A 57,219-nucleotide genomic window follows, 5' to 3' on the forward strand; every position below is an offset into this window, starting at 1 on the left:
TGCGCGGTCACGTCCGCGCCCACGGGCCGATACCCACAAGCCCTACTGGTTGCGGGCGATCTCCCGCGAGACCACCGAGACATCACGACCGATCCGCTCAGCGATCCTGCGCAACGACCAGCCCTGCTCCAGCCCCCGTGCGATCGCAGCCCGATCCGACATCGTCAACATCCGACGCAACACAACCTCCCGCCTCTAACCAGCACTGTTGCTACGACCCTATGACACCACCCGGAAGCGTCATCCGCTTGCCCGTCCACCGGTTGTGGAGCCATCGGTCGTGCGAGGCGATGACGACGGTCCCGGGGTAGTGGGCGAGTGCCTCCTCCACGGCGGTGACGAGGCTGAGGGAGAAGTGGTTCGTCGGTTCGTCGAGCAGCAGGAGCTCGGGCGGGTCTGCCAGAATCACCGCCAGGGCGAGACGGCGCCGTTGGCCGACGCTCAGCTGGTTGACGGGACGGTGCCGGTCGCGGTCGCCGATGAGCCCGAAGGAGTCCAGCGGCACCCGCGATGCCCGATCGATACCGACAAGATCCGTATACGCCTCGATCGCCGTACGGCTGGCGCCCCGATGCTGTGGATCGGGCAGGGTGGTTTCCTGCGCGAACAGCCGAACGCGGTCGCTGGGGGAGCGGGTGACCCGCCCGGTGCTCGGGTCCAGTTCTCCGGCGAGAAGACCGAGCAAGGTCGATTTGCCCGACCCGTTCGGTCCCGTGACGAGCCATTTCTCGCCTCGACTGATGCTCACCGACGTCGCTCGGAGGCGTCCCTGCACGGTCGCGTTGACAGCGGTGAGGACGGGTTCGGGCGCGCCGACGACCTGCGAGTCGCCGGCGGTGGTGAGGCCCTGGAACTGGAGCTCTCGCGGTGGCTTGCGCACCTGCTGCTCTTCGAGGAGCGCCAGGCGTGCTCGGGCGTCGTTAACGCGGCGAGAGACCACCCGCGCGTTACGGTCGGCGTAGAACCTCTGTGCCATGCGAACTTCGGTGCGCGGCCGCCAATCGACGTGCCCGACCGTGTGCTGGGCCTTGACTGCCGCGCCGAGCCGGGAGAGCTCGGCCTGCTCGTCTCGATACTGCTGCTCCCACCTCATCCGTGCCTTGGCGCGTGCGGCGAGATAGTCGCTGTAGCTGCCGGTGAAGCGGGTGATCCCGATACCGGTGCCCGTGCCGTCATCGCCGTCATCAAGGAGTGGCGCCGCGACGGTGTGCGGGAGTGGGGACGGGTCAAGATCGACCAGCGACGTGGCTGTCTCATCGAGGAAGGCGCGGTCGTGGCTGGCCAAGAGCACCGGTCCCCGCCAGGCGGTGAGCACGCTGACAAGATAGGCGATCGCGGAATCGTCAAGGTGGTTCGTCGGCTCATCCATGAGCAGCACATCGGGTGCGCTCAGCAGCAACCAGGCGAGGGCGAGCCGAGCGCGCTGCCCGCCCGAGAGCGCGCCCGTCAACCTGTCGCGGTTGAGATCTCCGAGTCCGAGCCCGCTCAGCGTCGCAGATATCCGAATATCGACGTCCCACGCCCCGAGACGTTCAGCTCTCTCCAGGGCGCTCGCATAGGCGTCGGCGGCCGCCGGGGCGTCGGGGTTTTTCGCGAGGGCGGAACCGAGGGCGCTCACCGCCTTAGCAGCCCGACGCGCGGGCCGGAGGGCCGACTCCAAGGATTCGGTGATGGTCGCCGTCGGCGAGAACGGGGGCTCCTGGTGGAGTAGGCCGACAACGGGTGGATCCGTCTCCGGCGTGTTGATCGTGACCGTGCCCGCCGAGGGCTGCAGGACTCCGGCGATCGCTCTGAGCAGGGTCGACTTGCCCGACCCGTTCTCGCCGATCAGGCCCACGCGGTCGCCGGCGGAGACAACGAACGAGACGTCCGTGAGCACCCGCCGATCAGGGTAGGAGAACGACAGCCCGTCCACACGCAGATGCAAACCCGCAGCAGTGAACGCCGGTGAAGAAAGGATGTGAGGCATGAGCAGAATCCCAAAGACGTGACGGACACCTGCCGGGCACACGGCCTCGAACGCAGGTCAGGGGGAGCGCTCAAATAGTCACGAAAACAGTGTATCAGCAGTGTATCAACAGTGAGTCTTTCTCACTGGGAGTGGGGGTCGAGGGGCGAAGATGGTTGGAGTGGTGCGGGGAGGTGGGTGTGTCGTAGACGAAGGCACGCGGAGCCGTGCGTCAGAGTTGTTTTCGACCAAGAAAACCTGTTCGCAAGGAGGCTCCGCGTGCTGTCCTATCGTGCCACCCTCGACGTCCCCTCCGCTACCGCGCGCACCGTGGCACGGTGGTTGTCGGCTCACCGCCGCGCTCATGACGTGCGCCCCCACCAGCGGGCAGCGACCTGCTGGGTGCAGGCCGTGATGCTGCTGCGCTGGCTCATCGAGGCCACCGCCGTGGCGGAGCCTGTCAAGGATTTTGTGATAAGTGGTTTGGGTCACAGGTGGGGGTTGATTCGTTCTGGGTAGGCCAGTGCCAGTTGTTGGAGGGCCTGTTTCCAGTTGGTGGTTATCGCCCCTTCGACGAGCCGGCCCGCGGCTCGGCGTTTGCCGGCTGGTAGTCCCTTCTCTTTGGCGCGTTGGCGGGCGCGTTTGTCCTCGATGTTGCAGATCGCCAGCCACAACAGCTTCACAGCAGCGGCGTCAGAGGGGAACTGGCCCCGGTTCTTCGAGATCTTGCGCAGCTGGTAGTTCAGCGACTCGATCGAGTTCGTGGTGTAGATCACTCGGCGCAGCATCGGTGGGAACGCCAGGAACGGTGTAAACCGGTCCCAGGCATCGGTGAAGGTCTTGATCGCCGCCGGGTAGCGCCGGCCCAGCTCGCTGGCCTCGAAGGCCGCCAGGGCTTCAAGAGCGGCCTCCTCGTTAGCGGCCTGGTACACCGGTTTGAGCGCGGCGCACACGGCCTTGCGGTCCTTGTAGGCTCGCGTTGCGCGTAGCGGCCCTGATCAGGTGCACCACACAGGTCTGGACGGTGGCCTGGGGCCAGGTCGCTTGAATCGCCTCGGGGAACCCGGTCAGGCCGTCGCAACACACGACCAGCACGTCCTGGATACCGCGGTTGGCCAGCTCGGCGCACACCCCGGCCCAGAACTTGGCCCCCTCATGGGCCAGGTGCCCAGATCCCCAGGACGTGCTTGACGCCCTCCATGTCGACTCCCACGGCGATATGGGCGGCCCTGTTGGACACATGAGCCCCGCCACGAATCTTGACCATGATCGCGTCCAGGTAGATCACCGGGTAGAGGGCCTCCAGAGGCCGGGTCTGCCAGGCCAAGACCTCCTCGCTGATCTGATCGGTGATCTTGCTAATCGTCTCGTGGCACCGGCTCTGTGCCGATGGTGACAGCCAGATGGTGCTGGATGTCTCGCACCGTCATTCCGCCGGCGTACAAGCTGATGATCATCCCGTCCAGCCCGTCCAGACGGCGCTGCACCGTTGGGCACCAGCATCGCGGTACAACGTGCCGGCCCGGTCCCGAGGCACGTCCAGATCCACGTCCCCGACCTCGGTGCTGGTCGTCTTACGACTCGTGCCACCCACGTGAGTTCGGATACGCCGCCGCGTCCGGGTCGCCCTTCTCGTAGCCCAGATGCTCGCTCAGCTCGGCCTACCAAGCCCCGCTCCAGGGCCGCTTTGACCACCCCGGTCAACAAGCCGTCCTGCCCGGTCAACGGGGTACCAGCATCGATCTGAGCGAAGATCCCATCCAACGCTCCCGAAGCCTTCAACGCCTCAGCAACCTCACGGGGCCGCACGGCCCGTTCCTCACTCACAGTCATACTCACAGTCTCGTCTCCTTCAGACTCAGACCACACCCCTTAGTTGGGTCGGGCCGGGGCGCGGTGCCGGGATTGCTCCTGGCCCGTTTCCCCGGACCCGCCCGCCGAACCGGACGTGCGACTCTCACCGCATCCGGCTCTCCGTGTGCTGATGCCGATGTTCGGCTGTTATGCCGAGGGTTTCGGTGTCCACGGGGTGGGGATGCTCGCACCGCGGTAGCGGTACCGGGTCACCGGGACGCTGGAGGCGCCGGTGAACACCACCCCGTTGCTGGCAAATCTCCAGCCCCGGTCACAGAACCGGCGCAGTTGCCTGCGGCCGATGCTGTGCTTGCGTCGCAGCCATCCCGCGATACGTCTCCACGCATGGGAATCGATCGCGTTGAAAGTGCTCTTGGATGCGCCGTGCCGGAAATAGTTCGCCCACCCGGCCAGCATCCGGTTCAGCCGCGCCAGCAGCTGATCCAGGCCCTGGTTGAGGGTGTATCTGTACGTCGCGGCCGAGACACGATCGGTGATCGTTTGGATCGCCTTGCGTGAGGGCACGGTGTAAACGTAGGACTTCGAAGTCCCTCGTTTCCGTCGACGCTGGATCATGAACCCGAGGAACACGAACCCCTCGTCGATATCGACGATACGGGTCTTCTCTTCCGACAAGCGAAGCCCCAACGGGGCCAGCACGCCTGCCACCTCCGTCTTGAGCGCCTCGGCGTGATGGCGCTGGCCGTTAACGACGATGACAAAGTCATCGGCGTAGCGGACCAGCTTCCAGTTGCCCTTGCCTAGACGTCTCCGACGCTCCCGCGCATGCGAGGTCCGCATCTGATCGTGCCACTGGGCATCGAAATGCTCGTCCAGCGCCGACAGCGCGATATTCGCTAGCAGCGGCGAGAGAATCCCGCCCTGCGGAGTGCCTGTCAAGGTGTCTTCCAGCATGCCGTACTGGGTCATCACCCCGGCATGCAAGAACGCCTTCACCAATGCGAGCAGCCGCTTATCCGAGACCCGAAGCCGGAGCCGGTCCATCAACGCGACATGATCGATCTCATCGAAACACGCCACGATGTCCGCCTCCAAAACCACCCCGTAACCACGAGTGGTCATGTGTTGAATCTCAGCGATCGCGTCTTGCGCGCGCCGGTTAGGCCGGAACCCATACGAGCACGGTTTGAAATCCGCCTCGAAAATGGGTTCCAACACCGCTTTCAAAGCCGCCTGCACCACCCGGTCGGCCACGGTCGGGATGCCCAACTTGCGCATCTTCCCGTTGGCCTTGGGGATCTCCACCCGCCGCGTTGGCGACGGGCGGAACGTGCGGGCCCGGAGCTGCCCACCGATACCGGTCAGGAACTCCTCTTCCCCGAACAAGAGCCGGACCTGACCGACCGTCAGACCATCCACTCCTGCCGTCCTGGCCCCGCGATTCCCAGCCACCCGCGCGAACGCGTCAACCAGGAACGCCGGGTCATAGACCAGGTTACACAGATCACCGAAACAACGCGCAGGATCCTCCCGCGCCCATCGGTGCAACTTCAGCTGCATCCGCCGTACCCGCTGCGCCGCCACCTGCGGTGACGGCCACAGCGAAGCACCGGTATTCACCGATGCATCTTCGACCATAGCAGTCCTCTCCTTGCTCAACACACTGCCGCCCTTCCCCATGCGACCGGCTTTCCCGGTCTCGGAGTACTACGACGGCTCCGCCCCGTGCGCGCCCTTCAGCGGACCACGCGCCTATCCCGACGCCACGAGCCTGGCCGGCCCTCCGGCACCAGGACCGCGACACACACGGTTCCCACGTTCACTGTGTTTCGATCAACAGGCATGGCGCCCGGCTTTGCTCCTGCGGCCTCGTCACGGCTACGCCGTGGACATTCACCGTGACCTCCCAGGCCAGACACGCCAGACCCTCCCAGGAGTTCCCTCGCCCGCCGAAACCAACGAGGTACGCACCGCCCACCAGCCCATATCCACCGGATTCGAGCTGGCCAACTGTCAAGAAGCTTTACAACACCGGTTCCTTGCGTACACCCTCCCGTCTCGCTCACCGAGCCCGACCCATCCGGCAGTACTGGACCGACTCGACTTCGTCGCGGCTGCTCCCACCCTCCCCGGCGTCCCCCGGATCAGGCTGCCGCCAGCTTCACCAACCTGCCACGACAGGCCAGCAGCAGAGTCCTCTCACCCCCACTCGAAACAACACCACCTCGTGGCGCACCACAAACCAGCTGACACCTCCTACCAGTAAGGAACGCGACCAGGCCGTTCGGGACGAGCCGACCTGGGACCCCCGGGAGTACCCGGGGTCGTGGCGGGCCCTCTGGGCCTACAGCGCCAGGAGGTTCGCACGCGACAACAAGACCCTGACCGCTCAGGAGAACCGGGCGCGGGCGGTGGTCGCCGGCGATAAGCGCCCGAAGGCCACCAGGTTCGTCACCGTCCGTAAGGGCGACCAGGTCCTGGACGAGAAGGCTCTGGCCCGCGCTAAGCGGCTCGCAGGACTCAAGGGCTACGTGAGCAATATCCCCGCCAGCATCATGAAGGCCGGTGAGGTGATCGACTCCTACCACGAGCTGTGGCACGTCGAGCAGTCCTTCCGCATGTCCTTCCGCGACCTGCGGGCACGGCCTATCTTCCACCACACCCACGACGCGATCGAGGCCCACCTAACAGTGGTGATGGCCGCCCTGGCAGTAGCCCGCCACCTACAAAACGCCGCCGGGATGAGCATCAAACGACTCGTGCGCGAGCTGCGGCCACTCCAGAAAGTCACCATCAGCGTCAACGGACACCAAATCACCGCCCAACCCCAGATCACCCAGACCGCACAGCAAATCCTCAACAACCTGAACACCGCAGGGCACTAAACCGTCAGGACTCAGGCGGGGTCGAGGTGGCGACCTTGGACCCGTTCCACGGCTACAAGAACGCCACCGATGACCGCCTCGACGACGCCACCGTGGTCCTGAACGCCTTCCACGTAGTCGAGCTCGCCGCCCAAGCCGTTGATGAGGTCCGCCGCCTCCAGCTAGAGATCCACGGCCACCGCGGCCGGGAACATGATTCGCTCTACGGGATCTGCACGACTCAGGTCAAACAACGGCGGGATGCGTTCCCGGTCTACTTCGACACCCACCGCTCCACCAACGGCGGCGCCGAGGCAAACATAGGAGAATCAACGGACTCGTCGAGCTCCAGCGACGCATCGCCCAGGGCCTTGCGCAACCGCGACCACTACCGCCTCCGCATGCTCCTCACCGCCGGAGGACTCACCCACTCCGCCTCAGATAGGAAGAGCCGGTTATGGTTGGTTCTTCCCGGTGGTCGTTTGAGAACATCGTGGTTGGACCAGGCCGCCTTCGTAAGCGGCCACGATCAGTTGCGCCCTGTCGCGGGCGTCAAGGTTCTTCAGTAGTGCGGCGACATGAGATTTCAATGTGGAGTGCGTGATATGCAGGGCGGCCTCGATCTCCGCATTGGACATTCCAGTGGCGATGAGCGTGAGGACCTCGGCCTGGCGAGGGGTCAGTTTTTCTTTGATGCTTGTCGGGGTGTGAATGGGGGGAGACGGCACTAACGCCAGGGATAGTGCCCCTGAAGGGAGGACCGAGTGTCCCAGCTGCAAGGAGCGCACCGCATTGATGACCTCTTCCGGTGGCGCATCTTTAGTTATATACCCCACCGCACCGTTGCGTAGGGCTTGGATAACCTTTTGATCTTCGTTGAAAACCGTGAGCATGCACACCTTCGTCCCTGCGAGGGAGGGGTGCGAGTGGATTCTTCTGGTGGCCTCTACTCCGTCGATCTCGCCCGGCATTCGGATATCCATGAGTATGACATCGGGTTTGAATTGGAGGGCGTCCTTGATCGCATCCGCTCCGCAACCGGACTCGCCAACCACCTCGATGCCCCCGCTGCTTTCCAGTATGGTGGTGAGCGAGCGGCGCAGCAGTGTCTGGTCGTCAACGATGAGAACTCTGATTCTTTTTTCCATCAGTCGTCCCGAGGATCAGGGATGGCTGCATCGACAATATATCCGTTCGACGTTTCGCCTGAACTGATGCTCCCCCCGAGTAGGTTGCACTTCTTTTGCAGCAGGAGCAGTCCAATCCCGGCGCCGGGCGAGGCGGGCGGCGCGGGCTCGGGGGTCTCGTTATGTATGATGATGCGGACGTTCTCGCCTTCTCTGCTAATTCTCACCTCGGTGGGTGCGCCGCCGGCGTGCCGCAGGACGTTCATGAGGGACTCGTGTATCACCAACGATGCTGCTTCTTCCGCGTCCCTGCTGTGAAAGGTTGTTGTGTGTTCGACTGTCAGGCTGACACCGGAGGCGCTGGCCTGCGCATAGATTTGTTCCAATGGCGCGGTAAGTACCGGGACATGGGTGTTGGATTGTAGTAGGGCCAGGAGCCTACGCATTTCCCGGGCGGCGGCGCGGCTGTCCGACTCTATCGTTCTGAGCGCGACGCGCGGATCGGATTCGTCCGCGAGCAGGCATGCGCTCGCCTGAACGGCGATAGAGGCGATCCGATTCGAGATGATGTGATGCAGATGCTCAGTGAGATTGAGCCTGTCCTGATGGACGGCCTCCGCGATCGCCTGATCCCGACTGCGTCGTTCCATGGCCTTCCTGGTTCTGCTTCTGATCAGCAGTGCCAGTGAGGCGACGGCCAGCGATGCGATCAGTACGTACGGCGTTATGCCATAATGGGCGGATTCGGGTCCGCAGGCGACAACGACCATGGCGGCGGCGAATACAGCCGCTAACGTCGCCGCGCTGTTGATCCTGGCTCTCGTCCCGGTCATTGTGCGTGTGCACCTGCTCGATCGGGGCCGAGCGATCGCCCGTCAAACGTGCGGATCAGAATGGCGGTGGCTGTTCCCCCGGCGCGCTCATCGTTCACCATGTCGCCGTCCATGCCAGTCAGTGCAGTGAGTGTTTCAGGCCCGGCCGGTGCCGCTCAACTCCGCCCGCGTTCAAGCAAATTCAGCAGGTACTGGCCGTAGCCGGACTTCACCAACGGCTCGGCGCGGGAGCGCAGGCCCTCGTCGTCGATGAAGCCCATGCGCCAGGCCACCTCCTCGGGGCAACCGATGTTGAGGCCCTGGCGGTGCTGGACGGTGCGCACAAAACTGGTGGCATCAGCCAGGGAGTCGAAGGTGCCGGTGTCCAGCCAGGCGGTGCCGCGGGGCAGGACCTCCACGGTGAGGCGGCCGGCCTCCAGGTAGGTGCGGTTGATGTCGGTGATCTCGTACTCACCGCGGGCCGAGGGCTTGAGATTCTTAGCGATCTCCACGACATCGTTGTCGTAGAAGTACAGACCGGGAACGGCGTAGTCGCTCTTGGGGCGGGCGGGTTTCTCCTCAATGGAGACCGCCTTGAGGTCGGAGTCGAACTCCACCACGCCGTAGGAGCTGGGGTCGGCCACCTGATAGGCGTAGACCACCCCGCCCTCCGGGGTGGTGTGGCGGCGCAGCCGGGTTCCCATACCGGGGCCGTAGAAAATATTGTCGCCCAGGACCAGGGCGGCGCTCTGGTCGCCAATGAACTCGGCCCCCAAGACGAAGGCCTGGGCCAGGCCGTTGGGGACCTCCTGAACCGTGTAGGACAGGCTGACGCCCAGCTGGGAGCCGTCGCCGAGCAGCCGGTGAAAACTAGCGGCGTCGTGCGGCGTGGTAATGACCAGAACATCCTGGATGCCGGCGAGCATGAGCGTGCTCAACGGGTAATAAATCATCGGCTTGTCGTACACCGGCACGAGTTGCTTAGAAGTGCCTAAGGTGATCGGGTTCAGACGCGTGCCGGAGCCTCCGGCCAGGATGATTCCTCGCATGGGCACAGTCTGACGCATCTCGGGCCGTCATGCGGTATGAGTCGCCCCGCGGGGCGCCTGCGCATGCCGGCTGCCACCGGTATGCGTCCTGCTCCCCGGCACCTGTAGCGTGGCCGGCATGGAACGAATCGAGGGAGCTCGGCAGTGCTACGACTGGGGCTCGACCACTGCGATCCCGGACTTCCTGGGCCGGCAGGGCGACGGCGGGCCCTGGGCTGAGCTCTGGTTGGGGGCGCACCCCTGTGGAACGGCGCGGTTGGGGGACGGCACTACCCTGACCACCTTCATAGATTCGGCCCCCGACCTGGTCCTGGGCGAGGACGTGGTGCGGCGCTTCGGCCCGCAACTGCCCTTTCTGCTCAAGGTCATTGCACCGGCCCAGGCCCTGTCCCTGCAGGTCCACCCCTCCTTGTCGCAGGCCGCGGAAGGCTATGAGGCCGAGGAGGCGGCGGGCATTGCCCTGGAGGATCCCAGGCGCAACTTCCGGGACACCAACCACAAGCCTGAAATGGTGCTGGCCCTGGAGCCCTTCGAGGCCGTCGCCGGCTTCCGCGCCCCCAGGCGCGCCGCCGAAGTCCTCGCGGGACTGGAGTCCCCCCTGGCCCGGCGCATGCGCCGCACCCTGCGCCTGAACCCCACCCGCTTCGGCATCCGCCAGGCCTTCACCGACCTGGTCAGCGCCGAGACCCGCCCGGGACCCCACGAGGTGGCGGCGCTGGTTGAGGAGATCGCCGCGCGCCTGAAGGCGGGAGCCTCCCCCTCCCTGCGGGTGGACACCAACGCCGTGGAGATGGCCCGCACCTTCCCCGCCGACCCCGGAGTTGTCGCCGCCCTCCTGCTCAACCCGGTCACCCTGAACCCGGGCGAGGCGCTCTTCGTGCCCGCCGGCTGCGTCCACGCCTACATTTCGGGCTTGGGGGTGGAGATCATGGCCTCCTCCGACAATGTCCTGCGGGCCGGCCTGACCCGCAAGCACGTCGATATTCCCCGGATGCTGGCCTGCGTGGACTATGTGGCCGCCCCGCCCGTGCGACCTGCCCCGGAGTACCTTTCCCGGGCTACGCGCGCCTACTACGCGCCGGTGGACGACTTCGAGCTCATGGTCACCACGGTGGTGCCCGAGGACGGGCGCATCCAGGTTCCCGGCCGTGGCCCGCGCATTCTCCTGGGAGTCGAGGGGCGCACTCTGGTGACGACGCCGGCGGGCCAACTCTCCTTGGAACGTGGCCAGTCCGTCTTCGTCACCGCCCAGGAGCGCACCCTGGCCGTCGAAGGCGCCGGGAGCCTGGTCCAGGCCGACGTGCCCTGAGCCCCGCCGGGCAGGGGCCCGGCGCCTGGCGATCCGCCAAGGCGTCGCTGGCGCCCCCTGAGCCCCGCCGGGCAGGGGCACGGCGCCTCACCAGGGCGCCTCACAAGGGGATAGCGCCCTCTTGGCGGGCGGCGGCCCGGGCGAGGGCGTCGTCGGCCCGGGGGCAGACGATCACGGCCCCCCGCCCCGCCCGCCAGGCCGCGAGCACGGCGCGCACCATGGGCTCCGCGGTCGTCTCGCGCACAAGGACGGGCCGGGGGCCGCGGGCCACCGGGGGGAGGCCGGCGACCAGGTCCGCTCGCGTCAGGACGCGTCTGCGCCCCCGCTCGTCAACGGCGACCAGGGCGGGGGCGCCATCGTGGGTGCCGGCGGCGGGGACGTGGTCGGGGAGGGCCATGAGGTCGGCGACGCCGTCGATGGCGAGTGCCGGCAGTTCACCGGGCCAGTGCAGCGCCAGGGAGGCGCGCGGCACCAGCACCTGGGCCTCAGCGTCCTGGTCGAGGTCCGTCTGGTCGAAGGCAACCGAGACGCCCGGCGCCTCACCGGCGTCGTCGGATCCGCTGCGGGGGCCCAGAAGGACCGGGCGTCCGGCCAGCCAGGCGCCGGCGCACCACACCATGGTGCGCCAGTGGGGCAGGGTCGTCACCTGGACGGTGGAGCCGGGAGACGACTCAGCGGCAATGAGTCCGGCGGCCTTGGAGTGCCACATGGACAGGACTCGCCCGGTGAACTCGGTTCTTTCGCTGCGCGCGTACCACACCAGCCAGGGGCGATCGGCGTCGGCGGGCGTGGGGAGGATCGTGATCAAGGTGTCGGCCACCCTCCGAATTCAAGCAGCCGGTAGACTCCAAGCTCCTGTGATATCAACGTTATCTTCCTGTGATCTTAGTGTGTGTCCACAGACACAGGTGGGCCGCTCCAGACCCCCGGGGCGGGGCTGGCGAGGGTCCTGCGGGGCCCGCGAAACGCCCGACACGCCAAGGTCACGAGTCGGTGATGATTGGCTCTACGGCTTGACGCAGGCCGACCTACAGCCATGTAATTTTGCGTAGTCTTTATGTCGACCCGGAAGGGAGGCGGCCATGTGGAACATCCTCGGCCCAGGTCCGCTAGCGCGGATCGATGAGGCTGACAGTGCCGTGCAGCTCCTTATGGGCAGCGACGATGTCGACGAGGGCCCCCTTGCTTGGCAGGAGCGCGCTCTGTGCGCCCAGACCGACCCGGAGGCCTTCTTCCCTGAGAAGGGTGGCTCCACCCGTGAAGCCAAGCGCGTATGTGCCTCGTGCGAGGTCCGCGCCGAGTGCTTGGAGTACGCCCTGGCCAGTGATGAGCGTTTCGGCATCTGGGGCGGCCTGTCAGAGCGCGAGCGCCGCAAGCTCAAACGCCGTGCGGTATGACTGCTCCGGGCGCCCTGGACCTCGGTGGGCGCGCCCATGGGATTGAGACGCTAGCCGTTCTCGTCTCAGCCGGCGTAACCCCCTACCTGCCTAGCACCCTGCGCGCCCTGGCGCGTCAAACACACGCCCCCGAGGTCGTCCTCGTGGTTGATGTCGCTTCGCGCGACAACGGCTTGGGCGACGGCAGCCCCGTCGAGGAGGCGGTTGAGCTTTCCGGCCTGGACGCTGTCAGCGATGTGCGCATTGTGCGCGTCGCCAACGCCACGAGTTTCGGGGGCGCCGTCACCCAGGGCATGGAGCGTTACGCAGCGCTCATTACCGCAGGTAACCGTCGGCGCCTGCCCACCGACTCGGGCGCCACCTCAGTGGCCACCGGGGCCCTGGCCCGGCCCGGCTCGCTGACCGCCGCGCAGCTGACCGGCCCCACCGGCGCCCTGTCGCCGATCACCGCCTCTGAGAAAAGCACCTTGCAGGATGAGGACGCCACCAGGGAGCACTTCCTGTGGCTCCTCCACGACGACTCGGCCCCAGAACCGACCTGCCTGGAGGAGCTGGTCAGCGCCGCGGCCGAGGGCCGCTCGGTGGCCCTGGTCGGCCCCAAGCAGGTCGACTGGGACAACCCTGAAATCCTCTTGGAGGTGGGCCTGCGCACCACGGCCTCGGCCCGCCGCGCCAACGACATCGTCCCCGGGGAGATCGACCAGGGGCAGCATGACGACCGCAGTGACGTCCTGGCGGTGGGTACCGCGGGCGCCTTCGTCGATCGTGCCGTGTGGGAGCAGGTGGGGGGCACCTCGCCCTACTTCGCTCCTTTCGGGGACGGCCTGGAGCTGTCCCGGGCGGTGCGCCTGGCCGGGTATCGCGTTGTGGTGGCCCCGAAGGCCGTTGTGCGCCACCGGCGGGCCTCCTACCTGGGGGTGCGCGTGCGCGGAACGGGCGCGCGCCGGACGAAGGCGCCGCTTCTGCCCGACCCCGACCGCAGCTACCGGCCACGGCGCATCGCCCAGCTGACCGCTTGGGCGACCTTCTCCACCCGCCCCGTCGGCCTGCTATTGACCTGGTTCGTGCTGCTGGGCCTGGTCCGTACCGCCTGGAGGCTGTTGTCCAAAGACCCCGCCCTGGCGCGCGACGAGTTCATTGCGGCGCTGCGCGTGGCGAGCAGGCCCGCCCGGATCCGCCAGGGGCGCCGCCGCCTGGCCGCATTCACCGCCGTGCCCCGCACAGTGGTGGCCGAGCTCTACCTCGATCCCGCTCAGATCCGCGTCGTGCGCCGTGACCGGGCCCGCCAGGAGCGGGAACGGGTGGCCCGGGCCCAAGCCCCCAGCGAGCTGGAGCTTCGCGAACTACAGGCCCTGGCGCGCCGCCGCCGCTGGGTTCTCGCGGCCGTCCTCCTGGTGGCCCTGGCCCTGGGCCTGGTGGGCATGTCGTCAGTGATTGTGGCGCGCTCCCTGACCGGGGGGGCCCTGGTTTCGCTGGGGCAGGAGTGGCGCCAGAACTGGGACGCCGCTTGGGCGACCTGGGCGGCGTCCGGCGACGGCTACCCCGCAACACTGACCCCGTTCCTGGCCGTCTTGGCCCTACCCCAGGCCCTGGGAGGCCTTGTGGGCTTGACCGGCGACTCCCTGGTCCACCTGCTCCTCCTCCTGGCCCTGCCATTGGGGGCGGCCGGCGCCTGGGCGGCTGCGGGAACCATTACGAGACGCACCAGCCTGCGGGCCTGGGCCGCCCTGGTCTGGGCCCTGTCGCCCACGCTCCTGCTGGCTGTGGGCCAAGGGCGCTTGGCGGCCGTCCTCGTCCACCTCGTGCTTCCCTGGGCGCTGACCGCCCTGGCGCGGGCCGTGGGCGCCGACCGGCGGGACCTGGTCCTGTCCGGGCTGGTGGGGGCCCACCAGCTCACCGATGAGGAGCGCGCCGAACTGGAGCGCTTCGCCCACGAGCGCATTGAGGACCTGGGAGTACCTGAGGACGAGGAGGGCCTCCCGGACGAGGACAAGGTCCCCGAGGACCAGGAGGAGTCTGGGGATCAGGGCGGGGCCTCCGGGGATGAGCCCGAGGGCCAGAACGAGGGCCACAAGGAGCCCTCCCGGGACTCCGGCCAGGAGGCTCAGGACACCAGTGCTACCGGTACGCGGGCTCGCGCGTCAGCCCCCGGGCCGGGCGCGCACGCCGCTGACCCCGGCCCCGACACTGCGGAGAAGACCGGGGCCGGCGCCGCGGGCGACAGCCGACACGGTAGCGCCGAGCCGTCATCCCCCGCCCCCGCCGCGGAGGGGGCCGGCGACGCCGAGGGCTTCCCCAAGGAGGGCGTCGAGGCCGACGGGGCCGCTGACGAGGCCAAGGAGAGCGCATCTCCAGAAGAGGACGGCAACCCGGCTGAGGACGACGACGAAGACGATCAGGTCCCGGCCGACGACCCCCGGGTGGTCGCCATCCGAACAGGGACCGCCCAGCACTACGGGCCCGGGTCGCCCACCGCCGCGGCGGTGGCGGGCTTACTGCTGACCGCCATTGTGGCGGCAGCCCCGGCCACCGCGGCCGTCGTGATCCCAGCCCTGCTCGTGCTCATGGTCGCCTCCTGGCGGTCTGCTCCGCGCCTGCTGCTCACGCTCGCCCCCGTGGTCGCCACGGCCGCCCCCTCCTGGTGGCGCGCCTGGCACATCTGGGCCTCCACAGGTCGGCTGGCGGCGGCCCAGTACCTGCTCACCGACCCCGGCGCCCCCCTGAGTGCACCGGCCCCCAGCGCCATGGAGATGCTCCTGGGCCTGCCCCAGGACCTGGACTCCATTCTCACTGCGCCGCTCCTGGCGTTGGCGGCCAAGGCCGTGCTCGCCCTGGTACCCGTCCTGGCCGTCGCCGGCCTGCTCCTGAGCGGCCGCCACGGGGCGCGTGCGCGCATGGGCTTCCTCGGCGCGGCTGGTGCGCTGGCCCTGGCGCTGGCGGCCGCCCGCCTCCCCTCGGGCGTGGGCCCCGCCCCGGGGGCCGATAGCGCCGAATTGGCCACCGCCTGGCCCGGAACCGCTGTCTCACTGCTCCTGGTGGGACTTCTCACCTCCGCCCTGGCCGCCGCGGACGCCGCCCGCAGCGCCCTGGTGCGTCACCCCACCCGCGGGCTCCGCCTGACCCTGACTGTCATGAGCGTCCTGGCCCTGGCCGGGCCCCTGGCGGCCGGGGGAGCGTGGGCCCTGGCCGCCGCCGGCTCCGACGCCCAGGGGAGGGCCGCCTCCGTCATGGCCCTGCGGGCCGGGGGCCAACAGATCCCGATCATTGCCAGTGAGATCCAGCGTTCCGGGGCCGCCGGCAGGGTCCTGGTGCTCACCTCCACCGACTCCGGCCTGGAGGTCTCCCTGTGGCGCGGGGAAGGGACCCTGCTGGCGGACACCATCCCGGCGGTGACCGCCGCCCAACTCGCCGCGCGCACTGACACCGGTCCCCTGAGCCTGGGCGGACCGGCCTCCGACACCACCCAAAGCGTGCTGCTGGATCAGGCCGACGCCGAGCTGGCCACCATTGTCGCCAGTGGGGCCGCCGGCCAGGACGAGGCCGTTGCCGACCAGCTGGCCGCCCACGGCATCGCCGTAGTGCTGCTGGCCGACCGGCCCGGCGACGAGACCACCGCACTGGTCAAGGCGGGCCTGGACGCCACGCCCGGCCTGGAGCAACTGACCCAGACCGCCGCTGGCATTTCCTGGCGCGTGACCCCCAGCACCGGTGCTGAGCCGGCCCGGGCCGCCCTAGTCGACGACCAGGGGCGGAGCACTACTCTTCCGTGGAGAGGCACCCGCCTGACGGCCACGGTGCCCGCCGCTCAACCGGCCAGCACCCTGGTCCTGGCTGAGCGGGCCGACCCGGCCTGGCGGGCCACGCTCAACGGGCAGCCGCTTCAAGCCGCCACCGTGCCCGGTCCCGAGGGAACCTGGAGACAGGCCTTCACCGTCCCGGCCGGCGGAGGGGAGCTTGTGGTCACCCACGAAGGCACCACCGCGACCATGGCCCCGGCCATCTGGGTCACCTGGGGCCTGGTGGCCCTGGCCTCCCTGCCCCTGCGACGCCGGAGGATCTCAGCATGACCCCCTCCAAGCCGGTAAGACCCGCATCCGCCAAGGGCCGCAGCAGGCGTGCGCGCCGCCGTCGACGCCGGGCCGTGCGGCACGCCGCGAGCCTGCTCCTATCCGCCGTACTGCTCGCCGCCGTGGTGAGCCTGGCCTGGTGGGGCACGCTCACCCCTCCAGTGCCTCCAAGCCCAGTGAGCGCCGTCAACGTCCTGGCCACCACCACTGACACTCCTTTCGTCTGCCCGGCGGCCCCGAGGAACACGCTGGGCGCGGTCGCCCTGGGGCAGACCACGAGCACCACCACCATCACCCCCCTGCCCGGCGCCTCGGCACTGTCCTGGGGCCAGGAGGAGTTGGACACCTCGGCGCCCACGGTGCGCACTGATGGCGAGGGCGGCACCCTGCACCTGGTGGCCGGAGAAGTGGCCGGGCAAGACTCGCCCGCTGGGGGGGTCGTGGGCGTATCCACCACGCTGACCCCCGACGGGGACCTGCGCGGGCTGACCGCCGCACCCTGCTCCCCCGCCTCAGCGATCTCTTGGTTCGTCGGCGGGTCGACCGCGCTCGGCTCCTCCGCCGAACTGCGCATGACCAACCCCGGGACCACCACGGTCAAAGCGAGAGTGTCCCTCTACGGCTCCACCGGTCGCCTCGCCCTGCCCTCCAACGGTGAGTTGACCGTACCCGCCGGTCAGACTGTGGCGCTGCTCCTGGAGACGGCCGGGGCGGCCGACGACCGGGTGGCCCTCTCAGTGGAGGCCGATGGCGGCACCATTGTGCCCGTCCTGGTCACTGAATCCCTCGACGGCGAAACCCCCGCCGGAACCGAGGTCCTAACCCGTGGGGCCGCCCCCAGCACCAGCCTGAGTGTGCCCGGCGTAGTCCTGGTTGAACCTGAGAACCAGGGCGAGCGCTCCGATGCGCAGACCTCAGCAGTCAGCGCCCAATCACCCGCGGTGCGGGTGGTCAACCCCGGCACTGAGGCGGCCACGGTATCCGTTTCCCTCCTGGGGGCCGCCGGGCAGGAGGCTCTGCCGGGCGCCGAGCAGGTCGTCATCGACCCTGGTGCGGTGTTCGATATCTCCTTGGGCGGTGTGGCACCGGGGCATTACGCGGTGCGAGTCACCTCCGACGCCCCGGTGAGCGCCGCGGTCCGCCTGGTGCGCAGCGCCGGGGAGTACCCGGCCCGCTCCGGGGCCTTGGCCCATGACATCGCCTGGGTGCAGGCCACCACCCCCGGGACCCTGGATTCGGCGACCCTCGCGGTGCCCCGCGAACAGGGGCTCTCCCCGGTGGTCGTGCTCTCCAATTCCTCGGCGCGCGACGCCGCCCTCACCTTGGGGTCGGCGGACGGGTCCTGGACCCAGGAGATCACGGTGCCGGCGTGGTCCACCCTCACCCCTGAAATACCCCAGGGGGTCACAGCGCTCACCCTCAGCGGCCAGGACGTGGACGCCGTCAGTGCGGCCGCAGTCGTGACCGTTTCGGTCCAGGGGGATGTTCCAGGCGAACTCATTGCCGTCATCCCGGCGGTGCCCGATGCCGCGGCCCTCAGCGGGCGCCCCATTCTCTTGCGCTAGCTTTCGCACTGGGCGACACCTGCGGCGGCCCGTTCCCAACGCCCCTCACGCCATCAAGCACGTCATCAAGGCGCATTGCGCCCAGTGGCCTCAGCGAGCCTCCGGGTCGATCTCCTCCGGGCGGCGCCCGAGCATGAGAGCCACCTGCTCGACCACCACCCGCTGGACCAGCTCAGCCAGCTCGGCGCGGTCGCGCGCCCGGAAGGTCACCGGGCGGCGGTAGATGACAACACGGGCCGGGAGTCCGGCATGCGGATCGGCGGTAAAACCCCGGCCCAACACCACACCCCGCTCCCAAGGCGCAGGGTCGGAGGGCGGCACCTCCTCCACGGCGAACTGGATGGCGGTGACCTGGGGGACTCGGGAGGCCAGGGCGTCCGCCGCACGGACCACCATGTCGTCGAAAACCTCCGCCCGGGTCCGCCACCCGGGAAGAACCGGGGGCATGAGAGGGCCCCGCAGCCCGTGCCCGTGCCGGTCCCGACGACGCCGCGCCACAGGAGCGCGGACGGTCGGGCGGTGCTGTACGGGACTCACGCCCCCAACCCTACGGGCCACCGGCTCCGGGGGCGGCAGGCGCGGCCGCGCCTGCGCTGGTTGCGTCCCCTAAGCCGGTTTCGCCACATATTCGCCCACCTAATGGGCGGGGCGGGAGCCGGCCGTGGAGGGCGCGGCCGCGGGGGTGACATCCGCGGGGCCTGACCGCCCATGAGGACCGTGAAGGACCGTGAGCGGTGCGGTCGCGCTCGCCCGGGGTGGCTGGACGCAAAACAGGGGCGGCCGCGGTAGCCTGCGTCAGTGAGAAGCGTCCGACGCTGCCGGCGTCCCGGCTGTGAGAACCCCGCTGTGGCGACCCTGACGAGCGTGTACGCGGACTCCACCATTGTGCTGGGGCCGTTGGCCACCGAACGCGAGCCCGAGGCCTACGACTTGTGTCAGAAGCACGTGGACTCCTTCACCGCCCCGCGCGGCTGGCAGGTCATCCGCCTGGCCACCGACTTCGCCCCAGCGCCCCCCAGCGAGGATGACCTGCTGGCCCTGGCCGACGCCGTGCGCGAGGCCTCCAGGGTGCCCCGGCCCTCCCCGCAGCCCGTCGAGCGCGCCGGCAGGCCAGGGGGCATTGTGCCCGGCCCCCTCACCCGTGACCCGGTCTCGCCGGCAGCACCTCCCCTGGCCACGGGGGAGATTCTGCGCCGCGGTCACCTGCGCGTCCTGCGTGGGGACAAGGAGGACTGAGATGACCGGCAGCGCCCTGCCGGCCTGGCTGCGCGAATCGCTGCGTTGCCCGGTAACCGGAGGGGAACTCGTAGACGACCTGGATGAGCAGGGCCGTCCGCAGCTGGTCTCGCCCGGTGCGGCCCTGGCCTACCCCGTGCGCAATGGTGTTCCCATCCTGCTCGCCGGCCAGGCCCGTCCCCTGTCAGGCGCCGACTCGGCCGACCCCCGCCCCTGAGGCGCCCCGGCTGCCGGCGGATCCAGGTAACGGGCGCGCGAGGCCGCCTGCGCCGGCCCGGGTCCTTAAGAGGGGTGCCACCCGGCTCCAGGGGTCGCGCCGTCCGGGATCCCCTGGGGGTGTGCGGGCTTGGGGGTTGCACATTCTTTCTTCCCTCAAGGAGTGGGGAGGCGCGGAATCCTGCGGATCTGCTCGAGATCTGGGGGTCCGGGAAGGGGATGAATGTGCGAACGGGTACGTCGTTGCACATTCATCCTTGTCGAACCGACCCCCTACGATGAGGGATCGTTGAAATACCAACGATCCCTCACAGGCTGGTGCAAGAAGAATGTGCAACACCGCCACGCCTGACTCCTGTGGACGCGCTGGTTTCCTTGAGGTTGGCCGGGCCCGAGCGCGTCGGCGGGGGCCTGCAGGCCCAGGACATCAGGGAGATACCGTGAAGAGCTCAGGGGTCGTGCCGGCGGGGGCCTGCAGGCCCAGGACGTCAGGGAGGCACCCCTGCCCTCGGCATTGAGGAAGGGCTTGTTGATGCTGGCAGTGTTCTCCCCGAGCAGCCCCGCCCTCGAGGTGGTCTCCGTCTGGTCCGGGGTGAGGCGCCCCGGCCGGTGCGCCCATGAGTCGAAGCACGACAGGGTGGAGCGGGCCCCGTTCAGGAGCCCGGGGCGCGCACCCCGAAGGGCGGGCGGGCGAACTGCGCAGCGGCCCGCTGGTCGGCCTGACGGTCGCGCTGCTCCAGAAGCAGCTCCCGATTCCTGCGCTCGGTCAAGACCGCCGCCAGCAGCCGCTCCGGGTGCGTGCCCAGGGGCGGGGGCGGGGAAACGCAGGCCAGGGCCTGGCCGGCCAAGTAGCGCCCCAGGCGGTCCCTGGCGTCAGGGCGCAGGGACGAGGCCCGTTGCAGGAAGGTGCGGCCCACCAGGGCCAGGTTGCCCGGCAGGGCGCGCAGGTCCGCTCCCTGAGCCCACTCGGCCAGCTCCGGGGGCATGAGCAGCGGTGGGGAGGCGTGGCCGGCAGCCCGGTCCCGCACCACATAGGTGCCCGCCATGAGGTCCCCCAGCCGCTTGCCGCGCCGCGTTATCGCACAGGTCGCCACCGCGATCATGCCCTGGAAGAACCACACCTCCACCGCGGAGGCCAAAACCCGCACCAGGCAGTGGCGCAATCGCACCGGCCCACCGTCGTCGCGCACCACCCGGCTGCCGGCCACCAGCCTGCCGGCGCTGCGCCCCCGCGTCAGCACCTCGACGGTCAGGGGGATCAGCACAACCCAGGTGAAAAAGAAAAGAGCCACCATGGTGGCGGCCATCGCGCCCGATACTTGGAGGTCGAACCTGTCCACCAGGGCGGCGAAGGTCAGCACCGTGAGCGCGAGGCAGATGCTGTAGAGGGTGTAGTCAATGAGCCCGGAGATGATTCGGACACCCACGGAGGCCGGGACCACTTCCAGGGCGACCGCCTCCCCAGTCACCATGAGGTCCCGTTCGATCATTCGCTCGGAGGAGGAATCAATGTGGTTCACCATGGCAGACTCCCTGCGTGGATATTGATGCTTTTGCTGCCGCGCACCGCGACCAGTGGGAGCGCCTCGACTCGCTCGTGGCGCGCCGTCGCCTCTCCGGGGCCGAGGCCGACGAGCTGGTGACCCTTTACCGGGCCAGCGCCCGACACCTTTCGCGCATCCGCACCGGGGCCCCCGACCCCCAGCTCATTGCCGAGATGTCTACCCGCGTGGCGGCAGCCCGTGGCCGCTTGACGGGCACGCGCGAGGCGCGCCTGAGCGACCTTAAACGCTTCCTGATCTACTCCGTGCCCGCCGCCCTGTACCGGGTGCGCTGGTGGACGGTGGGGGTCATGGTCGTGGAGATCGCCATAGCGGTGGTTATTGCCGTGTGGACGGTGCGCAGCCCAGCGGCCATGTCGGCACTGGGCACCCCGGCCATGCTGGACCAGTATGCCAACGAATCCTTTGAGGCCTACTACTCCGAGTACGCGCCCTCCGAGTTCGCCGCCTCCGTGTGGACCAATAACGCCCGCATTGCCGCGATCTGCGTGGCCAGCGGCGTGACCGGCTTCGTGCCGCTCTACGTCCTGTACGGCAATGCGGTCATGCTGGGGCAGGCCGGCGCCGTCATGGCCGACCACGACCTGCTCTGGGAGTTCTTCGCCCTCATCCTGCCCCACGGGCTGCTGGAGCTCACCTGCATCTTCGTTGCCGGCGGGGCCGGGCTGCGCCTGTTCTGGACACTGCTGGTACCCGGCCCCCGCTCCCGCGGGGTCGCCCTGGCCACCGAGGGGCGTGCACTGATGACCGTGGCGGTCGGGCTGACCGGCGCCCTGGCCGTCGCCGGTGTCATTGAAGCCTTCGTGACCCCGGCCCCCATGCCCTGGGCGGTCAAGATCACCATTGGCGCCCTGGCATTGGCCGCCCTGTGGGTCTACACCCTGGTCCTGGGGCGGCGTGCAGTGCTGGCGGGGCACAGCGGGGACCTGGAGGAGACCGAGGCCGGCAGCACACTTCCCGAGGCGGGCTGAGGGGTCCGCGTCCCGCACCCCGGCCATTAGAGCCTCCCCGCGGCCTTGAGCGCCAGGTAGGTGTCGGCCAGCGCCGGGGCCAGGGACCCGGGCGGGGCCTGCACAACCTCGGCCCCGGCCCGCAGCAGACGCTGACGCACCGCGTCGAGTTCAACCAGGTCGTGCTCGGCGGCGGCAGCCGTGTAGGCGCTCTCAGCGTCGGCGCGCGTTTGACGCAGCACCTCCAGCCCCGGGTCGGTGGCGCAGGCCACCACCAGCGTGTGGTCGGTGGCCAAAGCGCCCAACGCCCTCACCATGGAGGCGTCGGTGCCCGAACCGTCCAGGGCGGTGAGGACCACCACCAGGGCGCGCTGGGACAGGGCCCGGCGCACCGTCGAGGTCACCAGAGTCCAGTCGATCTCCACCAGGGTGGCCTCCAGGGGGGCGAATTGGTCGGCCAGGGCACTCATGAGGGCCGGCCCGGCCTCCCCGCGCACCTGCATGCGCAGGGCCGTGTCCACGGCAATGACATCAATCCGGTCGCCGGCCCGTGAAGCCAGTGCGGACAGCAGTAGGGCGGCCTCCATATGGGCGTCGAGCCGGGGGGCGTCCTCCAGACGGGCGGCGGCCAGCCGACTGGTGTCCAGGACAATGAGGACACGCCGGTCCCGCTCAGGGCGCCAGGTGCGCACCACCACCTCGCCGCGCCGGGCCGTGGAACGCCAATCAATGGAGCGCACGTCATCGCCCACGACGTACTCACGCAGAGAATCGAACTCGGTCCCCGCCCCGCGCACCATGACGGTGCTGCGCCCGTCGAGCTCACGCAGGCGCGCTAACCGGCTGGCCAGGTGGCGGCGAGAGGCGAAAGCCGGCAGCACCCGCAGCCGTGCCGGACAGCGCAAGGAGGCCTGCCGCCCGGCCAACCCGAGCGGTCCGGGTATGCGCACCGTGACCAGATCGGCGTCTCGGTCTCCACGGCGCGAGGGAGTGAGCGTCGTGCGGCTGCGGCGCCGCTGTCCCGGAGGAAGCTCCATGGTGGAGCGCTCCCGGGTGGCCCCCGCCGACGGCGGCCAGGCGTCACGCACTTGTGCGCGCACCTGGCGCGGCCCATCGTTGAATACCGTCAGGGTCGCCGTTGTCGACTCTCCCAGCCGCACCACCCGCGCCACTGAGCGCGTCACGCGCAGCCTCCTCGGCGAGGGCGCGGCAATGGCGTCCAGGCAGGCCGCCGTCAGCACCACCGTTGACCAGGCCACAATCGTGGCCGGACGCGGCACCAGCATGACCAGCACCACACCGGCGACCAACGCCCACACCGTGCGCATGGTCAGGTACACGCCGGGCCCTCCCTTCCTGTCCTATGGGGCATGACGCTGTTTCAGCGGGGGACCGGCACCGAACGCAGCACGCCGTTGATCACCGACTCGGTGGTGACCCCCTCCATCTCGGCTTCGGCGCGCAGCTGGATGCGGTGGCGCAGCGTAGGCAGAGCCAGGGCCTTGACGTCGTCGGGGGTGATGAAGGAGCGGCCGCCCAGCCACGCCCAGGCCCGCGAGGAGGCCAACAGCGCCGTCGCCCCACGGGGGGACACCCCCAGGGCCACGGAGGGTGTCGTTCGGGTTGCCCGCACCAGGTCAACGACATAGGCGAGTACTTCGGGGGCGGCCCCCACGGTGCGCACCTGGGCGCGGGCAGCCGACAGGTCCTCAGGAGTGGCCACAGCCCGAAGACCCGCACTGGTCAGGTCCCGGGGGTCGAAGCCCCCCGAGTGGCGTGAGAGCACCTCGATCTCCTCATTGCGCTCAGGCAGCGGCAGCACGAGCTTGAGCAGGAAGCGGTCCAACTGGGCCTCAGGCAGGGGGTAGGTGCCCTCGTACTCCACCGGGTTCTGGGTGGCAATGACCATAAAGGGCTCCGGCAGGGGACGAGGAGTTCCGTCCACTGAGACCTGGCGCTCCTCCATGGCCTCCAGGAGCGCGGCCTGGGTCTTGGGCGGAGTGCGGTTGATCTCGTCAGCCAGAAGGAGGTTGGTGAACACCGGACCGGCCCTGAAGGAGAATTCGGCGCTGCGCGAGTCGTAAACCAGTGAACCGGTGACGTCACCGGGCATGAGATCAGGGGTGAACTGGATGCGCTTAGTGCCTATATCCAGGGCTTGGGCCAGGGAGCGGACCAGCAGCGTCTTGGCCACACCGGGCACGCCCTCCAGCAGCACGTGCCCACCGGCCAACATGGCTATGACCAACCCGGTCACGGCGGCGTCTTGACCCACAATCGCCTTGCCGACCTCAGAGCGCACGGCTACCAGCCGGGAGCGAGGATCGAGGGCGGGTTGGGGGGAGCCGGCCGAGGCCCCCTCGGCGGCTGCTGAGGCTGCCGCGGGCACCGAGCCATAACCCCCGGGGCCGGTCGTCAGTGTCGTGGTGGCGGCCTCGTGAGAGGCGTCGGATGCGCTGGCCTCAGCGCCGGTGGGGGTGCTCATCGGGGGTGAACCTCGCTCTCAAGTTGGTCGAGCAGGACGGCCAGATCCGCCAGGGACCTGTCATCGGTGGGCGTGGGCCCGTACAGGAGCTGGTAGATCATCTCCTGGTCTTGTCCACTGGCCCGGGCAATGGCCTCCACCAGTTGGTGGGGGTCCGCGCCGGAGTGGAGGCCCAGGTAGCGTCCCATACGCATGGCGGTGGCGGCGCGCAGGGCCTGGGCGGCGCGCTCGCGGTCCGCCGCCTTGCGATACAGGCGCCCACGGCCCTCAGTGGTTTCGGTGGCGCGCACGAGCACCGGCAGCTTCTCGGGCACGATGCGCCCGAAACGGCGTCCGCGCACCAGCGCTAGAACCATGGTAGTGACCGCCGCCTGGGCCAGGAGCACCGGCAGCCAACGGGGGGTGCTCACGGTTTGCCAGATGCTCAGCCCGCGTTCCTGGGCGGCGTCGAACCATACCAGCTCCTCATTGTGGCCCAGGGCCCGGATGCTCAGCGCGGCGTTGCCCGCGGAGGCCAGGTTGGCGTTGGATACAATGGAGCTGTCGGCAATGACGCGTAGTTGCCCGCCGGAGTTCATGGGGACGGTGACATAGGCGTACCGGTCCGTGGCCACCGGGAAGCAGCCAACAGCCTCGTGCGCCTGGTCTATCTTGACCGATCCCCGGGAGCCGTCCAGGCTCTCGGCGGCCAGGGCGTCCCGGTCGTTGCACGCGGGGGCCAAGTCGGTGTCCGCTGGAGCCGAGGTGCCGCTGGAGGTCAGGGATGAGAGCCCGTCAAGGTCCTGGTACAGGGCGCCAATGACGACGACATCCCCACCGGCCCGCCGGATAGCGCTGCGCTCGGAATAAGTGAGCGCCCCGGCGTTAATCAGCGCCACGGTGGCCCCCTGGGCGGAGGCGGCCACGGCCTGGTCGACGGAGGAGACTTCCCGCACCGTCACACCCTCGGCGCGCAGGAGCTCGGCAAGGGCCTGCGCCCCCTCGGGCGCGGGATTGTTAATGGCCAGGGGAACCTCGGAGGTGGTGGGCTTTGTCCACATAGTGATCAGGGTGACCGCCAAGAGCAGAGCGGAGGCGGCCAGCAGTGGCCTCCAGCGCCGCAGGCGAACAGACACAGGGGTGCCGACCACCTGATCGGCGGGGGCCTGGGGCGGCTCGGCGAGGGCGGGAGAGGCGCTTGTGGCGGCACTCATAGTACTCATAGTGCGGCCTCCGCAAGCGCGCGGGCCTGCTGCTGGTGCGATGGGCGGAAGTTGTCGATGGCGCGCGCCAGGCTGCGCATCCACTCGTCCTGGGCCGGGGTGGAGGCCACCTCTCCGTAGCGCACGGCGTCGAAGAGCCCGGCCGCCCGGTGGAGCTCGTCGCTGAAGGGGGCCACCGGCACTGAGGCGACGACGGCGGCCTCGTGCGCCGTCATCCCCGGATAGTCCTCAATGAGACCGCGCTCGTCCAAGGAGCGGATGATTGCGCGGAAGCGTTCGACAACCGCGGTGGCGAAGTCCCCCTGGGCGGCGGCAGCGTCAGCGACCCGGGTCAGGGTGGCGGCGTCACGGTCATCCTCGAACAGGGTCGCCTTCCTCATTTTCACCCTGTGGGCCTGGGTGATGCGCGTGACCAGGGCGATGATGGCGATCAGGAGGGCCCCCAGGAGGAGCACGGAAATAGCGGCGGACAGCCAGGGAGGCGCCTGGGGGATCACAGTGGTGGGGTTCAGGTGCTCGGTGATCCACTTCCACACCATCTCCAGCAGGTTCGGGCGCGGGTGGTAGGCGGGCTTGGCGAGTTCGGCCTGCGCGGCCTCGCGCGCCTCCTGCGCGTCGGGCGTGGCCGGGACCTCAAGGGCCGGACGGGCCGCGACCATGCGCGCCGCGAGGAGGTTGAGGGAGTCCATGTGCTGTGCCATGCCGTGCCCTCACACGCCGGCGGCCTGGCGCAGCTCGACGTCCAGACCCTCGTTGCGCATCCGCAGATCCACATAGATTAAGGCGGTCACCGAAGCGTTGAAGGGCAGCACCAGGGCGCTGAGGACGGCTGTGATAAAGGTTATGAGCGCCATAAAAAAGGCGTACATCTCCGGGGCGATCACGGCGAAGCCGGATCCGACAACACCCGTTGCGCCAGAGATCGCTCCAGAGATTATTGAGGTAATCAGGCCGGCGAGGAACAGGGTTCCCAACACCTTCCAGAAATTACCGCGGGTCAAGGCCCAAGAGCGCTTTATGCCCTCAATGACGCCAATGTTCTCCAGGACCAGGGCGGCGGGGGCCACAGACAGTCGGACCGCAATGAAGGCAATGGCCACGCCGGTGGCAATAACGAGGAACAGGAGCAGCATGAGGAACAGAATAAAGAGCCCCGGGCTCACATCCTCACCGCTATCCGATACGGCCGTGGATATGATGACGTATCCCATGGCCATGCTGGCGGCGCTGACGATCGCGATGATGGCACCGTTGATCAGGCTCAGGAGCAAGGTTTGGCCGATGAGGGCCAGGACCCGGTCCTTGGTGCGCTCCCATGCCTCCCCCGGGGTGGGCAAGCGGCCCAGCACGGCCCGCGAGACTGCGACAATGAGCAGCCCGGTCAAGATGGTGCTCGCCAGGGCGACGAGCAGGGTCCGCAGCAGGTCGCTGCCCGAGGCGGCCAGGACCGCGAAGACCGCATCCATCTCGGAGTAGGAGGAGTCGACGGTGCCGGCGCTCAGGCTGGCCAGCGGAGCGACTGACAGGTAGGTGAGCACTGCCGAGAGCAGGCCAATGACACTCATGACCACCAGCGAGGGCAGGAACATGGCCCGGGGGTTAACCCGCAGGGCCTCGAAAGCGCCGCCGAGGATCTCAAAAACGCTCAAAGGCCGCAGGGGGACAATGCCCGGCTTGGGGGTCAGAAGGAGGCCCGGCGGGATAGCGCCAGGGGCGTAGGGGTTCTGCCCTGCGGGGGCAGGGCCTGCGGGGCCGCCGGCAGTTGGGTAGGAGTACGGGCCTGCGGGGCCGGGGGCCGGATAGGGGTTCTGCCCGGGAGCGCCGGGGCCGGGGCCGCCGGCAGTCGGGTAGGGGTACGGTCCTGCGGGGCCGCCGGCCGGGTAGGGGTACTGGTCGGGAGCGCCGGGGCCGGCAGCCAGGTAGGGATACGGTCCTGCGGGGCCGCCGGGACCGGGGGCGGAGTAGGGATTCTGCTCTCCCGGCACCCCGCCAGGAGGCGCGCCAGGAGGGCTGTACCCGGGGGCAGAGGAAGAGCCGGACGGAGGCAGCCAGCTCGTGTTGTCGCTGCTCATGGGCACATGCTGGCACGCGCCGAGATGCGGATCATCCGCCCCGAGGAGGAGAACGTTCTCAGGGGGTGTCCCGTCCTACGGCGAGGAGGAAGCGCGAAGACGGTGGGCGTGCCAAGATACGGTCCATGAGTACGCGCATCCTCGTCGTCGACGACGACACGGCCCTCGCGGAGATGATCGGGATCATGCTGGAGGCTGAGGGCTATCTCACGTCCTTCTGCCCGGACGGTGCCGCAGCCATGGAGGCCTTCCGCACGGAGAATCCTGACCTGGTGCTCTTGGACCTCATGCTCCCGGGGTTGGACGGCGTCGAGATCTGCCGTCTCATTCGCGCCGAGTCCGACGTTCCAGTGATTATGCTCACTGCGCGCACTGACACCCAGGACGTGGTGGCGGGGTTGGAGGCCGGGGCTGACGACTACGTGACCAAGCCCTTTAAATCCAAGGAGCTGCTGGCCCGGGTGCGCACTCGACTGCGGCGCAACCCCGATGGCGGGATCAATGAGCACGTGCGCGCCGGCGACCTGGATATTGACGTCGCCGGCCACCAGATCTACCGCGGGCAGCAGCTGATTGCGCTCACACCCCTGGAGTTCGAGCTCCTGGTGACCCTGGCGCGCCAGCCCTGGAGGGTTTTCAGTCGCGAGGAGCTTCTGGAGAAGGTGTGGGGCTATCAGCACGCCGCCGACACGCGCCTGGTCAATGTCCACGTTCAGCGCTTGCGCTCCAAGATCGAGATCGATCCTGAGCACCCGGCCATTGTGGTGACTGTCCGCGGAGTGGGCTACCGGGTGTCTAACGACAGATGACCGCCGACCCCCGCCGCCGCCCTCAAGGCGCGCCGCGAAGAGGCGCGACAGTGCCATGAGCAGTCGTCACTCTGGTCGGCACACCTCAGAAGACAACGGCTCCCCCTCCCCGGCCCCTGCCGTCGGCCGCAGCCTGTCGACGCGCATGGCGACTCTGGCGACCCTCAACGGAGCGGTGATTATCGTCGTCCTCCTGATCCTGGTCACCGCCCAGATCCGCGACGAGGTCTTCGCCGGCCGCCGGGACGTCATTCTGGCTGACGCCGGCCAGCGGGTGCTGGCCGCCCAAGCGGAGTTCGACTCGGCCACCGCCACCACCCCCGATGAGGTGGCCGCCGTCGCTCGCGGGCAGGTGCGCCAGATCAAGGAATCCGCCTCGGGCGCGGGGGCGGTGGGCGTGGTGATGGAACGGTCCAGCACCGAAACCTCTGCCGCAGTGGTCAATGACCTGTCCACGGACCCCAACCTGTCCGCCCTCATCACCCCCGAACTGGTCGCACAGGTCGAAGCCGAGCAGAAGGGCGGCCTGAAATGGCAGTCCGTGGCCCTGATCGGGGCCGACGGCGAATCCGACCCCGGCATTGTGGTGGGTTCCCCGGTGACCTTGCCCATGGCCGGCCGCTACGACCTCTATTTGGTCTACTCCCTGGCCCCGGAGCAGAGGGTCATTGATGGCGCCGCGCGAGCCGTGGCCCTGGCCGGTATTGGCTTCGTCCTCATACTCATCCTGGGGGTGTGGGCGCTGACCTGGCGCGTCCTCATCCCGGTTAAGCGCACCTCCCTGGCCGCCGAGCGCCTGGCCGCCGGCATGCTCTCAGAGCGCCTCGACGAGCACGGGAACGATGAGTTGGCGGCCCTGGCCCGCTCCTTCAATAAGATGGCCGCCTCCCTGGAGAGCCAGATCGAGCGCTATGTGCTCTTGTCCAAAGTGCAGAGGCTCTTCGTCTCGGACGTCTCCCATGAGCTGCGCACCCCCCTGACCACCATCCAGGCCGCCGCCGAACAGATCTACGACTGCCGCGACGAAATCCCCGACCCACTGGTGCGCCGCTCCTCCGAGCTCCTTTACGACCAGGTCGACCGACTTCAGGCCATGCTCACCGACCTACTGGAGATCTCCCGCATTGACTCCGGTCATGTCGAGCTGCGCCCCCGCCACACCGACATGCGCGAGGTCGTGACCTCGGTATTGGAGATTAACGCCTTCCACGTCACCGGCTCAGGGGCGCAGATCCGATTGCACCTGCCCGACGAGCCCGTCGTCGCCCAGATCGATGTGCGCCGGGTAGAGAGAATTATTCGCAACCTGGTCATTAACGCCCTGGAGCACGCCGAGTCCAAACCCATTGACATCACTGTGGCGGGCAATGAGCAGGCCGTGGCGGTGCGGGTACGGGACCATGGAGTGGGCATGAGCCCGGACGTGGTCTCCAAGGTCTTCGATCGCTTCTTCAGAGCAGATGCCTCCCGAAAACGGACCCTGGGCGGCACCGGGCTCGGCCTGTCGATCTCCCTGGAGGACGCTCACCTGCACGGGGGCACCTTGACCGCATGGGGGTGGCCCTCGGAAGGCGCCTCATTCCTGCTGACCCTGCCGCGTGAGCTGGGCCCCGAGGGCACCGCGGGCCACCTGAATGGCCCAGGGCCCCTCGAGCTCGTACCCGAGGACGCCCCAAGCGTGGCGCGCACCCCCCCCGCGCTCCACCGCCCGGACCGAGGGCGCCTCCAGGGCGGTACTCGGTCCAGCCCCGGTCTCGCGGCGCTCGCGGGTGCGGGACCACGACTCTTCCTCGCCCGCCACTGCCCCGGAGGAGACCGCCACCCCCGGACACATCACCGTCCTGGGTCCGGGTCAGGCCCCCTCGGCAATGACCCCGGACAGCACCACCGGCCGGTGGCGACGATGAGCTCCCCAGCGTCTGGGACGCCCCGCCCCCGGGGCGCCGAGTGGTCCCGCCGCCACCTTCTGGGGCTGCTCGCCGCCGGGGTCGGGACCCTGGGCGCCTGCTCGGCGCTGCCCACCTCGGGCGAGGTGTTCACCGGGGGAGTGATCTCGGATGACGACGCTCAGCTGGTCCAGACTGCCGAGGGCCCTATCCGGGGCGCCGGCCCCGAGGTAATCGTTCAAGGCTTCCTGCGCGCCTGTGCCGCCGGGTTCTCCGACGGCTTCGCCACTGCGCGCTCCTTCCTCTTCCCCACCCTCTCGGAAACCTGGAACCCCACTGAGGCAGTGCGCGTCTACGCCGGCTCGACCGCCCCCACGGTGAAGCAGGGCCCCAACGGGGCGGTGAACGTGGCCGCCGAACTCCTGGGAGTCCTGGACTCCACCCGGGTCTTCACCGCCCAGCCGGACCCGAACTACTCCGAGAGCTTGTCCCTGGCCACCACCTCGCAGGGCCAGTGGCGCATTGTCGCCCTGCCCATGGGGGTGCTCTTGTCCTCGTCGAGTCTGGCGGCCAGCTTCGCGGACTGCTCCCTGTTCTTCTTGTCCTCGGACTGCACCCGCCTGGTCCCTGAGCTGCGCTGGTTCCCCCGCCGCAGACTCTTGGTGTCCCTGGTCGAGGCGCTTCTCAAAGGGCCCTCGCCCTGGCTGGCAGCCGGGGTGATCTCCGCAGTGCCGGAGGGGACCGCCCTAGTGGGCGATGGGGTGAAGGTCGACGGTTCGACCGCGACGGTTCTCCTATCCGCCCAGGCGGCTTCGGCGAGCCCCCGAGTCCAGGCCCTGTTGGTGGACCAGATTAAGGGGACGCTACTGCAAGTCGGTGGCGTCGCCGAGGTGGTGGTCACCGCCGACTCCGCGCCCATGGAGTCCTCTGCTGGGCTTATTGCCTCAACAGCTCCTTCCGCAGGAAGCCTGGTGGGCATTGCCGGCGGTGAAGTGGTCCAGGGCGTGGAGGAGCCGCGCAGCGTCCTGGTCAACGCCGACGTCTTGGAGGGCCTGGAGCCGCGCCATCCTGCGCTGGGGCCGGACAGGACCGTTTATCTGGTCTCGGGTGAACGGCTCATGCGGATCTCCGCGGATGCCTCCGAGGTTGCCGAGGCCGCCGTCTTGGGGCCGGGGGCGGTTCTGCCCCCGGTGGTCGACAGACACGGTTGGGTCTGGACGGGGGCCGCCGGGGCCCTGAGCGTCCTGAACGCCCAGGGCGCGCGTGCAGAACTGGATGCCGCCTGGCTCTCCGGCGCCGAGGTGCTGGATCTTGATCTGTCTTGCGAGTCTGAGCGCCTGGCGGTGCGCTACACCAAGGAGGGCCGGACCCATGTGGGGGTTGCCGCCGTGCGGCGCAATGAGCGCGGCCAGCCCGTGGGACTGGGTGAGCCGCTGGCGCTGGACGTGGCCGCGGGTTGGGGCCTGACCTGGCAGGACCCGGTTGCCCTGGTGGCCCTGGAGGAGGGGACCGACGGCGTCTCCATGGTGCGCCGGACCCTGGTGGGGGGAACCTCCTCAATAACGGCGGGGGTTGCCGGCGCCGGGAGGGTGGTTGCCGACCGGGTCGGGGGCGACATCCTCCTGTCTGACGGCGCCGGGCAGGTGTGGCAGCGCGCCGGCGCGACCTGGCGATCCCTGGGCGCTGACGTCTCCGACCTGGCCTACTCCCTGTCCTAGAAGTCCCAGGGCCCGAGCCCGTCATGTGAGGACCCGCTCACGGCGCGACAGGGCACCCCACCAGTTGGCGGCAGGGCGCCCTCGCCCCTGGCAGGGGCGCCGCTCAGGGAGGCGGACTCACAGCACCTGGGCGTCCAACCGGATGACGCCGTAGGTCCAGCCGTGGCGATGGTAGACAGCGCAGGGCTGCTTGCTCGCCTTTTCAATGAAGAGATAGAAGGGGTGCCCCACCAGCTCCATCTGGTAGAGGGCCTCGTCCACTGTCATGGGGACCGCCTCATACAGTTTCTGGCGCACGATCACCGGGGAGTCGCCGAGCTGGGCCTCCACGGCCACGCCATGCTTGGTGGGGGCCGAGGGGGAGTCCTCGATGGGGGCGTCATCGGTCTCGGGGATGACGACCTCCTCCGGGGCGGGCGCCTCCGCGCTCGGTGCGGCCACGACGGCGTAGCGCCGGTGGTTCTTCTTGCGGTCACGGGCGCGGCGCAGACGCTCGGTCAGCTTGCCCATGGCGATGTCGAAGGCGGCGAAGCGATCGGAGGAGGTGGCCTCAGCCCGGATAATCGGGCCTTTGGAGATCACAGTGATCTCAGCCCGCTCGGCGGTGTCCGCTTGACGGGGGTTGCGCTCGTGGGTGACCTCGACCTCGACGCGCTGGACGCGGGGGTCGAATTGCTCGACCTTGGTGGCCTTCTCCTCAATGTAGTTGCGCAGGCGCGAACTGATCTCTGCGTTGCGGCCGACGACAGTGATGTCCATGGTGGACTCTCTTTCTGGGGGTGATGATCCTGTGAGGGGATCGGTCTGGATGTCACCCACCGCACGTCGCGGTGGGCCCTGATATGGGGGTCACCACCTCCTGCGGTATGCCAGGGGAGTGCGGCGGCATCTCCGACACCACAACTCCGTGTGTCCGGTACCACATAATCTACCTTACGGAGGGCCGGGAAGTGGCGTGAGCGCAGGCCTGATCGCCGGTGGCTAAACCCCTGGGGAGTAGGCCCCTCCTGGTGTGCGGCCCCGTCGTGGTGCAGGCGAGAACCAGGGCTCCCAGGACTCGGGCGCCGGCCTGCTCCAGGGCTCGCCGGCAGGCGCCCAGGGTCGCCCCTGTGGTCACGACGTCGTCAACCAGCAGCACCTCCCGCCCCGCCACCGGGGCCAGGACCCGGGGCGGGTCCGCCCGGTTGACGCGCCGCTGTCGGGCCGATCGCCCCCTTTGGTGGGCGCTGCCAGAGCCGCGCCCCCGCGATCGCCGCAGCAGGTCGGCGCTGAGCACCTGGGGGGAGGCGGTGTCGGGGGGCTTTGCCCCGCCGCCCCGGGCCCCTGGGGCGGCCGCGTCGATAAGCGCCTCCCCCCAGCCGTGGGCGACGCCCCGCGCGACGTCGTCGGCCAGTGCGGCGGCCACCAGGCGGCCGGCGGCGCGGCGCGCCAGGCCCGAGGGGGCCGGCACCACCAGCAGCCCACTCCCATCGGTGAGGACTGTCGGGTTCGTGCGCTGCGCCCACCAGCGCCCGCAGCGCCGTCCGACCCGGGCCATCACCCGGTCAAGATCCTGGCGCCTGCCCTGCTTCCAGGCCAGGATCATTTCGCGCACCGGCCCCGTGTAGGGGGCTGCGGCCACCACCGTCAAGTCGCCGGCGGCCTCGGCGTGCTGGACCTCCAGGGGCTCAGCGGTCAAGAGGGCCAGGCAGTCGGAGCACAATACCGTCTCCCAGCGCCCGCAGCCCGCGCAGGTCAGGGGCAGCCCCAGGCGCGCGCCCTGAGTGAGTGCCGTGAGCAGTCGCGCCCCCGGCCCCGGGCGGGGTTCAGTGGGGCCGGGCGGTGAGGCCGGCGTGGATAGCCGCGCCAACCCGGGATAGGGCTCAAAGGTGGTCATGGACACACAGTGGCACAAGGCGTCGTCGAGGAGGCCGCCGGGCCCCAGGATTCCCACAGGCCGGGTCCGCCACAGGGCGCGGGCCGGGCCTGTGGAGCCGGGGCGCCCGTGCGGGCTCCGGGAGGGGGAATCGCGTCGGACTTGCGCGGTCCACTAGCATGAGCACCATCTGTGCCCGATCCGCACGGGGGCGGGCGCGTGGCGGGGCGCCGCGGGGCGCCCCAGGATACTGTGGATACTGTGCTTGACGTCCAAGGGAGAAGCAAAGGTGTCGATTGTCGACCGGATCCTTCGCATTGGCGAGGGTCGCACCCTTAAGAAGCTCGACGCCCTCGCCAGCCGGGTTGAGGCCCTCGCGGAGGTCTACCGCGATCTTTCAGACGAGGACCTGCGCGAGGCCACTGAGGACCTTAAGGACCAGTACGATAAGGGCGCCACCTTGGATGAGCTCCTTCCCGAGGCCTTCGCCACCGTGGTCGAGGCCGCCGACCGCGTGCTGGGCATGCGCCCCTACCACGTGCAGATTATGGGTGGTGCCGCCCTGCACCTGGGCAATATTGCCGAGATGAAGACCGGTGAGGGCAAGACCCTGGTGGCCACCATGCCCTCCTATCTGCGGGCCCTGACGGGCAAGGGCGTCCACGTCGTCACCGTCAACGACTACCTCGCCGAGTACCAGTCCGACCTCATGGGGCGCGTCCACCGCTTCCTGGGGTTGACCACCGGCTGCATCCTCACCGGCCAGACCCCGGCCGAGCGCCGTGAGCAGTACGCGATGGACATCACCTACGGCACCAATAACGAGTTCGGCTTCGACTATTTGCGCGACAATATGGCCCAGCGCGCCGAAGACCTGGTCCAGAGGGGCCACGCCTTCGTCATTGTCGATGAGGTCGACTCCATCCTCATTGACGAGGCCCGCACCCCCCTCATTATCTCCGGTCCGGCCAGTGGGGACGTTAACAAGTGGTACAAGGAATTCGCCATTATGGCTGGGCGCCTGCGCGCCGGAAAGGACTACGAGGTCGACGAGAAGAAGCGCACCGTCGGCGTCCTGGCCCCCGGCATTGAGCGCGTTGAGGACTACCTGGGCGTTGACAACCTCTACGAGTCGGAGAACACCCCGCTCATCGGCTTCCTCAACAATGCCATTAAGGCCAAGGAGCTCTTCCACCTGGATAAGGACTACATTGTGCGCGACGGCGAGGTGCTCATCGTCGATGAGCACACCGGGCGCGTACTGCCGGGCCGCCGCTACAACGAGGGCATGCACCAGGCCATTGAGGCCAAGGAGCATGTGGAGATCAAGGCCGAGAACCAGACGCTGGCCACGATCACCCTCCAGAACTACTTCCGTCTTTACCCCGAGGGCTCGCGCTGCGGCATGACCGGCACCGCCGAGACCGAGGCCGCCGAATTCGCGGGCACCTACAAGATCGGCGTGGTCCCGATCCCCACCAATAAGCCCATGATCCGCGTCGACCAGCCTGATCTGGTCTACACCAATGTCAAGGCCAAGCTGGAGGCCGTTGTCGACGACATTGCCGAGCGCCACGAGGTCGGCCAGCCGGTCCTGGTGGGTACCACCAGCGTGGAGAAGTCCGAACAGCTTTCGGCCATGCTGCGCAGGCGGGGCATCCCCCATCAGGTCCTCAACGCCAAGCAGCACGCCCGTGAGGCCGCCGTCGTCGCCCTGGCCGGGCGCAAGGGAGCCGTCACCGTGGCCACGAACATGGCGGGCCGCGGCACCGACATTATGCTGGGCGGCAACGCCGAGCACATTGCGGTCACCGCCTTGAAAGAGGCGGGCCTGGACCCCTCCGGGACCCCCGAGGAGTACGAGAGGGCCTGGCCCTCCGCCCTGGCGGCCGCCAAGGAGGCGTGTGCGGCTGAGCACGATGAGGTCGTCTCCCTGGGCGGCCTGTACGTGCTGGGCACTGAGCGCCACGAGTCGCGGCGCATTGACAACCAGCTGCGCGGCCGCTCCGGGCGCCAGGGGGACCCCGGCGAGTCCCGTTTCTACCTGTCCATGGAGGACGACCTCATGCGCATGTTCGCCTCCGGGGTGGCTCAGCGCATTATGGGCTCGGACGCTTACCCCGACGACGTGCCCCTGGAGTCCAAGATGGTCACTCGCGCCATTGCCTCGGCTCAGCGGCAGGTGGAGTCGCGCAACTACGAGATCCGCAAGAACGTCCTGAAGTACGACGACGTCATGACCGAGCAGCGCGAGAAGGTCTACTCCGAGCGCCGCCGGGTGCTCAAGGGAGAGGATCTGGAGCCGCAGATCGAGCGCTTCCGCTCCTACGCCGTGGAGACCATGGTGCGCGCGCGCACGGCCGAGGGCAGGCCCGACCAGTGGGACCTGGAGGCCCTGTGGGGCGACCTGGGTCATCTCTACCCGGTGGGGATTACCTCCGAGGAGGTTGTTGAGGCTGTCGGCGGAGTGGATTTCCTGACCGACGAGCGCCTGATCACCGAGCTCAGCGACGACGTGGCCGTGGCCTACGAGGACGCCGAGGCGGCCATTACTGACAATGCGCTGGCCCAGGCCCAGCTCGGTAAGGACCCCATGCGCGTGCTGGAGCGGCGGGTGCTGTTGGCGGTGGTGGACAAGCGCTGGCGCGAACACCTTTACGAGATGGACTATCTCAAGGAGGGAATCGGTCTGCGCGCCATGGCTCAGCGCGACCCGCTAGTGGAGTACGCCAACGAGGGCGCGCACATGTTCCGGGCGATGATGGAGGGCATTCGGGAGGAGACCATTGAGCAGATCTTCGCCAATGTTGCCCGCTTCGCCCAGGCCGCGGCGCGCGCCGCCGAGGAGGGCGTGGCCGATGCCGCCCACATGGTCTCCGGGGCGGCGGACGGCACTGGCGCCGCGGGCCTGAAGGTCAAGGCGGTGGTGACGCCCAAGGGCTCCAAGGGCTCGGTGCTGGGGGACACCGGTCAGGCCGCCATGAACCGGCGCGTCACCTACTCCGCGCCGGCAGAGGGTGGTGGCCAGATTGCAACTTCGGCCGGTCCGGGCTCGGCCAATAGGCTTGCGGCCCCCGCTCGGGCTTCCGCTGCGGAGCCGGCCGCTCAGGGGGGCAACCGCGCCCAGCGGCGGCGGGCGGCCAAGAAGCAGAAGCGCCGTCGCCGCCACTGAGACGGCCTCGGGGCTTGCCCGGCGTCGCCGCGCGTGAGGCGGCCCGGCGACGCCGGGCGGGCTCCCGCACCGGTTTCTTGTCGCGACGGGGCCCCGGGGCCATGCCGCTGGCCGGTACTCGGCTGTCACAGCTGTCACAACTGCCACAGCGCCGAAGATCACGAAGATCACGACGATCACGAAGTCCGCTTCAGGCGATTTCCAGGTTGGCCAGCACCCACCTGCCGTGATGCGGTTCCAGCCGGGCGGCAGCGGCGCGGACGCGCTCTCCGTCGTCGAGCAGGACCGTGGCCTCCTGGGCGCCGCTGGCCGTGGATTGAAGGTGGACCGAACGCGCCCGCGGACGCGCGCCCGCCTGCTCGCCGAGCAGTCGCGATGCCAGGCCGGCTCGGCGAGCCAGGGCGTCGAAGAGGTCCGGAGTGGTCCATCGCATGAGGTGCTGGACTGGGCGCAGTCCGCACAGTACCTCGGCGGCCGCCGCGACGAGGGAGGCCGCCGCCCGGGAGGGGGCGGGGACGCAGGCCGCGGGTGAGCCGCCGGCCCCGCGGCCGGCCGGGGTTGCCAGGCGCGGCTGGAAGCGCAGCCGGTCCCAATCCGTGGTCCTGGCCGTGGCTGTCAAGACCGGCCGGGCCACCGGGGTGCCGGCCCGTGGACTTCGACGCACCGACCGGGTGGTCCGGGGCGCGGAGGGCGCCGGCCGACGCCGACGGGGCTCTGGCTGGGCCGCGGGCGGGGGAGAGGTGAGGGTAGCGGTCATAACGGGTCTCCTGTCAGAGCGGGAATCGTGCCGATGCGCAGGCACTCAGAAGGCGGTTTCGGCTGGGGGCGGAGTGGTCAAGGCGACGGGAAGGTCCAGGACCTGGCCCGGACGGATGAGGTCGGGGTCGGCGCCGACCTCGTGGGAGTTGGCGGCGTAGAGCGAGGGCCAGGCCTCGGTGACCTCGGCCGCGGAGGCGCCGGCGCCAAGAAGGTCGGCGGTGATCGACCACAGGGACTCTCCGGGCGCCACCACGTGGGCGCCCGCATCGGCGGGGGTCGGGCCGGCCGGCTCCTCCCACTCGGGGTCTGCGGTGTAGGTCGTGGCGGGGTCGGCGGTGTCGGTGGGTGCCGGCGAGGCACTGCGCCACCCCAGATCGTCGCCGGATACTGCGGGGGAGGCCAGGGCGGGGGCTGAGACCAGGGTGACGGCGATGCCTCCGGCCACCAGGCGCCGCACGGCGGGGGCGCCCCAGCGGGCCAGGACGAGGGCCGCTCCTCGGCGCAGGCTCATTGAGCGCACCGAGGGGCCGGATTCGGCCACAAGGGCTGTGAGGGCGGACAGGGCGTGCCAGCCGGCACCGAGGGTCCCGGCGCCGGCTGCCAGGAGGACCACGGTTGCTGAGACCTGTGCGGGCCCCCACCACGCCGGGGGAGCGGAGCACATGGTGGTCAGGGCCCGGGCGCTGGCGCACCCAAGACCCAGGCTCAATGCGCTTGCAACCATGAAAAGGGTGATGAGACGGTTTCGCATAGACATAGGGCATCCCGTACGTATCGTTATGTTTGAGTACGTTAGATACTCCAACGATATTGCTAGTGTGTCAAGAGTCTCATCTGGGTCGCTGGTCCCGGGTGGGACGGCGTGGTTCGTGGTGGGGTGGCTCCATGGACTGGGAGGCGGTTCTCGCTGATCTTGAGAGCACATTCGAGGCGGAGCGCCGTGCCGAGCTCGCTGCGCACAGTGCGGAACTGGCCGAAGCGGAGGCCGCCTCGATCGCGCTCTCCGATCGACTCCGCGGGGCCGTGGGCTCACGGGTGCGTTTGACCACCCGCGGCGGCCACGGCGTTCACGGCCTCCTTGTGCGGTGCGAGCAGGCCTTCGCGCTGGTTCGCGAGGATGAGGGCGCCCAAGTACTGGTGCCAATGGGGGCGGTTGCCAGCGTGCAGGGCCTGCCGGGGCCTGCGCCCGCCTTGGCCGGGCGACGACGTGTCACCCTGGGGTCCGCGCTGCGCGAGTTGGCGCGCCAGGGCGCGCGCCTGCGGCTGGTGCTCACCGGCGGGGAGATGATGGGGCGCCCGGTGCGGGTCGGGGCCGACTATGTTGACGTCGTCGTCGAAGGCGGCGGAGGCGGTCGACCGCGGAGGGTGACGGTGGCGCTGGCTGCTGTTGAGGTAGTTAGATCTCGTTGAGCACCCTCAGTGCCGCGCTGTCTCCCCGAAGCGCCCGGCCGCCACCATGGCCCGGGTGGAGGCGAGTTGGCGCTCAATGTACTCGTCCAGTGCGGTGTCCTCAATGCGCCACAGGTGGCGTGCGCCCACCTGGATAGCGGGCAGGTCCCCGGAGTGGATGAGGGAGCGGACTGCCTGGGCGGAGAGTTGAAGTTGGTCGGCCACCTCTGCAATGGTCAGGAAGCGTCGGGTCATGGCACGATGGTCTCACGCGCATACCCGAATGCGCTATCTCTGAACGACCTTTTGGACGCTCAAATCTCATCAATGAACATCGACAAGGATCATGAGCAACCGAGGAGGGTCCCGTGGCCCCACAGCGGCGAGTCCCGCTTGCACACCCCGATGAGTCCCAACCGCACGCTAACGACCCTCAGGGGAAGGCTATGCGCTGGAGACGCCCCACCTGGCGAGATCCACGTCTCGCCGCCGGCCTCGCCCTTGTGGGGGCCGCCGTCGCTCTGGGAGCCTGGGGCATGGACAAAGCCGCCAACACTGAGGAGCTCTATGCGCTCACCCGCGATGTCGCCCCCGGCGAGGACCTCACTGCCGACGGCGTGCTAACCGTGGTCTCTTCTCGACCTGGTACGGGGCAATACATTAAAGCTGGAGATCTGCCCACTGACGCGATCGCCACACGCTCCTTGAGCGCCGGCGAACTGCTTCCGGCCGGGGCTGTCGGGGAGGAGTCCGCACAGGATCTGCGTTCAGTAGTGCTTGAGATCTCCTCGGGGCTGCCGGCGACTGCGGGGGCCGGGGACAAGGTCGACCTGTGGGCCCTGCCCTCCGCCGAGGCCGGCGCGGACAAGTCTCAGGCGGCGCAGCAGGTCGCCGAGGGCCTCATTATCTCCGCGGTGGGGACGCCGAGCTCTTCCCTTGTGGGCTCCGGGACGACAAGCGTTGAGGTGCTTGTCCACGCCGGTTCGCTCAGTCAGGTGCTCACGGCTGTGGGCTCAGGCGGCCCTCTGGTGCTGGTGCCCACGGGTGAGGGCGTATGAGCGCTGTGCCCAGCCCTGACCGGGGCGTGCTGCTGGCCCTGAGTGGGGACGACGCCGAAATCCTGCGGGCGTTGAGTGTCCCGGGCAGTGGTATGAGCGTGGTGCGTCGCTGCGCGGACCTCCCCGAGCTTCTTTCGGCGGGCATGGCCGGTCTGGCCTCTTTGGTCGTCCTGGACACTGACTTCGATGAGACTGATCGCACGGTGCTGGAACGGTTGGGGAGCGCCGGACTGGCCGGTCTGCTGCTTGTGCCCGACGGGCAGGAGGCGCGCTGGGCGACCCTGGGCTGGAGCGTGTTGAGTCGGGAGGCGGAGCCCGCCGAAGTGCGCCGCACTCTCCAGGGCATGATGCGCGACAGCGGCCAGGGTCGGGGCCGCGACGGTGGCCAGAGCCGGATGTCGCGACTCGAGCGGAGAAGGAGGTCGCGCCGCGCATTGCGCCTGGCAGACGACACGGACGCCGCTGGTGCGACCCCGGGCTCTGACATTGACGATGCCCCGGGCCCGGGGGCCACCGTCCACACGATTTCGCCCGTCAACCAGGGGCGGAGGGCGTCGGGCGCGTTACGGAGCCTGCCGGCTCCCAGCTCCCCCGAGCCCCCGGCCTCCCCTGAACCCCCGGCCTCCCCTGAACCCCCGGGGAGCGCCGAGGTACTCGAGGCGCCCAATGGTCCCGCGGCTCCCGGGTCGCCGACCAACGAGCAACCGGGCGCCGGGCCGCAGCCGCAAGGCAGGCTGGTTGTGGTCTGGGGGCCCCACGGCGCACCGGGACGCACTACAGTGGCCGCCTCCTTGGCTCATGGGCTGGCTCGTGTGGGCCCGTCCATACTGGTGGACGCCGACGTTGAGGCGCCCAGCCTGGTCCAGGTGCTGGGGTTGCCGGAGGACTCCTCGGGGCTGGCGACCGCCGCGCGCCTGGCTACTCACGGGCGGCTGGACGCTGAGGCCTTCCAGAAACTGCTTCTGCCGGTGGAACTGGGGCCAAGGCTCTTATCCGGCCTGGGACGGGCCGGACGTTGGCGTGAACTGCCTCCGGTCTCCATGCGGGAGGTGTGGCAGTGGTGCCGTCGCTGCGCCGAGTGGACGGTTGTGGACATTGCCGGCGGCGCGATTGACGACGCCGTCGACGACTTCACGCTTGAGCCGGGGCGTGGTGCTGTGGCCGCCGATCTCATTCGCAGTGCCGACGTCGTGGTGGTGGTTGGTACGGGCGACCCCGTGGGGATACGCCGCCTTCTCCAGCTTCTCAGCGACCTGGATGAGGGCATGGAGCCCCAGGGACGGGTTGAGGTCGTGGTCAATCGGGTCCGCGCCTCAGCAGCGGGCCCTGCTCCGCAGCAGGCCGTGCGCGAGGCTATGCGCCGTTTCGGTGGACTGGACCAGGTAATAGTTCTTCCCGAGGACGGCGCTCTGGCGGACCGTTGCCTCATGGAGGGGCGTGCGGTGCTCCGGGACTCGGCCGCCAGCGCCCTGCCGGCTGGTCTGGCCGCTCTGGTGGACCGCGTTGATCCCGCCGCCAGCTGCACCGCGGCGACGAGCCGGGCCCGACGACGCCACCTACTCAGGGAGTTCGGTTCCAAGACTCGGCTGTCACGACTGATTGAGAGCCTGCGGGAGATGACGAGGCGCCAGGAGGGGTGGGAGCCCACCGCCTACGGGTCCGTCGCAGGCGCCGGCCATCCTCAGGGTGCGCCTGGGCCGCGGGGTGTGCCGGTGTCTCCGGCGGTGGCCGGGCCGCAGGGTACACCTGGTCCCCAGGGTGCGCCGGGTGCCCCGGTGTCTCCGGCGGTGGCCGGCCCCCAGGGTGTGCCTGGTCCGCAGGGTGTGCCTGGGCCGCGGGGTGTGCCGGTGTCTCCGGCGGTGGCCGGGCCGCAGGGTGCGCCTGGTCCCCAGGGTGCGCCGGGTGCCCCGGTGTCTCCGGCGGTGGCCGGCCCCCAGGGTGTGCCTGGTCCCCAGGGTGCGCCGGGTGCCCCGGTGTCTCCGGCGGTGGCCGGGCCGCAGGGTGCGCCTGGGCCCCAGGGCGCCCCGGTGTCTCCGGCTGCTGGTCCGCCCAATACGCCGGTCTCGCCAGTGGTGCAGGCTGCTCCAGCAGCCTCAACCGCAGTGGCTTCCCCGAGCGTTCCGGGTCCCGCTGGCGCATCCACCACCCAGATAGTTGCCATCCCGCCTCGGTCCCCGGGAGCAGCAGCGTCTCCGAGCGCGCCCGGCCCCGGCGGCGTGTCCACCACCCAGATTGCTGTGATCCCGCCCCTGTCGCCGGGAGCGGCGGCCTCCCCGGGCGCCCCCGGCTCTGGCGGCGCCCCCACCGCGCAAATGGCAGCAATCCCACTGAACGCGCCACGAGCATCGGAGAAGCCAGAATCGGCCGATGCGCCCACCTCCCAGATGGCGGCCATCGCCCCAATCGCCCCAGGTTCCGCGCCCGCCCCGACTGCTCCGGCCGTTCCGGTCACCCCGGAGAGCCGACGCTCCGCCCGCCCCCCAGTGCCCCGCCGTCGTTCAATAGCTCTGCGGGAAGTCTCCAGGTCCTCCACCAGGACCCCGGAGCAGGCCGCCACGCCGCCCGCCCGCATTGAGCGGGGCACCGGCCGCAGGGTCAAGCAGGTGTCCCCCGCACCCCCGCCGCCCCCGGCCGACCAGGGGCAGGTTGGTGAGAGCCGGCGGAGTGCGTCTCGGCGCGCCAAAGGACGCCACAGTCTTTGACGGGCAGACTGTGCCCATGCGCATCTACCTGCCCGCTACAGCCGCTGACCTGCGCGCCGACACGATCTCCCCACGCCTCGCCCACGCCCCGACCCCTGCCCTGGCCCGGGCGCTGCCCGAGGAGGACCAGGAGGGTCTGGAGGTCTCAGCGAGCCTGTGCGCCGCTGACGCCTCCCTGGTGCTGCTGGCCGAGCCGGGGGCGGCCGGACTGGCCGACCGCCGCATTGTTGTCGCCGCGGATGTCGAACCAGAGGCTGCGCACGAACTCGCCCCCGGTGGGGACGTGCTGCCAGGGACAGTGAAGGTCACTACGGAGGTGCCCTGGGACCAGGTGGCCGCCGTGCTCGTCGACGAGGCGGCTGTCGAGCCCGATGTGCACGCCGCCCGCCTGGGCGACGAGGAGGCCTTCGAGAGGACCGCGCAGGCGGACCTGCTGTGGTTCGATGTCACAGAGAAGCAGGCCTTGGCCGCCGAGCTCGGCGTGTGAGCGCTCGCTCAGACAACGGGCAGGACCGCCACCTGGATGGAATCGGCACCTGGCGGGACGGCGCTGATTCAGCGCCCCGAACGGTCGCATGCATTAGGCCCGTATCCGCAGGGTGGAGCCGACCCCATTGCGCTTGACCTCAATGCGGTCGGGTATCTGACGACGCAACTCCCCTACGTGGGAAACGATGCCGACCGTACGGCCCTCCACCTGGAGCCGCCCCAACTCGGCAAGAACCTCCTGGAGAGTCTCGGGATCCAGGCTGCCGAAACCCTCGTCAATGAACAGCGTCTCCATGGAGACCCCGCCGGACTCGGCGGTCACCACGTCAGCCAGGGCGAGGGCCAGGGACAAGGAGACGTAGAAGGTCTCACCACCGGAGAGTGTGCGGGGGTCGCGTACCCCCGAGCCGCAGAGGTGGTCGATCACGCCCAGTCCCAGCCCCCGGTCGCGACGCCCCGCCGAGCCGGATTCGTCCGTGACCCGCACCAGCTCGTAGCGGCCCGCGGACATCTGGGACAGGCGCGCATTGGCAAAGACAAGCACCTCATTGAAGCGCTCAACCAGCACCCATGTGGCCAGTGGGGTGGAAAGAGCATTGCGGCCCGTGGCCAGGGCGACGACCCGCGCCAGCACCGCCGAATCCTCAATGGCCCCTTCCAGGTCCAAGACCGCTGACCTGACGCCGGCCCCGGCTTCGGTGAGCCGGGCGTGGGCGGCACGGGCCTGTGCACGGGCTTCCAGCGCCGTGGTGTGCCGCTCCTGCGCCTGGGCCAGGCGCAGGCGGGCTCCCTCCACATCAGCGATCTCCCGCCCACTCAGAGAGGCAATGGAATCGTCCTCTTCCAGCCCGTGCCGAACCCGTTCGGCCCGGGCACGGACTTGGGCGACCGCGGCTTCCACCTCCCTGGTCTGTGAGGGCGTGAGCGCAGCCTCCTCCACCTGAGCCCGGGTGGTGAAGTCGGCGTCCGCCAGCGCCTGGGTCAGGGCGTGGCGGTTGCGCAGGGCCGTCTCCAGGGCCTGCACAACCTGATCCAGGAGCGCCGCACTGGTTCCGGACCCCGCGGCCTGGTCCTTCAGGTACGTGCTGTGGGCACGGACCGTGTGGTGGTCGCCGTGAGCGGCCCGGCAGCGGTCGCGGTCCGCGGCCAGCGCCGCCTCGGCCTGCGCGTACTCGGCCCGCTTCTGGGCCAGGGCGGTGCGCCTACCCTCCTGGGCGCTGCGCAGCGCCTCGGTCTGCGAGGCAAAACCGGCGAGTCTATTACTCAACTCCTCCAGTGGTGCGGCCGCCCCCTCCAGCTCGGTGAGCCGGCGGGAGACAACCTCAAGGGCCTCCTCCAGCTCGGGCGCCCCCCTGCTGTCGGCGGCTGCATGGGCGCGGGCCAACTCACCGAGGAGGCCATCGTGATGGTGCGCTGCACGGGCCAGGGCCGCGTCCGCCCGCGCCTGCGCCTCCTCAGCGGCCTCCACCTGGGCGCGACTAACCGACTCAGGAGCCGGATCCGCTGGGGCGGGGTGGTTGGGGGAGCCGCACACCGGGCAGGGCTCGTCCTCAACCAGCTCCGCAGCCAGCGACCCCGCCGTGGCGGCGATCCACGCCTGGCGCCGCCGGGCGACAAGGGCCGTAGCCCGTTTGGCCGCAGTGGTTGCTTGGGCGAGTGCGTCGTGCGCCTGCTCAATGGGGGAGGCCAGGGCGGCCGCCTGGAGCGCCGCCTCCAGGCGCCGTTTGGCCGCCGAGTGCTCGATCCGCAGCTCAGGCAGCTCCAGCTTGGCGGCCCGAGCAGCAGCCAAGGCCTTCTCCAGCTCACGGTGGCTCCGGGGGCGTTCCTGAAGGACGACGGCCGCCTGAGCGACCTGCTCCTCCAGAGCGGCCAGGTCCTCGCGCTGCGAGTCCAGGTCCCGGGCGCGTTCGGCTAGCCCCGCCTCCACCTCGACCAAAGCGCCCAGCGCCCCGGCCCGGGTGCGCAGTTCCCGCTCCCGGGCGAGGAGCTCTTCGGCGGCTCGACGGGCCGCGTCAAGCGCTTCGCCCTCCGCCTCGGCCGCACCGGTAGCAGTGCCCCCGCCTGCGGTCGGCGGGGCGGTCTGCCCCTGAGCGGTGCCCTCCGGGCCCTCCGCGCGGCCTCCTGGGCCCATTAGGACGCCGCTGACCCCGGGGCCCGGGACCGCCCCAGAGGAGGGCGCCACCTGCTCGCCGGAGCACGCCACCTGGGCGAGGGCACCGGCCAGGTCCTCCAGGGCGGCCAGGGTCTCCAGGATTCCATCGTGCCCGGTGTCGGTGAGGGGCGCGATTCTGCCCAGCCCCGTGCGGGCCCGGGCGCAGGCATCCCGGGCCTCTTGTGCAGAACGGTCGTATAGGGCCAGGGCGGGTAGCACGCCGGCGGCACGGCGGGCGGCGGCAAGGCGCTGCTCCTGGGCCTCGTCATGGGCCTTGGAGTCCTGTAGGGCGTCGCGCTCCGCTTCCAGGAGGCGGCGGCGCTCCAGACGGCCGTGCAGGGAGGTCTGCGCCTCCAGGTCCTGTTCAGCCAGGACTCGCTGCCCGACAGCCTCCTCCAGGGCCGTCTCCAGCGGGGTCAGGCGCGCCTGGGAGTCGGCGAGCAGACCGTGGACCAGGTCGTCAATAGCGCCCGCATCAGGGGTGACAGCCTCGGTCAGCGTCATGAGGCGCTCATCGGGGGAGGGGGGATCCTCCTGGCCCGCCGCGGGACCGGGGGCATGCTCAGGGGCGGGCGTCTGCCCGGGAGCGCCCAGGAGGGAACTGAAAAGCTGGGTGCGCGCTCGCAGGGCCTGACGAGCCTGTTCGGTGGCCTTGTCAATGGCGCGCCCGCGCCCGCGCAGTTCCTCCTCCATGGCGTCGAAGACGCCAGTGCCGAAGACATCGCGCAGCAGCCGGTGGCGCTCCTCTGAGGAGGAGCGAAGGAACTGGGCGAACCGGCCCTGGGGCAGGACTACGGTCTGGGTCAGCTGTTCGCGACTGAGACCAATAGCGCGGCGGATCTCCGCATCCGCCTCCCCCACGCGGGTGACGGGCTCCTCCAGGGCGGTCCCTTCGACGTCGGCCAGCCGCCACAGCTTGACCGAGGCGTTCTGCCGGGTGGTGCCGCTTCCGCGCCGTTTGGGCCGTTGGTACTCGGGGGAGCGCAGCACTCGGTAGATCCCCGCCGAGGTGGAGAACACCAGCTCGACCTCGCTGTGAACGTGACCCTCCACCAGAGTGGAGCGTATGCGCTGCTTGGAGGATCCGTCCTTGTCCGCGACCTGCCCGTACAGGGCGAAGACAATGGCGTCAATAATGGTGGTCTTGCCCGAGCCGGTGGGGCCGGTGAGCAAGAAGCGCCCCGAGGAGGAGAAGCGATCGAAGTCAATGGTCTCGGTGCCCGCGTAGGGGCCGATCGCCGTCATGGTCAGGCGGTGCAGGCGCATCACCGCTCACCCCTGCGCGGCGGCGTGCTTGACCGCATCGTGGGCCGCCTCCATGATCGAGTGCTCGACCGGGTCCGGGTCGCGTCCCAGCATTTGCGCCAGGAAGCGGTCGGCGACCTTGACGGGGTCCGAGGAGCGGGTGACGGTCATGGCCTCGCGCCGCTGCCGTTGAGGGGGGCGGTGGGAGAAGGCGAGCAGGTTGGTGAAGCGCTCTTTGAGCCGGGCCATGGCGTCGGGGGGCATGGGGCCGGTCAGTTCAATGCGCACCCAGTGGCCGGTTTGCCCTGAGGTTCGTGGACCGAGAAGTTCCTCCAAGGTGCCGGTCAGGGTGGTCGCCTCATAGGGGCACGGCGCCGCCACGCGCTCCAAGGAGGTCACTCCGCCCGGGCCGAGCTCGAGTACGACAGTGGACTTCGGCGTCGTCGCCTCGGGGAAGGAGAAGGGCAGAGGACTGCCGGAGTACACCAACCGCGGTCCTGCTGCCCGTGTCCGGATCTCCTGGGGGCGGTGAAGGTGCCCCAGGGCCACGTAATCCACCGTCCCGCACCGGGGTGCCAGGGGCGGGGCGCCCAAGGCGGTGTAGACCTCGGAGGGGACGGAGTCGACGCCGCCCACACGGATGTCCCTCTCGGACTCGGCGCTGGCCTGACCGCCGACAACGAAGGCATGGGACATGACCAGGGCCGGCACCCGCCTGTCATCCCTCGCCCGCCGGGAGGCGAGGTCCTTGGCAACCAGCCGCAGTGCCCCGGCCACCACCGCCTGGTGGGAGCGGGCCAGGAGCCAGGGACGGGGAGCGCCCTGGGCCTCCTCGTCGTCCGGTGACGTCGTCGTCGCCGGGGCGCTCTCCCCGAGGCGCTCATCCAGAAGCGGCGGCAGTGACTCCCTGGCGGCGTCAGGATCCAGGTAGGGCAGGGCGTAGATGTACAGGCCCGCCCCACCCCCGCGGTCCGGGATAATGACAGGGCGGTCCACCTCCGGTGTGCGAGCCCGGATGGTGATGCCCTCGCGCAGCAGGCCCGCCCCGAACCCGAGGCGTTGAGCGGAGTCATGATTGCCGGGGGTCAGCACCACGCGCGTGCGCTCGCTCAGGCGGCGCAGCGTGTCATCCAGCAGGCGCACTGAATCGATGGGTGGGATCGCCCTGTCATACACGTCTCCGGCAACCACCACAGCGTCAATGCGCTCCGCCTGGGCCAACTCAACGAGGTGGTCGGCGAAGACGGCGTGCGCCTCATCAAGCACCCGCCCATGGAAGGTGCGCCCCAGGTGCCAATCGGAGGTGTGGAGAATCCGCATGAATGCACCTTCTCACACGGGTCGGACACGAATCCGCCGGCGTGCCGGCCCGAACCGGTGCCAGGCCCGGCCCGCTCAATCACCGGGCGGACAGGGGCCGCCGGTGCCCGACGCGGACCCGGCGCTGGTGGCGCCACCCGTGCCGGGCCCGCCCCGGTCTGCTCAGCCGCTACAGGTCCGTTCAGGCTGCAATAACGTTGGAGGCCACCAAGCAGATAATGAGGGCGCCCAGTGCCACGCGGTAGATGAGGAAGCCGGTGAACCGGTTGGAGGAGACGAATCTCAGTAACCAGGCGATGGTCGCGTAGGCCACCAGGCCCGAAACGACGGTGGCGATTATGGTCGCCGGCCAGCCAATGCTGGCGTCGGCAATGTGGTCCGCCGCCGTAATCGCCTCCAGGATCCCGGCGGCCACCAGCGCCGGGATGCCCATGAAGAAGGACAGGCGCGTGGCCGTGACCCGGTCAAAACCCAGGAACAATCCCGCCGAGATGGTCGCCCCGGAGCGGGAGATGCCGGGCAGGACCGGGGAGAGGGCCTGGAAGAGGCCAATGATGAGGGCGTCCTTAATGGAGACCCCGCGCATGCCCTTGCCGGCCGAGGCGTGCTGGGCGCCGGCCACGCCTTCGCTGCGCTGGTCGGCCAGCCACATGACCCCCGACCAAATGATCAGAGCCCCGGCGATGACCCACAGGGAGCGGGCGGTGACCTCAATGAAGTCCTTGAGCGCCAGGCCAATGATCGCCACCGGCAGGCTGCCCAGGATAATGCCCCAGCCCAGGGTGTAGTCGGGGTCGGTGCGCGCCTCCCCGTGGACCAGGCCGCGGCACCAGGCGGTCACAATGCGCACAATGTCGCCCCAGAAGTAGACGACCGCAGCCAGAATCGCGCCTATCTGGATGACGGCGGTGAAGGCGGTCATCCCCACATTGTTAATGTCGTAGCCCAGCAGCTTCTCCACAATGTTGAGGTGCCCCGTGGAGGACACCGGGAGGAACTCGGTAATGCCCTCGACAATGCCGAGGATGACGGCGTGCAGCCAGCTCAATGGAACCCCCAGGTCTGAGGCGTGACGGACGGGTGCGAGGCTACCCGGCCTGTGCGCGCCGCTAGCCCGCCAGGGCCTGTGGAACCGGACTCAGTCGGTCTCCTCGCCCAGGCGGCGCAGGGCCTCGGCGTGCAGCAGGGTGTTCGAGGCGACCGCGGAGGATCCCCAGGGGCCCGGCTGCCCGGCCAGTGAAGTGAACCTGCCCCCGGCCTCAGTGACAATGGGGACCAGCGCCGCCATGTCGTAGAGCTCCAGTTCCGGCTCGGCGGCCAGGTCCACGGCCCCCTCGGCCAGCAGGGTGTAGGACCAGAAGTCGCCGTAGGCGCGGGTGCGCCAGCAGTCCTGCATTAGCCCCAGCATCCCGCGCAGCCGCTTGGTGGCGGCCCAGCCGGACAAGGAGGAGTAGGACAAGGAGGCCTCCTCCAACTCGGAGACCAAGGACACCTGGAGGCGGCGCGCGGAGAACAAGGAACGACCAGTCCAGGCGCCCCCCTCCTGGACCGCCCACCACCGGCGCCCCAGGGCCGGGGCCGAAACCACGCCCATGACCACCTGACCGTCCTCGACCAGGGCGATGAGCGTGGCCCACACCGGCACCCCGCGCACGAAGTTCTTGGTGCCGTCAATCGGATCGACCACCCACTGGCGCGGGGCATGACCCGTGGCGCCGAACTCCTCGCCCAGGACCGAGTCGCGGGTACGGGCGCGCGCCAGGTGCTGGCGAATGACCCGCTCAGCCTCCTTGTCGGCCTCAGTGACCGGGGTCAGGTCCGGCTTGGACTCCACCGTGAAGTCCTGGGCCTCGAAGCGGGGGACCGTAAGGTGATCGACCTGGTCCGCAATAGTGTGGGCCAGATGGAGGTCATCGCGCCAACGGCGCTCAGGCGAGGTGGGGGCGTTCATAGGACCACGGTAGCCGCGGGGCGAGCGCCAGCGGCGGCGGCCCGCTGGGCGGAGCACTGATCCGATTACGACCGGCCGCTCACACGGGGCGCGCCGGCGATCGGGCCGGCAATACGGCCCTGGGACGGCACCGGTAGCCGAATGCCCGCGGTGGCCGGCTGCCTGCGGTGGTCGGCTGCCCGCGGTGGTCGGCCCGGGCAGCCGGCGCGAGGGGACCGCGCGTCTCTGGCGGCTGGTCCGCCAGTGGGCGCCGCCCGGGCGCTTCGCGGGAGGTCAGCCCGGCAGCCCCATGAGCCCGTGCACGAACTCTTTGGCCTGGGCGGTGGTCATGGGCTCACCCAGGATCGCGGTGCGGTAAACCAGCCCCCCAATGGCGGCGTCGGCCAGGACCTGAGGGGCGAGGTCGTTGCGCACGATCCCCTCCCGCTGCGCCCGGGCGGCCAGGGCGATGGCGCGCTGACGCACCGGGTCAATGATCCGGCTCCGGTACGTGGCGCGCAGTCCGTCATCGTCCTGGCGATGGATGTCCATGGTGATGGACACCAGTCCCGCATTCCCTTTGGACAGGGGCGCGAAGGCCGCCTCAATGAGCCGGTCCAGGTCGAGTAGGAGATCCCCGGTGGCCGGTGGGGGCAGGCGCTCGCCCAGGGCCCGCTCAATGGCGGCGACCACCAGGTGGGTCCGGGTGGGCCAGCGGCGGTAGATGGTCGTCTTGGCCGTGCCGGCGGTGCGGGCGACCTCCTCAATGCGCAGCCCCGTGTAGCCGTGCGCGCCGAGCAGGGCAATGGTGGCGTCGAGCACGGCCTGATCAATGGAGGCGTCGCGGGGGCGGCCGCGCCCGGGGCGCTCGCGGTCGTTCAACGGTGCCGGCCCGCCGTGCGCCGGCCCCGACGGCCCGGGGGTCTCACAGCGCGGCGTACTCCTCGTCACTGACCGGCTCGCACCACTCATTGGAGGTGTCCTGGCCGGGCACGGCGATGGCCACGTGGCTGAACCAGGAGTCCGCCTTGGCGCCGTGCCAGTGTTTGACGTTGGCTGGGGTGACGACGACGCTGCCCGGTTCCAGACTCACCGGCGCCTGGCCCTCGACCTGGTACCAGCCCGAGCCGGCAATGCACAGCAGGATCTGGCCGCCACCGCTGCTGGCGCGGTGAATGTGCCAGTTGTTGCGGCAACCCGGCTCGAAGGTCACGTTGGTGACTCCCACAGCGGCCTGGCCGGACAACGGGTTGAGGAAGGAGCGCCCGGAGAAGTACTGGGCGTAGGCGTCGTTCGGCGCGCCCTGGCCGAAGAGGTTAGCGGAGTCGAAGGCGTTGTGGTCTGTGGTCGCGGTCATGGTGCGTCCTTTCTGGATGAGGCCCGGGGTGCTCCCCGGTCCCCTTCTCGCAGGCTACGCCGCCGCCCGCCGCTATCCCAGGTTTTCCGTCTGCCGGTGGTCGCCGGCAGGTTCACGACCCCCTGAGGCGGCCGGCGGCGGTCGGGGTCAGGAGGCCGTGGTCGCGGGCGTGATCTCGACGGCGGCCTCGCGCTGGTCGGCGCCCAGCATTGGCGGTAGGTAGGGGCTGCCCGCGTACTTGCGCTCATAGGCCGCGGAGATGGCGTCGGCCAGGGAGGGGTCGGCCTTCTCAAAACGGACGTCGAACGTCTGTCCCGCGGCGTCGATCCTGCCGGCCTTCTGAGTAATCGCCGAGCGGTACCACCGGCCCCGGGTGCCATTCCAGGCCCGTACGAACAGGCGCCCGTCGACGACGACGGACCAGATCCAGGTTGGTATGCCCAGGGTGCGGCCGTCGGCGCGGTAGGGGTAGATGTGCAGATCGTCGCTGCGTGAAATGGCCTCGATGGTCTTGGTGTCCCAGGTGGTCATGGCGGGGGATCCTCTCGTGATCTCAGTGAAGTGCGTCGGCCGGGTGCGGCGGTCCGTCGGGGTGAAGGGTCATAGCCGCTCCTGCGGTCAGTGCGGGCACGGCGGCCGGAGGCGCCCCGATCGGGCGGACTCGTGCCGCACCCCGGCAGTCGGTTCAGACGGCCCAAGCCTGCCCCTGTCCTCGGCCCAACGGCCAGCGCCGTGGGAGGCCCTGGGAGTACCACCCAGTACCCGCCCGGGCGGTCGTGCCGGGCGGTCGTGCCCCGGCGCTCAATGCCGTTCGCCCAGCAGGCCGCCGAGTCGGTGATGCCGTCAGAGACGGGCCGTAGTACCTGTCCGGGATAACGGAACGAAAATCGGGATGACCGAAATGTGGGATGGCGTAACCGCGAGAATCTACTCGTCGACGCCGATCCACTGCCGATGAAGGCCGGCACCTCAGCAGATTTCGTACTACACTAACGTAGTACGAAACATGGGCACGGGAGTGGGCGTGCGGGTAGGAGTGCATCCGAGGGCCGCCGATCGGCACCCTGAGGTCACTGCCGCGGATGTCGTTGGGGCTTTCGAGGGCACGTTGCGATCCCGCGCGCGTGACACCCATCCGGTGCAGTGGGTGGGTGTGGGGGCGGACGCCAATGGGCGGCTGCTGGAGTACATCGCCGTCGAGGTCGAGCCCGATGGCTGGCTGGTCTTCCACGCCATGCCGGCAACGAAGAAGGTTCTCACCGAAGTAGGACTGAGGAGGTAGACAGATGGGCGAGTACAGTGACGTCAACGGGGCTCCGTTCACCGACGAGGACATTGAGCAGTGGGCCGCCGAGGCGGAATCCGAGACGGGCTACGCTGGCAAGCACCTGGGTTCCTCGGTGCCCGGACGTCCCATCAGTGTGGGTGCACAGGCCCGCCCCTTCACTCTTCGACTCGATGCCGTGCGCCGGGCGAAGCTGGATGAGGTCGCGCAGGAGCGCCACATCACGCCCTCGCAGTTGATGCGCGAACTCATCGACTCCCTGTGATGCATGGTGATGCATGCAGTGACGTGTGAGAACCGAACGCCAGGGCCGTGCGCCCGCAGTGGTGCGCGGCAATCAAAGGCACGCGGCCGTGGGCAGGGAGGGGAAGTCGCCGGTGGCGGCGAAGTCCTGCTCGTGGGCCCAGCAGGCCAGGGCGGCGATCCGCTCCTCAGCATCGGTACCGGGCTGCGGGCCGTAGACGGTAATACTCAGTCCGGTCACGCCGGGGAGGTTGAAGACGTCATAGGTCATGGGCAGATCCCCGACCACTGGATGGTGGTAGGTCTTGGTGCCGGACCGGTGCTCGTGAACATCGTGACGTTCCCAGGCCATGCGGAAACGGTCCGAGGCCTCCAGCAGTCCGGTGATCACCGCGGCCAGGTCAGTGTTGGCAGGGTGCTGGGCGGCCTGCATGCGCAGCATGGCGGCGATGAGAACCTGCGCCTCACCCCAGTGCGTGCCGTAGAACTCCTGGGCCGATTCCCCGATGAAGGCGAACCGCGCCATATTGGGGTGCTCCTGGTCGGGGTACTCGCGGTACACGGCGTCGAAGAGGGCACGGCCCAGAAGATTGGCGCCCGCAATATCCTGAGCCGCGGTGATCGCCAGAGCAGGGGCCTTCACGTGCGCCAGGACCGCTTTGGTGGAGGGGGGCAGCTCAGGGGAGGTGGTGGATCCCTCCCCGCCGTGGGCCAGCGCCAGGAGGTAGGCGCGCTCAACGTCGTCTAGGCGCAGGGCGTCCGCGATCCCGGACAGGACGGAGTCGGAGGCGCCCTGGAGGCGGCCGCGCTCCAGACGCGTGTAGTAGTCCAGGCTCACGCCCGCCAGGGCGGCAACCTCCTCACGGCGAAGGCCGGGCACACGGCGACCCTTGCCGCCGGGGCGCAGCCCGACCTCCTTCGGGGAGAGCCGGGCACGACGAGAGGTGAGGAACTCGTTGACCGCAGACTGCATTGACTGCGACGGCGGCATGGACCGCTTGGCGTTCTTGCTCGTCATGCCGGGAAGGCTAACGCACCCCCGACCCCGGATCCGCCCGCGTCGCCCTGGGAGGTACTGCCAGGGCCTGCCGAAGACACGCCGTATGCGCCGGCGGGCGCGTGCCGCCATGACATGGTTGACCGCGCAGCAGTCGGCGGATCCGCCCGTCCGGGCGGGGCCCGCCGGGAGCCTTCGCAGCCGGCCGCGCCGGCCCGGATTCGGGGGCAGTACCGACCTCCGGCCGCGGTAGGCCCGCCCCCAGCTGCCACCGTCGATGATCAGCGCCCCGCAATGAACGGAGACCCCCATGGCCCAGGACGGCAACTACACCTTCACTCTCGCCGACGGCGTTGATCGCGAGCATGTGGCCTACCCGAACCGCTACGGGATTACGATCCAAGCCGATCTCTACACCCCCTCGAACCTAGACCGCTCCAGCCGGCACCAGGCGCTCCTGGTCGGCTCCCCCTACGGGGCGGTCAAGGAACAGGCAGCCGGCATCTACGCCAACGAACTCGCCCGCCGCGGCCATATAGCCCTCGCCTTCGATCCCTCCTACAACGGCTACTCCGGCGGCAGCCCCCGCCACGTGTCCTCCACGGACATTTTCGTTGAGGACTTCCACGCCGGACTCGACTACCTGGACACCCGCCCCTTCACCGATCGGCAGCGCCTGGGCGTGGTCGGCATATGCGCATCGGGCGCCTTCGCCCTGACCGCCGCCCAGGTCGACCCACGGATGAGAGCGCTGGTCAATGTCTCCATGATCGATATCTCCGCCAATTACCTCCCGTTGTACACCGATGCCCAGGCGCGCCGCGCCGCCCTGGCCGACCTGGCCGAGCAGCGCTACCTCGATTTTGACTCCCCATCCCCCGCAATGGCCGCCATGGGCTCACCAATGACCCTGAGCGACGACAACCCCATGAGCGAGTTCGGGGCCTTCTACTGGCGGGAAGTGGGGCACCACCACAACTCCACCACACAGTTCACCGCCACCTCGGACCTGTCTTTCCTCAACTTCCCCGAGCTAGCGCACCCGGAGTGGATTGAGACTCCTGTTTTGACGGTGGTCGGCGAGCGGGCGGCCACCCGGGCCCTGTCCGAGAGCATTCACGAGCGCCTCACCACGGACAAGGAGCTGCTGGTGGCCCCCGGCGCCGGCCATGTGGACCTCTACCACCGCACCGATCTCATCCCCTTCGAGAGCATTGACGTTTTTCTCGCCAAGCACCTGGGCTGAGAACCATCGGCGGGCCGACGGCGCTCACGGCCTCCCGGCGCGGGGCGAGCCGCGCCGTCGGCCCGTATTCCAGAACATTCCAGGACCGGGTGGCCCTGACAGGGCACCCGTACCGGCGTGACTGCGCCATGCCCGGACCCATAGCGTCCAATAAGTGCGGGACTGACTTCCTCAGTCCCGAATTCCCACACAGGAGAGAACCGTGAAGACACTCGTCAATGTCATCCACCCGCACTTCGAGGCCTCGCGCGTCAACCGCGCCCTGGCCGCTGCGGCGCAAGAAGTCGAGCACGTCACCGTGCGCCACCTCTACGCCCTCTACCCCGACGGCGTCATTGACATTGAGGCCGAGCATGTCGCCTTGGAGGCCGCCGACCGGATCGTCCTGCAGTTCCCCATGTACTGGTACTCCTGCCCGCCGCTGCTCAAGCAGTGGCAGGATGAGGTTCTCACCCACGGCTGGGCGTACGGTTCGACGGGTAAGGCATTGAAGGGCAAGGAACTACTCATCGCCGTGTCCTCCGGTTCCAGCGAGTACGGCCGGGATGGCGCCTTCACCTACACGGTGACCGAACTCCTGCGCCCATTTCAGGCGATGGCCAACCTGTGCTCGCTGACCTACACGGAGCCCTTCGCCACCACTGGCGCCAGGACGATCTCGGAGGAGGACCTTGCTGCGCGCGCCCAGGAGTACGCCGCCGCCCTGACCGCCCCGCGCCCAACCCTGGAACTCCTGGGCTGAGCGCGCCCGGACGAGGGGCCGCCACCCGGACGCTCAGAGAGGCGCTGCCTGGAACTACCTGAAAGGGTAGTCGGCCGGGTCGTAATCCTGCTCGGGGTGGGCCGGCCAGCCGCCGCAGCGCCCCGTGTCCAGGGCCGCCACCCGCTCCAGCTCCTCAGCGCTGAGAACCAGGTCGGCCGCCGCCAGGTTCTCCACCATGCGCTCGCGATGCACGGTCTTGGGGATCGTTATGACACCGGTGGCGACCTGGAAGGCCAGGGCCACCTGGGCGGCGCTGGCCCCGTGACGCCGGCCGATCCCGGTGAGCACCGGATGGCGCACCACTGAGTCGCCGCCCCGGCCCAGCGGACCCCACGCCTCCAGGCGGGTGGGGCTGTGCGCCAGGGCGCGGCGCAGGCGGCGCTGCTGGTAGAGGACGTGCTGCTCCACCTGGTCCACGGCCGGGGCCAGGTCGGCGCAGCCCATGATCTCGGCGAGCTCGGCGCCATAGAAATTGGACAGCCCTATGGCGCGCAGCCGCCCGGCCGAGACCGCCTCCTCAAGAGCCCTCCACGTACCCGTGTCCCGGCCCTGGGGCCAGTGGATGAGCATGAGGTCAATGGCCCCAATGTCCAGGGCCGTCAAAGACTCGTCAATAGCGCGCAGGCCCGCGCGATAGCCCGAGGAGCGGAGCTTGGTGGTGACGAACAGATCCTCACGATCCAGGCCCTGGGCGACGACCGCGCGCACGGCCCTGCCCACGCCCTCCTCATTGCCGTAGTACTGCGCAGTGTCAATGGAGCGATAGCCCACCTCAATGGCCTGGCGCACCACCCTTTCAGTGTCTGACGAGGGAGTCTGATAGACGCCCAGACCCAGAACAGGCATCTCGACGCCGCCGACGAGAGTGATCTGCTGCATGGAGTGCTCCTGTCCGGTCGAGAGGGTTGAGAGATGGGGAGGCGGCCCAGAATGCCGCCTCCCCCCGTTCTTGTCGGTTCTTGTGGATTCTTGTGGCGCCGCTCAGGCGTCGGGGTGCAGCAGCACCTTAATCGTGCGCCGCTCGTCCATCGCCCGGTAGCCCTTGGCGGCCTCCTCCAGGGGAATGCGCATGGTGAAGACCTTCCCGGGGTTGATCTCGCCGGCCAGGATACGGTCAATGAGGTCGGGCAGGAAGCGGCGCACCGGCGCGGGCCCGCCCAGGAGGTTG

Annotated in this window: 48 protein-coding genes and 2 pseudogenes (1 of these 50 only partly in view); 21 read left to right on the forward strand and 29 right to left on the reverse strand. The window is 69.3% G+C overall.

Annotation, left to right across the window (positions count from 1 at the left end; all coding sequences use genetic code 11):
* Positions 1-199 (forward strand): hypothetical protein (locus tag EUC46_RS13415; protein ID WP_421701247.1); only part of this gene is annotated, 199 nt, incomplete at its 5' end.
* Between the two features lie 12 nt (positions 200-211).
* Here the strand turns inward: EUC46_RS13415 and EUC46_RS04230 are convergent.
* The 3 genes and pseudogenes from EUC46_RS04230 to ltrA form a co-directional block, all read right to left on the reverse strand.
* The gene (locus EUC46_RS04230) at positions 212-1,969 is read right to left on the reverse strand and encodes an ABC-F family ATP-binding cassette domain-containing protein (RefSeq protein ID WP_128772954.1); all 1,758 of its coding nucleotides are present in this window, start codon (positions 1,967-1,969) and stop codon (positions 212-214) included.
* 467 nt (positions 1,970-2,436) lie between these two features.
* A pseudogene (locus EUC46_RS04240) lies at positions 2,437-3,781 on the reverse strand (IS256 family transposase).
* A gap of 168 nt (positions 3,782-3,949) precedes the next feature.
* Complete coding sequence (gene ltrA / locus EUC46_RS04245) at positions 3,950-5,401, reverse strand: group II intron reverse transcriptase/maturase (RefSeq protein WP_128772955.1); 1,452 nt, start codon at positions 5,399-5,401, stop codon at positions 3,950-3,952.
* A gap of 536 nt (positions 5,402-5,937) precedes the next feature.
* Here ltrA and EUC46_RS04250 point away from each other — a divergent pair.
* Together EUC46_RS04250 and EUC46_RS04255 are read left to right on the forward strand one after the other, a co-directional pair.
* Positions 5,938-6,648, forward strand: a pseudogene (locus EUC46_RS04250) (IS1634 family transposase); the annotation flags it as partial.
* Positions 6,649-6,674: 26 nt separating this feature from the next.
* Complete coding sequence (locus EUC46_RS04255; protein ID WP_206645892.1) at positions 6,675-7,196, forward strand: transposase; 522 nt, start codon at positions 6,675-6,677, stop codon at positions 7,194-7,196.
* On the opposite strand, the gene EUC46_RS04260 is transcribed toward EUC46_RS04255, so the two are convergent.
* The 3 genes from EUC46_RS04260 to rfbA all read right to left on the reverse strand — a co-directional run bounded on the left by EUC46_RS04260 (position 7,083) and on the right by rfbA (position 9,615).
* Positions 7,083-7,775 carry a response regulator gene (locus tag EUC46_RS04260; RefSeq protein WP_128772956.1) on the reverse strand — a complete coding sequence of 231 codons (693 nt, stop codon included), beginning with the start codon at positions 7,773-7,775 and terminating at the stop codon, positions 7,083-7,085. The two genes, EUC46_RS04255 and EUC46_RS04260, sit on opposite strands and share 114 nt — an antisense overlap.
* On the reverse strand, positions 7,775-8,587 hold the full coding sequence (locus tag EUC46_RS04265; protein WP_128772957.1) for a sensor histidine kinase: 813 nt from the start codon (positions 8,585-8,587) through the stop codon (positions 7,775-7,777). The genes EUC46_RS04260 and EUC46_RS04265 overlap by 1 nt, the downstream gene beginning before the upstream one ends.
* A gap of 155 nt (positions 8,588-8,742) precedes the next feature.
* Positions 8,743-9,615, reverse strand: a complete 873-nt coding sequence (gene rfbA, locus EUC46_RS04270; protein ID WP_128772958.1) for a glucose-1-phosphate thymidylyltransferase RfbA — start codon at positions 9,613-9,615, stop codon at positions 8,743-8,745.
* A 118-nt stretch (positions 9,616-9,733) separates the two neighbouring features.
* Between rfbA and manA the strand changes: the two genes are divergently transcribed.
* Positions 9,734-10,924, forward strand: a complete 1,191-nt coding sequence (manA, locus tag EUC46_RS04275) for a mannose-6-phosphate isomerase, class I (RefSeq protein ID WP_128772959.1) — start codon at positions 9,734-9,736, stop codon at positions 10,922-10,924.
* Positions 10,925-11,024: 100 nt separating this feature from the next.
* Here manA and EUC46_RS04280 read toward each other — a convergent pair whose 3' ends face one another.
* Positions 11,025-11,744: a TIGR03089 family protein gene (locus EUC46_RS04280; protein ID WP_128772960.1), complete on the reverse strand. Its 720-nt coding sequence runs from the start codon at positions 11,742-11,744 to the stop codon at positions 11,025-11,027.
* Positions 11,745-12,075: 331 nt separating this feature from the next.
* Between EUC46_RS04280 and EUC46_RS04285 the strand changes: the two genes are divergently transcribed.
* The 3 genes from EUC46_RS04285 to EUC46_RS04295 are packed head-to-tail and all read left to right on the forward strand — an operon-like array spanning position 12,076 to position 17,953.
* Positions 12,076-12,321, forward strand: a complete 246-nt coding sequence (locus EUC46_RS04285; protein WP_241655397.1) for a WhiB family transcriptional regulator — start codon at positions 12,076-12,078, stop codon at positions 12,319-12,321.
* Positions 12,318-16,388, forward strand: a complete 4,071-nt coding sequence (locus tag EUC46_RS04290; protein ID WP_128772962.1) for a glycosyltransferase — start codon at positions 12,318-12,320, stop codon at positions 16,386-16,388. The genes EUC46_RS04285 and EUC46_RS04290 overlap by 4 nt, the downstream gene beginning before the upstream one ends.
* Positions 16,385-17,953, forward strand: a complete 1,569-nt coding sequence (locus EUC46_RS04295; protein WP_241655383.1) for a DUF5719 family protein — start codon at positions 16,385-16,387, stop codon at positions 17,951-17,953. The genes EUC46_RS04290 and EUC46_RS04295 overlap by 4 nt, the downstream gene beginning before the upstream one ends.
* Before the next feature lie 90 nt (positions 17,954-18,043).
* Here EUC46_RS04295 and EUC46_RS04300 read toward each other — a convergent pair whose 3' ends face one another.
* Positions 18,044-18,490: a metallopeptidase family protein gene (locus tag EUC46_RS04300; protein WP_241655384.1), complete on the reverse strand. Its 447-nt coding sequence runs from the start codon at positions 18,488-18,490 to the stop codon at positions 18,044-18,046.
* Positions 18,491-18,751: 261 nt separating this feature from the next.
* Between EUC46_RS04300 and EUC46_RS04305 the strand changes: the two genes are divergently transcribed.
* Entirely contained in the window at positions 18,752-19,189 is a 438-nt protein-coding gene (locus EUC46_RS04305; protein ID WP_128772963.1) for a DUF3499 domain-containing protein, read from the forward strand.
* Between the two features lies 1 nt (position 19,190).
* Complete coding sequence (locus EUC46_RS04310; RefSeq protein ID WP_128772964.1) at positions 19,191-19,406, forward strand: Trm112 family protein; 216 nt, start codon at positions 19,191-19,193, stop codon at positions 19,404-19,406.
* A 652-nt stretch (positions 19,407-20,058) separates the two neighbouring features.
* On the opposite strand, the gene EUC46_RS04315 is transcribed toward EUC46_RS04310, so the two are convergent.
* The gene (locus EUC46_RS04315) at positions 20,059-20,928 is read right to left on the reverse strand and encodes an RDD family protein (protein ID WP_128772965.1); all 870 of its coding nucleotides are present in this window, start codon (positions 20,926-20,928) and stop codon (positions 20,059-20,061) included.
* Positions 20,929-20,942: 14 nt separating this feature from the next.
* Between EUC46_RS04315 and EUC46_RS04320 the strand changes: the two genes are divergently transcribed.
* Positions 20,943-21,938: a stage II sporulation protein M gene (locus EUC46_RS04320; protein WP_128772966.1), complete on the forward strand. Its 996-nt coding sequence runs from the start codon at positions 20,943-20,945 to the stop codon at positions 21,936-21,938.
* A gap of 26 nt (positions 21,939-21,964) precedes the next feature.
* Here the strand turns inward: EUC46_RS04320 and EUC46_RS04325 are convergent, their stop codons facing one another.
* From EUC46_RS04325 to EUC46_RS13250, 5 genes are read right to left on the reverse strand one after another with little or no spacing between them, the layout of a single operon-like run.
* A complete protein-coding gene (locus EUC46_RS04325; protein ID WP_128772967.1) occupies positions 21,965-23,257 on the reverse strand; it encodes a DUF58 domain-containing protein in 1,293 nt (430 codons plus the stop codon).
* 41 nt (positions 23,258-23,298) lie between these two features.
* The gene (locus EUC46_RS04330) at positions 23,299-24,402 is read right to left on the reverse strand and encodes an AAA family ATPase (protein WP_128772968.1); all 1,104 of its coding nucleotides are present in this window, start codon (positions 24,400-24,402) and stop codon (positions 23,299-23,301) included.
* A complete protein-coding gene (locus EUC46_RS04335) occupies positions 24,399-25,595 on the reverse strand; it encodes a DUF4350 domain-containing protein (RefSeq protein WP_128772969.1) in 1,197 nt (398 codons plus the stop codon). The genes EUC46_RS04330 and EUC46_RS04335 overlap by 4 nt, the downstream gene beginning before the upstream one ends.
* Before the next feature lie 5 nt (positions 25,596-25,600).
* Positions 25,601-26,305, reverse strand: coding sequence for a DUF4129 domain-containing protein (locus EUC46_RS04340; RefSeq protein ID WP_241655385.1), 705 nt, complete (start codon positions 26,303-26,305; stop codon positions 25,601-25,603).
* A 9-nt stretch (positions 26,306-26,314) separates the two neighbouring features.
* On the reverse strand, positions 26,315-27,676 hold the full coding sequence (locus EUC46_RS13250; RefSeq protein ID WP_128772970.1) for a DUF7847 domain-containing protein: 1,362 nt from the start codon (positions 27,674-27,676) through the stop codon (positions 26,315-26,317).
* A gap of 125 nt (positions 27,677-27,801) precedes the next feature.
* Here EUC46_RS13250 and mtrA point away from each other — a divergent pair, with 125 nt between their 5' ends.
* On the forward strand, positions 27,802-28,485 hold the full coding sequence (gene mtrA / locus EUC46_RS04350) for an MtrAB system response regulator MtrA (RefSeq protein WP_128772971.1): 684 nt from the start codon (positions 27,802-27,804) through the stop codon (positions 28,483-28,485).
* Between the two features lie 55 nt (positions 28,486-28,540).
* Positions 28,541-32,089 (forward strand): MtrAB system histidine kinase MtrB, encoded by a 3,549-nt coding sequence (gene mtrB / locus EUC46_RS12910; protein WP_241655386.1) that lies wholly within the window; start codon positions 28,541-28,543, stop codon positions 32,087-32,089.
* 117 nt (positions 32,090-32,206) lie between these two features.
* On the opposite strand, the gene hpf is transcribed toward mtrB, so the two are convergent.
* Positions 32,207-32,848: a ribosome hibernation-promoting factor, HPF/YfiA family gene (gene hpf / locus EUC46_RS04365; RefSeq protein ID WP_128772973.1), complete on the reverse strand. Its 642-nt coding sequence runs from the start codon at positions 32,846-32,848 to the stop codon at positions 32,207-32,209.
* A gap of 169 nt (positions 32,849-33,017) precedes the next feature.
* Positions 33,018-33,965: a ComF family protein gene (locus EUC46_RS04370; protein WP_128772974.1), complete on the reverse strand. Its 948-nt coding sequence runs from the start codon at positions 33,963-33,965 to the stop codon at positions 33,018-33,020.
* A gap of 268 nt (positions 33,966-34,233) precedes the next feature.
* Here EUC46_RS04370 and secA point away from each other — a divergent pair, with 268 nt between their 5' ends.
* A complete protein-coding gene (gene secA / locus EUC46_RS04375; protein WP_128772975.1) occupies positions 34,234-37,116 on the forward strand; it encodes a preprotein translocase subunit SecA in 2,883 nt (960 codons plus the stop codon).
* Positions 37,117-37,306: 190 nt separating this feature from the next.
* Here the strand turns inward: secA and EUC46_RS04380 are convergent, their stop codons facing one another.
* A complete protein-coding gene (locus EUC46_RS04380; RefSeq protein WP_128772976.1) occupies positions 37,307-37,873 on the reverse strand; it encodes an Rv3235 family protein in 567 nt (188 codons plus the stop codon).
* A gap of 45 nt (positions 37,874-37,918) precedes the next feature.
* Complete coding sequence (locus EUC46_RS13255; protein ID WP_128772977.1) at positions 37,919-38,626, reverse strand: LysM peptidoglycan-binding domain-containing protein; 708 nt, start codon at positions 38,624-38,626, stop codon at positions 37,919-37,921.
* A 134-nt stretch (positions 38,627-38,760) separates the two neighbouring features.
* On the opposite strand from EUC46_RS13255, the gene EUC46_RS04390 reads away from it, so the two are divergent.
* Entirely contained in the window at positions 38,761-39,285 is a 525-nt protein-coding gene (locus EUC46_RS04390; protein WP_128772978.1) for a Fis family transcriptional regulator, read from the forward strand.
* Between the two features lie 6 nt (positions 39,286-39,291).
* On the opposite strand, the gene EUC46_RS04395 is transcribed toward EUC46_RS04390, so the two are convergent.
* Positions 39,292-39,519: a helix-turn-helix domain-containing protein gene (locus EUC46_RS04395; RefSeq protein ID WP_128772979.1), complete on the reverse strand. Its 228-nt coding sequence runs from the start codon at positions 39,517-39,519 to the stop codon at positions 39,292-39,294.
* A gap of 281 nt (positions 39,520-39,800) precedes the next feature.
* Between EUC46_RS04395 and EUC46_RS04400 the strand changes: the two genes are divergently transcribed.
* Genes EUC46_RS04400 through EUC46_RS04410 form a run of 3 tightly spaced genes read left to right on the forward strand, consistent with a single transcriptional unit; the run spans position 39,801 to position 43,511 of the window.
* Positions 39,801-40,322: a hypothetical protein gene (locus tag EUC46_RS04400; protein ID WP_241655387.1), complete on the forward strand. Its 522-nt coding sequence runs from the start codon at positions 39,801-39,803 to the stop codon at positions 40,320-40,322.
* Positions 40,319-43,024 (forward strand): hypothetical protein, encoded by a 2,706-nt coding sequence (locus EUC46_RS13260; protein ID WP_277750472.1) that lies wholly within the window; start codon positions 40,319-40,321, stop codon positions 43,022-43,024. The genes EUC46_RS04400 and EUC46_RS13260 overlap by 4 nt, the downstream gene beginning before the upstream one ends.
* 16 nt (positions 43,025-43,040) lie before the next feature.
* On the forward strand, positions 43,041-43,511 hold the full coding sequence (locus tag EUC46_RS04410; RefSeq protein WP_128772981.1) for a DUF6912 family protein: 471 nt from the start codon (positions 43,041-43,043) through the stop codon (positions 43,509-43,511).
* A gap of 93 nt (positions 43,512-43,604) precedes the next feature.
* On the opposite strand, the gene EUC46_RS04415 is transcribed toward EUC46_RS04410, so the two are convergent.
* The 7 genes from EUC46_RS04415 to EUC46_RS04445 form a co-directional block, all read right to left on the reverse strand.
* Complete coding sequence (locus EUC46_RS04415) at positions 43,605-46,931, reverse strand: AAA family ATPase (RefSeq protein ID WP_128773025.1); 3,327 nt, start codon at positions 46,929-46,931, stop codon at positions 43,605-43,607.
* Positions 46,932-46,937: 6 nt separating this feature from the next.
* Positions 46,938-48,230, reverse strand: a complete 1,293-nt coding sequence (locus tag EUC46_RS04420; protein WP_128772982.1) for an exonuclease SbcCD subunit D — start codon at positions 48,228-48,230, stop codon at positions 46,938-46,940.
* 181 nt (positions 48,231-48,411) lie between these two features.
* Entirely contained in the window at positions 48,412-49,278 is an 867-nt protein-coding gene (locus EUC46_RS04425) for an undecaprenyl-diphosphate phosphatase (protein ID WP_128772983.1), read from the reverse strand.
* Positions 49,279-49,368: 90 nt separating this feature from the next.
* Positions 49,369-50,181 (reverse strand): histidinol-phosphatase, encoded by an 813-nt coding sequence (gene hisN, locus EUC46_RS04430; protein WP_128772984.1) that lies wholly within the window; start codon positions 50,179-50,181, stop codon positions 49,369-49,371.
* 273 nt (positions 50,182-50,454) lie between these two features.
* Positions 50,455-51,042 carry a TetR/AcrR family transcriptional regulator gene (locus tag EUC46_RS04435; protein WP_164918748.1) on the reverse strand — a complete coding sequence of 196 codons (588 nt, stop codon included), beginning with the start codon at positions 51,040-51,042 and terminating at the stop codon, positions 50,455-50,457.
* 43 nt (positions 51,043-51,085) lie between these two features.
* A complete protein-coding gene (locus tag EUC46_RS04440; protein ID WP_128772986.1) occupies positions 51,086-51,517 on the reverse strand; it encodes a cupin domain-containing protein in 432 nt (143 codons plus the stop codon).
* Between the two features lie 147 nt (positions 51,518-51,664).
* The gene (locus EUC46_RS04445) at positions 51,665-52,048 is read right to left on the reverse strand and encodes a DUF2255 family protein (RefSeq protein WP_128772987.1); all 384 of its coding nucleotides are present in this window, start codon (positions 52,046-52,048) and stop codon (positions 51,665-51,667) included.
* Between the two features lie 607 nt (positions 52,049-52,655).
* Here EUC46_RS04445 and EUC46_RS12925 point away from each other — a divergent pair.
* Positions 52,656-52,799, forward strand: a complete 144-nt coding sequence (locus EUC46_RS12925; protein ID WP_241655388.1) for a hypothetical protein — start codon at positions 52,656-52,658, stop codon at positions 52,797-52,799.
* Positions 52,800-52,803: 4 nt separating this feature from the next.
* Complete coding sequence (locus EUC46_RS04455; RefSeq protein WP_128772989.1) at positions 52,804-53,067, forward strand: CopG family transcriptional regulator; 264 nt, start codon at positions 52,804-52,806, stop codon at positions 53,065-53,067.
* A 72-nt stretch (positions 53,068-53,139) separates the two neighbouring features.
* Here the strand turns inward: EUC46_RS04455 and EUC46_RS04460 are convergent, their stop codons facing one another.
* Positions 53,140-54,063, reverse strand: coding sequence for a helix-turn-helix transcriptional regulator (locus EUC46_RS04460; RefSeq protein WP_206645893.1), 924 nt, complete (start codon positions 54,061-54,063; stop codon positions 53,140-53,142).
* 289 nt (positions 54,064-54,352) lie between these two features.
* Here EUC46_RS04460 and EUC46_RS04465 point away from each other — a divergent pair, with 289 nt between their 5' ends.
* Positions 54,353-55,288 carry an alpha/beta hydrolase gene (locus EUC46_RS04465; RefSeq protein WP_128772990.1) on the forward strand — a complete coding sequence of 312 codons (936 nt, stop codon included), beginning with the start codon at positions 54,353-54,355 and terminating at the stop codon, positions 55,286-55,288.
* Between the two features lie 202 nt (positions 55,289-55,490).
* Entirely contained in the window at positions 55,491-56,030 is a 540-nt protein-coding gene (locus EUC46_RS04470) for an NAD(P)H-dependent oxidoreductase (RefSeq protein ID WP_128772991.1), read from the forward strand.
* Between the two features lie 54 nt (positions 56,031-56,084).
* Here EUC46_RS04470 and EUC46_RS04475 read toward each other — a convergent pair whose 3' ends face one another.
* Complete coding sequence (locus EUC46_RS04475; RefSeq protein ID WP_128772992.1) at positions 56,085-56,930, reverse strand: aldo/keto reductase; 846 nt, start codon at positions 56,928-56,930, stop codon at positions 56,085-56,087.
* A gap of 102 nt (positions 56,931-57,032) precedes the next feature.
* Positions 57,033-57,219: the 3' end of a zinc-binding dehydrogenase gene (locus tag EUC46_RS04480; RefSeq protein WP_128773027.1), read on the reverse strand. 848 nt of this gene lie beyond the right edge of the window; the window shows 187 of its 1,035 coding nt (coding positions 849-1,035); its start codon lies beyond the right edge, outside the window; it ends in the stop codon at positions 57,033-57,035.

Origin of the sequence: Actinomyces oricola (assembly GCF_004104015.1) — a bacterium.
Taxonomy (GTDB): Bacteria; Actinomycetota; Actinomycetes; order Actinomycetales; family Actinomycetaceae; genus Actinomyces; species Actinomyces oricola.

Excerpts from the sequence above, each read along its gene's own strand:
- ltrA (WP_128772955.1), bottom strand. The coding sequence starts at position 5,401 with ATGGTCGAAGATGCATCGGTGAATACCGGTGCTTCGCTGTGGCCGTCA.
- EUC46_RS04230 (WP_128772954.1), bottom strand. The coding sequence starts at position 1,969 with ATGCCTCACATCCTTTCTTCACCGGCGTTCACTGCTGCGGGTTTGCAT.
- EUC46_RS04315 (WP_128772965.1), bottom strand. The coding sequence starts at position 20,928 with ATGGTGAACCACATTGATTCCTCCTCCGAGCGAATGATCGAACGGGAC.
- EUC46_RS04290 (WP_128772962.1), top strand. The coding sequence starts at position 12,318 with ATGACTGCTCCGGGCGCCCTGGACCTCGGTGGGCGCGCCCATGGGATT.
- mtrB (WP_241655386.1), top strand. The coding sequence starts at position 28,541 with ATGAGCAGTCGTCACTCTGGTCGGCACACCTCAGAAGACAACGGCTCC.
- EUC46_RS04295 (WP_241655383.1), top strand. The coding sequence starts at position 16,385 with ATGACCCCCTCCAAGCCGGTAAGACCCGCATCCGCCAAGGGCCGCAGC.
- EUC46_RS04460 (WP_206645893.1), bottom strand. The coding sequence starts at position 54,063 with ATGACGAGCAAGAACGCCAAGCGGTCCATGCCGCCGTCGCAGTCAATG.
- EUC46_RS13250 (WP_128772970.1), bottom strand. The coding sequence starts at position 27,676 with ATGAGCAGCGACAACACGAGCTGGCTGCCTCCGTCCGGCTCTTCCTCT.
- EUC46_RS04440 (WP_128772986.1), bottom strand. The coding sequence starts at position 51,517 with ATGACCGCGACCACAGACCACAACGCCTTCGACTCCGCTAACCTCTTC.
- EUC46_RS04415 (WP_128773025.1), bottom strand. The coding sequence starts at position 46,931 with ATGCGCCTGCACCGCCTGACCATGACGGCGATCGGCCCCTACGCGGGC.
- rfbA (WP_128772958.1), bottom strand. The coding sequence starts at position 9,615 with ATGCGAGGAATCATCCTGGCCGGAGGCTCCGGCACGCGTCTGAACCCG.
- EUC46_RS04370 (WP_128772974.1), bottom strand. The coding sequence starts at position 33,965 with ATGACCACCTTTGAGCCCTATCCCGGGTTGGCGCGGCTATCCACGCCG.
- hisN (WP_128772984.1), bottom strand. The coding sequence starts at position 50,181 with ATGAACGCCCCCACCTCGCCTGAGCGCCGTTGGCGCGATGACCTCCAT.
- EUC46_RS13260 (WP_277750472.1), top strand. The coding sequence starts at position 40,319 with ATGAGCGCTGTGCCCAGCCCTGACCGGGGCGTGCTGCTGGCCCTGAGT.
- EUC46_RS04420 (WP_128772982.1), bottom strand. The coding sequence starts at position 48,230 with ATGCGGATTCTCCACACCTCCGATTGGCACCTGGGGCGCACCTTCCAT.
- manA (WP_128772959.1), top strand. The coding sequence starts at position 9,734 with ATGGAACGAATCGAGGGAGCTCGGCAGTGCTACGACTGGGGCTCGACC.
- EUC46_RS04380 (WP_128772976.1), bottom strand. The coding sequence starts at position 37,873 with ATGACCGCTACCCTCACCTCTCCCCCGCCCGCGGCCCAGCCAGAGCCC.
- EUC46_RS04265 (WP_128772957.1), bottom strand. The coding sequence starts at position 8,587 with ATGACCGGGACGAGAGCCAGGATCAACAGCGCGGCGACGTTAGCGGCT.
- EUC46_RS04400 (WP_241655387.1), top strand. The coding sequence starts at position 39,801 with ATGGACAAAGCCGCCAACACTGAGGAGCTCTATGCGCTCACCCGCGAT.
- EUC46_RS04310 (WP_128772964.1), top strand. The coding sequence starts at position 19,191 with ATGACCGGCAGCGCCCTGCCGGCCTGGCTGCGCGAATCGCTGCGTTGC.
- EUC46_RS04285 (WP_241655397.1), top strand. The coding sequence starts at position 12,076 with ATGGGCAGCGACGATGTCGACGAGGGCCCCCTTGCTTGGCAGGAGCGC.
- EUC46_RS04390 (WP_128772978.1), top strand. The coding sequence starts at position 38,761 with ATGGACTGGGAGGCGGTTCTCGCTGATCTTGAGAGCACATTCGAGGCG.
- EUC46_RS04410 (WP_128772981.1), top strand. The coding sequence starts at position 43,041 with ATGCGCATCTACCTGCCCGCTACAGCCGCTGACCTGCGCGCCGACACG.
- EUC46_RS04260 (WP_128772956.1), bottom strand. The coding sequence starts at position 7,775 with ATGGAAAAAAGAATCAGAGTTCTCATCGTTGACGACCAGACACTGCTG.
- EUC46_RS04475 (WP_128772992.1), bottom strand. The coding sequence starts at position 56,930 with ATGCAGCAGATCACTCTCGTCGGCGGCGTCGAGATGCCTGTTCTGGGT.
- hpf (WP_128772973.1), bottom strand. The coding sequence starts at position 32,848 with ATGGACATCACTGTCGTCGGCCGCAACGCAGAGATCAGTTCGCGCCTG.
- EUC46_RS13255 (WP_128772977.1), bottom strand. The coding sequence starts at position 38,626 with ATGCGAAACCGTCTCATCACCCTTTTCATGGTTGCAAGCGCATTGAGC.
- EUC46_RS04455 (WP_128772989.1), top strand. The coding sequence starts at position 52,804 with ATGGGCGAGTACAGTGACGTCAACGGGGCTCCGTTCACCGACGAGGAC.
- EUC46_RS04465 (WP_128772990.1), top strand. The coding sequence starts at position 54,353 with ATGGCCCAGGACGGCAACTACACCTTCACTCTCGCCGACGGCGTTGAT.
- EUC46_RS04335 (WP_128772969.1), bottom strand. The coding sequence starts at position 25,595 with ATGAGTGCCGCCACAAGCGCCTCTCCCGCCCTCGCCGAGCCGCCCCAG.
- mtrA (WP_128772971.1), top strand. The coding sequence starts at position 27,802 with ATGAGTACGCGCATCCTCGTCGTCGACGACGACACGGCCCTCGCGGAG.
- EUC46_RS04330 (WP_128772968.1), bottom strand. The coding sequence starts at position 24,402 with ATGAGCACCCCCACCGGCGCTGAGGCCAGCGCATCCGACGCCTCTCAC.
- EUC46_RS04395 (WP_128772979.1), bottom strand. The coding sequence starts at position 39,519 with ATGACCCGACGCTTCCTGACCATTGCAGAGGTGGCCGACCAACTTCAA.
- EUC46_RS04445 (WP_128772987.1), bottom strand. The coding sequence starts at position 52,048 with ATGACCACCTGGGACACCAAGACCATCGAGGCCATTTCACGCAGCGAC.
- EUC46_RS04340 (WP_241655385.1), bottom strand. The coding sequence starts at position 26,305 with ATGGCACAGCACATGGACTCCCTCAACCTCCTCGCGGCGCGCATGGTC.